This is a genomic window from Rhodococcus sp. NPDC057135 (assembly GCF_042670865.1).
Classification (GTDB): Bacteria; Actinomycetota; Actinomycetes; order Mycobacteriales; family Mycobacteriaceae; genus Rhodococcus_F.
The window spans coordinates 1-55,485 of the sequence record NZ_JBHUUU010000006.1 but is presented as its reverse complement, the minus strand read 5'-3'; the positions used below and the strand labels follow the sequence as shown (position 1 = coordinate 55,485).

The following is a 55,485-nucleotide window of genomic DNA, read 5'->3' as shown; positions in this document are numbered from 1 at the left end:
TGGCGGTCAAGATCGGAATGACGTGTTCCTGGTTCGCGTCGACCCTCGGTTGTGCGCAGGCGGGCTCGCGGTTGCTGTACTCGATGGGGATCGAACGGGTACTGCCGTCGCCGCTTGCCCGTGTGCACCGACGATTTCGTACCCCGTACGTCGCGGTACTTGCGTTCGTCGCGGCAAGCGCGGTGGGAGTATTCGTCTACTCCGATACGGTTCGCGACGATTCCGGATCCTTCGACGGGGTAGTCGAGACAGCGTTGGTCTGCGCTTACACCCTGGTGGCCTTTGCTTCGTGGAAGTTCTTGCGCCGAATCGGCGAACACACGTCACTGACCCGGATATGCACCGTGTCCGTGAGCGCTACCGGCGCTGGTCTGCTGGTCTACATCGTGCTCGACGGTGCGGTACACGGGATGTGGGCCCTGCCGATCGCAGCTCTTGTCGTCGCTGCGTCGGGGACCGTGTGGAGCGCCTTGCTCCGTAGAGCCAGACCTGAAAGCCTTCTGATGGTGGGCGCCTTCGACAGCGTCGAAACGGCAGACCTGTTGCCCGGTGCCGGCACACTGCTGATCGACGGTGACGGGCGAAGACGACTTGTCCCGGATCGCGATACCGCTGAAGGTAACTCGCCGGAGCATGGGTGGTGACCGCGGACCGTGCAACCGCTGGTCCGCGATCAGGCAAAAGGATCGGCGAAGAGACTCACTTCAGCGGGCAACAACCGCGGGCGGTTCAGAAGGCACTCGGGATGCTCGAGGCTGTAGCTCACTTGGGGCCGGGAACGACTGCGAAGGAGATCGCCACGTTTGCAGGCGTCCCTTCGGCTACGGCGTATCGAATGCTCAATCTGCTGGTAGCCGAGGGCTTTCTGGTGCGGGTGCCAGACCTGTCCGGGTTTGCGCTGGGGCGTCGAACTGCCGAGCTCTCGCATGCGGCGTCGTCGAGTGGTCCGGCGCCGACGCTGCACGAGCGCGTCGAGGACATGCGGACACACACGAGGTTCGGTCTGCACGTAGCCTCGTTTACCGGTGGGCGCTTGCGTTTTGTCGACAAGGATCCCGACCACGAGATCATCGGAATCGCCGCACTGCCGAAGAACCTTCACGCGAATGCGCTGGGGAAGGTGTTGTTGGCGCATGACGAGCGGTTGCTGCCGGGCTTGGACCTACGCCGGGTCACGGAGTTCACGATCGGTGACTTCGATGTTTTGTCTGAACAGCTGAGGTCTGTTCGACGGCAAGGATTTGCGTTCGAGAACCAGGAGTGTCGTCTGGGTAGATCCGCCTTGGCGGTGCCCGTTCGGGATCATGCGGACCAGGTGGCCGGCGGGTTGTGCGTCCAGGGAGCGAGCGGACGAGTGACTGAAGGCGATCGAGAGTTGGTCGGCTTTCTATTCGATTGTGCGCGCCAGCTCACCGGATTGCTCTGACGTCACCCGCGCAGGTGCTGGGGGAGTCCGGCGGTCATCAGAACCACCGACTCGGATGCAGCGGCGACGCGGCTGTTCAGCAGACCGAGCAGATCACGGAACAACCTTCCGGACTTCGTGTCCGGGACCACACCGCTTCCGACCTCGTTGGTGACGGCGACAATCGGTACCGGACAGGCGGCCCAGGCGTCGGCCAAGACGTCGATATCTGCGTGGACGCCGCTGAGATCTTCTGTGGTCCATGCCTGATGTCGGTCCAGGCGCGCGGTCAACCACGTGCCGAGGCAGTCGATCAGGATCGGTGTTGTTGCGCCTGAAAGAATCTCGGCCAAATCGGAGGTCTCTACCGTCGTCCACGTCGACGGCCTCCGCGCGCGATGCGACGCAATTCGTTCGATCCAGTCGGGATCGTCGTCCTGCGGATCCCCGGTGGCGATGTACGTGACGTGCCGGTAGCCGGCAAGCAAGCCCTCTGCGTAGGTGGACTTGCTCGAGCGGGCGCCACCGGTCACGAGAGTTCGATGGCTCTGTCCTACCCCGATCTCGAGCGCAGTTCCATCCGGAACCGCTCGCGCCCCGGACACGCGAAGTGCCTCCGCGAGTTCGTTTTCGACCGGGTTGTGGTGCCCGAGGTGTACGGCGACCACATCGGTTCGATCGGTGATCGCGTCGCAGGTGCGTAGTCGCGACACCGTCTCCGCGAAACTCGGCAGATCGTGGTGCCCGGTGCCGTGGTCGGTCTTGTAGCCGAAGGTCTCTTCGAGGAAGACGGCGTCGAAACGTGCGTCGGCAAGGGCGTCGAAAGCTGATTCGGGCAGAGGCCCGGTGTCGGTGGCCCAGAAGATTCGAGATCCGGATGCGTCGGTGATGTCGTAGAGAAGGGTGGGTACTTCGTGCGCGGCTTCGAGGGTGCGAACCCGATAGGTGCCCAACATGATCGACTGACCGGCCTCGAGCGGCGTGAAGGTCACCGGATCGCCTGGACCCACCCAGTCTCGGCAGAGATCGAGCGCGTCGGGTGGTCCGAGAACCTGGAGCGGTTCGGCGCGAGAGGCCCAGGATCGGAACAGCAATGCCATCGGGCCGAGGTGATCGGGATGAGAATGCGTCAGCAGGATGTGTTCGACGTGTGCCAATGTGCGACCGAATCGCGACGCGGCACGCGGTACTTCCGGCCCACAGTCCAACAGGATGCGGTTGTCCAGCAAGGCGGCGGTGTGTCCGCGAACGGTGCCATTCGACAATGCCGCCAGGCAGGAAGGGCAAGTACAGAACGGGTTCGGCCAACCGTCAGCAGCACCGGTGCCGAGCATCACCAGTTCCATCAGCGGGTGCCTTCCTGCCGAATCGGAACAACTATGGGACCACTGGGCCGGTCCAGGATTTCGACCCGAGCGCCGTACACACGGCCGAGGAGGTCTGCTTGCAGCACCGCTGAGGGTGTGCCGTCGGCGACGACGCTGCCTTTGTCCAGCAACACGATTCGTCGCCCGTATTGCCCTGCGAGAGTGAGGTCGTGCATCGCTGCGATGACTGTGATGTTGTCGGTTTCTCGCAGTTCCTCCACCAAGTCGAGAACCTGCTGCTGGTGACCGATGTCGAGGGCACTGGTGGGTTCGTCCAAGAGCAATACCTTCGGTTCTTGAGCCAGTGCCCGAGCCAGGACCACGCGTTGCAATTCGCCACCGGAAAGTTCGGTGGCTCGTCGATCTGCGAACTCGGTGAGGTCGAGCCTTTCGATCACCGAGGAAATCACCGAACGGTCTGTGGCGGTTTCGGTTCCGAAGCGTCGTAGATACGGAGTACGACCGAGCGCCACCAGTTCGGCAACCGTCGCGCCCTCAGGTACGACTGGGCGTTGCGGCATCAGCGCGACTACGGCTGACATGGCCTTGCGGCTGGAATTGCGAGGACTGAGTCCCCCGACCGAGAGTTCACCGGTGGACGGAATCAATCCCGCGAGGGCGTGCATCAAGGTCGTTTTGCCTGCGCCGTTCGGCCCGACCACGGCAACCCAATCGCCGGGTGTCACATCGAGATCGATGCCGTCGACGACGTCCTTGCCGCCGAGGTTGACTCGGAGGCCGCGGCACCGGACTGCGCTGTCGGTCATGCCGAAACCCGACTGCGGCGCAGAACCAGAAGGAAGAACGGAGCGCCGATCATCGCGGTCACAACCCCGATGGGGAGTTCGGCCGGCGCCATGACCGTGCGGGCGGCGACGTCGGTGAGGACGAGAAACGCCGCACCCAGCATGAGTGACAGAGGGAGCAGCAGCCGATGCGACGGGCCGACGACTAGTCGAACCGCATGGGGAACAACGATTCCGACAAAGCCGATGAGCCCACTTGCGCTCACTACTGCGGCTGTTCCCAGTGTTGCGGCGAGCACCAGCACCAGGCGTGATCTGGCGGGATCGACGCCGAGGCTGGCGGCTTCGACGTCACCGACTGCCATCACGTCGAGTACGCGTCGGTGTACCAGGATGACGGCTGATGCCAGCGCGACGTACGGCAGGACAACCAGAACTTCCGACCAACCGTCGGTGGACAGTCCGCCGAGTAGCCAGGAGTAGACCTCGCGCAGCGAATCGTCGAACCGCTGCTGAACAAAAGTCTGCGCTGCATTCGTGAACGCTGCGACAGCGACACCGGCGAGGATGATGACTACCGCGTTCTGCGGCCCGCCAATGCTTCGGCCGAGCGTATAGGTGGCGAACACTGCCAGCACGCCACCGACGAAGGCGGCCATGGGGATTCCGAACATGCCCAGCGCTCCACCCGAAACGATGGCGAGGGTTGCGCCCAGTCCGGCTCCGCTGGAAACGCCGAGGAGATACGGATCCGCCAAGGGATTTCGGAACACGCCCTGGTAGGCGGCGCCGGCCGCGGCCAACATTGCTCCGACCAACGCGCCCAGGACTACTCGCGGAAGCCGAATCTGCCAGAGAATCGCCTGCTGTGTCGCGGTGAGACCGGAATCGATGTTGATGCCGGGTATTCCGTCCAGAAGTTCGAGAATGGTCCGATCAGGCGTCAAACCGGCCGGCCCCACCAGAACGCCGATCAGCAAGGCAGCGCACAGAATCAGCGCGGCGCCGAGCAGAACGACGGTCCGATGTTGGGAGATGCCGGCTTTGATCATCGAGTGCTCAGGCCGTGGGAACTTGGGCAACGATGGCCGCGACAGCCTTCACCTGATCGGCGACACGGGGTCCCCACCGGCTCGAGAGGTCCTCGTCGAGTACATGAATCTGGTTACCGGTGACAGCTTTCATGCCGCTCCAACCGGGTCGAGCGGCGACGGATTCTGCTGTCACTCCGCAGCATTGGGAGTCTGCGAGAAAGATGAGATCGGGATTGGCCTGTACCACGAATTCGGCGGACAACTGCGGGTAGTCACCCTGCCCGGCGGCGTCGGCGATGCTCTTCATTCCGAACAGCGAGTAGATCTGCCCGACGAAGCTCGAACTCGTGACGGTGTAGAGCGAGGAGTCGAGTTCGTGGAAGTACGTCAGCGGCTGTTGGCGCGCAGGAACACTGGCGACAGCGGCGTCGATGTCCGAGCGCATGGTGTCGACAACTTCGGTGCCCTTGTCCTCGTGGCCGGTGGCCTTCGCGACGCGCTCGATCTGGGCGTAGACGTCGTCGATGCTCGTCGCTGCCGGTAACAGGAGAGTCGGCACCTTCGCCTTCTGCAGTCCGGAGACAAGATCGTTCATGTCGTCCGACGCGATCACCAGATCCGGTGCGTAACCGAGGATGGCTTCGACGTTCGGCTGAAAGCCCGAGAGATCGGTGACCGGGATGCCGGCTGGGTAGTCGGACTGATTGTCGACGGCCTTCACCTGATCGCCCGCGCCGACGGCCCACAGGGTCTCGGTGGCGCTGGGACTGAGTGACACGATCGACTGCGGACGTGACTCGATGGTGATGTCCGTGCCGGAATCCGTGGGACCGGAAACAACAGTAACCGGGAACGAACCGTCCGAGGTGGCTGTCGTTGTGGGTGCGTCGGATGTCGAGCTACTGCAGGCCCCGGCAAGCAGTGCGGTACTCACCGTCAACGCTGCAAGTACGGATCTGAATCTACGTGTCGGCCGACTACTCACAGCCACCCCTCCGCTAGTGGACGAGGGTCGCGAGCAGCGCGGCCGCGAGGGGAAGCGCCACGAGCGGTCCTTCGTCCGAGAACCATCGTGTCGCCACGAGGCCGGTGACCTGACTCGTTCGCCTCGAGTAGTGACGGGCGAATTCACAGTTGCGTCGACAGTGCCGGGGTTTCACCGAACTTCACACGAGCAGCGTGGCACCCCGGTGAACCGGGGCATCTGCACTTTACAGGGGTCGTCGGGCTTGACCCGAGAGGTCAAGGCAGGGTAAATATCTATTCCACTAATGAACTAGTGAAAGGGTTCGGATGATCGACTTCCGTATCGACCGCCGATCCGGCATTCCCACATACGTGCAATTGGTCCTTCAGGTGAAGCAGGCGCTCAGGCTCGGTGATCTCCAAGTCGGGGATCGGCTGCCCACAGCCAAGGACGTCGTGGGAGCGCTCGCGATCAACCCGAACACAGTCCTGAAGGCCTACAAGGAACTCGAGCGCGACGGACTTGTTGCTCCGCGGCCTGGGTTGGGCACGTTCGTCGTCAAGTCCCTGGCCAAGCCCGGTATGGCGGAAAGCTCTGCGCTACGGCGAGAGTTGGCGCGTTGGGTGGCAGATGCCGTGGCCGCTGGACTCGAGCGCACGGACATCGAAGCACTGGTGAGTTTGGAACTCGAGAAGACGTTCATCGAAACGGATCCGTCCGGAAAGCAGGGGGAGACATCATGACTGAGCAAGAATCGGCGCTCACGATGCAGGACGTGGACAAGCGCTTCGGCAAGAAGAAGGTGCTCGACGCCTGCACTTTCGAGGTCGCAACAGGAAGTATCACTGCCCTGGTCGGGGTGAACGGCGCCGGTAAGTCCACGCTGATGTCCTTGGCCGTCGGGTTGACGATGCCGGACCATGGTTCGATCTCGGTCCTGGGTAGCACGCCGGATCAGGACGGCATCTGCCCAGGCCTGTCCTACCTCGCTCAGCACAAGCCGCTGTACCCCAAATTCACTGTTGCAGAACTCCTTCGATTCGGTGCGTATACCAACGACAATTGGGATGCGAAGTACGCTCTGGATCTGGTGGAGCGCGCTGGAATTTCTCTCGATGCAAAGGCGAAGACTCTGTCACCAGGTCAACGAACCAGGGTTGCACTGGCTTTGGCGCTCGGGCGCAGGCCGCAACTGCTCCTTCTCGACGAGCCCTTGGCGGATCTTGATCCGGTGGCACGGCGGTCCGTTGCGACCACCCTGCTCGAAGACGTTGCCGAGTACGGCACCACGGTTCTGTTGTCTTCACACATCGTCTCCGAACTGGCGGATGTCTCGGATCGACTTCTCCTGCTGGGCGGTGGAAACGCGAGATTGTCCGGACCGTTGGATGAATTGATCGCTGCCCATTACGTATTGATCGGCGACGGCGATCCTTCGGACGTGGTCGGCGCCGGTGCGGTCATTCATACCGACAAGGGGATGCGGTCGAATTCTCATGTGGTGGAGGGAATCCGTCCGAGCCCTCGGGCCGGCTGGGTGATCGACGACGCAACTCTCGACGACGTGGTGCTCGGGCACCTGAGCGCAGAAACGATGGTGGCGGCATGATCTGGGTTACGTGGCGGCATCACCGGACGTCGCTCATTGTGTCGTTGGGATTCCTCGCGGCATTAGCAGTCATTGTCTTGTCGAGTGGTGCGATCATCAAGAGCGGCGGACAAGCCCAACTCTTCGGATCGCCACTCAGTTGCTTCGACGACATCACCGCGATCTGCACGGCAGAGACTGCTCTCACCCTGACGACAGTGGTTGCGACGGCTCTGCCGGTGTTCCTCGGCGTGTTGATCGGTGTCACCGTGTTTTCGCGGGATGTCGAACAAGGAACACACGTATTGGGGCTTACTCAATCGGTCAGTCGGACTCGTTGGTTCTGGACCCGGGTGTTGATCGTCTTCCTGCCGATTTCTGTGGCTTCGGCATTGCTCGGATTTGCACTGCAATGGGCTCGATCTCTCCCGGACAACTCCCGGTATGCATTTGTTGCCGGGCGTTCGACTTTCGTCGAGATATCGAACCTGTCGTATCCGCTCTTTCAATCCAGCGGACTGGTCTTGGGTGCATACACATTCATGGCACTCATGCTCGGAGCAGCACTGGCTTTGCTGGTGCGTAGTTCGATCGGCGCAATGGCGATCACGATGGTCGGTGTTGTTGCGATTCTGGCAGCATTTCAGGTGGTTGCACGACCCGATTACGCCGAGCCGAGTGTCCGAACGTCACCCGTCGCCGGATTCAGTTCCTACTATTCGAGCGATACCAGTATCCCCGCGGTCAATTGGGAACTCGCGCAGGGATATGTCGACCTCCGAGGTAACTGGGTCGACATCAAATACGACGAGTGCACGTGGGGTGAATCAGGCGGCGAGAACCCGTACGACCAGCGCCCGGAGGAGACCGGTGCCGAGTACAGCCTCCGCATGGATGTGCTCTCAGCGCAACAGAACAGAGAGATGGAGATCTGTTTGCGGGAACACGGCGTGGATCACTACGAAGTTCGCTACCACTCAGCTGATCGGTTCTGGCGTTTCCAGTTCACGGAAGCTGCACTCGTCCTGATCCTTTCGGGCCTGTTCCTCCTTCCGGCGCTCTGGGGTCTACGACGCCTCAAGCCGTGACTCAGCGGGCGACCGGTGCGACCGTCAGCTGGTTGATGTTTGCGCCGGTCATCGAGCAACCCTTGGTGGGGTAGGCGAGGAAGACCGAGTCGTAGCTGTTGGGTGGGTAAACCCTCAGTCCCGCAACGTCGGTCACGCCGCACTGATCTGCCGGGTAGTTCTCGACGTTCGTAGCTCGCACCAAAGACGTTGCGGCAGAGCCAGGGGCAAGGGAGACGAGTGAACCGGATCCGGAGCGGCCGGCGGCAGCACCCACTTCGTTTCCAGATGCTTCCGTGACATACGAGACGCCGGGGAAACCGTCGAGCGTGCACGTGCGGCCGCCGGTGTTGGTGAAGACCACCGGAAGCTCCACCGAACCAGCGGCGCCGCTCGGTTGGCCGAGGGTGACGTTCAGTTCGCCGATCGCGCAACCCTCGGGATTGGGTGCCGTCGAGGTTGTGGTTTGGGTGTGATCGGTATGGGTGGTCGAAGGTGCGGCAGTACCGGTCTGGGTCGTCGGCGCAGAGGCGGTCGTCGTTGAGGCGGGCGCCGGTGAACTCTCGGCCGTTCCCGTTTCATCCGAGCCGCAACCGCTGAGAAGGGCGAGAGCAGCGAGTGGAGCAGCCAACAAGCCGACGTTGCGCATGCGGTTCGAATTCATCGCTCTGTACTCCTCAGGCTGGTCGACAACTGGCTCCGGAACATCCGTGTCCGGTATATCCGAGTTTGAAGCCGGATGTGCAGAAACGAATCAGGCTCGCCGGTGATCAGGACCTACTTCCCGGATGGATTGCCGCTGCGGATCTAGCATGAGAAATGACCTGTCCGGATCGCGACCACCGGGAGTAGCGAATGTTCACCTTCACCAGCGACGACGGAGTGGTCATTCATGTCCACGAATGGCCCACCGATCAGGAACCTCGAGGGGTTGTTCAACTCGCGCACGGTATGGGTGAGCACGCAAAACGCTACGCACACGTTGCCGAAGCCCTGAATGCTCGCGGTTTTCACGTCTACGCGGCTGACCACCGCGGCCACGGTGAGAGCATGCACGCCGGCCCAGGCAACATCGGCGACGACGGCTGGAACCGCTTGGTGGCAGACATGGTGACCCTCACGGGCATCATCCGCGACAAACACCCCGGCCTGCCCGTCGTACTGCTCAGTCACAGCCTCGGGTCGTTCGCTTCGCAGCAGTACATCCTCGATCATTCGCACCTCATCGACGCCGTCGCACTGTCGGGGACCACCGCGGTCGATCAACTGATCGAGAGCCTCGTCAACGACGGCCCGGACGTCCTCGCCCAGTTCAACGCGGAATTCGAACCGGCCCGTACTCCGCACGACTGGCTCAGCCGTGACGAAGCGCAGGTGGATTTGTACATCAACGATCCACTGTGCGGTTTCAGCCTGGACGACGCCGGCATGGGCGGACTTATCGCAGCTGGGCCGAGGTTCGTCGACGTCGAGGGCGTGCGACAAGACCTTCCGATCCTGGTCTTCGTCGGCACCTCGGATCCTCTCAACGCCGCGCTGAGCCGTACCGACGTCGCAGTCGAACGGTACAACTCGGCGGGGATCGAAGACGTCACCTATTACACCTATCCGGGCGCCAGGCACGAGATCTTCAACGAGACCAACCGCGACGACGTCATCAATGACCTGACGACGTGGATGGACCGCGTACTCGAAGCGTGACCGCTTCACCGGAAGGGGAACACGATGTCCACAGTTCCGGCCGCACGACCCGATCCAGACCCGCGAGATGTCAAGCGCTGGAGACGATACCTCGCCGACGAACAAGCCGAGGCCGCCGTCTACCGCGACCTCGCGGGTAGGCGCAGCGGCGAGGAGCGCGAAATCCTTCTCGCACTGGCCGACGCAGAGGGTCGACACGAGGCGCACTGGCGAGCGCTTCTCGGCGATCACGTCGGCAAACCACTGCGCGGCGATATCCGCACTCGGATACTGGGCTTTCTCGCCAGACGCTTCGGCTCCGTCTTCGTGCTCGCTCTTGCCCAGCGCGCGGAGACACGATCCCCCTATCCGAACGACGCCGACGCGACCGCATCGATGGGCGCGGACGAGAAGATCCACGAAGAAGTGGTGCGGGCCTTGGCCACCCGGGGCCGCAACAGACTTTCGGGGACGTTTCGTGCCGCCGTCTTCGGAGCCAACGACGGCCTCGTCAGCAATCTCGCTCTTGTACTCGGCATCAGCGGTAGCGGCGTCTCCAACCAGATCGTTCTGATCACCGGCATGGCCGGGCTTCTGGCCGGCGCCCTGTCGATGGGAGCCGGCGAGTACGTTTCAGTCCGCTCTCAGCGAGAGTTGTTAGAAGCGTCCAATCCTGGTCCCGCGGCCAGCGAAGCTGTCGGCCTGCTCGACGTCGACGCGAACGAATTGGCCCTGGTCTACCGGGCCCGCGGCATGTCCGCCGAGGAAGCGGACCAGCGCGCCGCCGAGGTCCTCGCGAACAGCACCTTCGGCTCCGCGGACGTTGTCGACGACCATGAAGCCGTCGGAACCGGGTTGGGCGCAGCGGCGGCAAGTTTCTGCTTCTTCGCCTCGGGCGCAATCATTCCGGTGTTGCCGTATCTGTTCGGCCTGGAAGGCATGACAGCCCTGATCGTCGCGTCCGTGCTCGTGGGGATCGCGTTGCTGACGACGGGCGTTGTGGTCGGGTTGCTGTCGGGCGGGCCGCCGTTCAAGCGGGCCCTACGCCAACTTGCGATCGGCTACGGCGCTGCCGGCGCGACGTATCTGCTCGGCATGTTGTTCGGGACCTCGCTCTAAGCGTCGGCTTACGCACGTAGGGCGGGATCGCGGTGAGCGGGATCGATCCGGACCGGAATTTGGCACACCACGGCCTCGGTGTGTTTGCGCAGTGCATGAGCGATCTCATCGGTCCGTTGGCTCGGGAGGAATCGGTGCCATCTGGTCGCCGGGTCGATGGTGGCGACGACAACAAAGGTTTCTCGGTGGGGGAAGTGCGCACGGACGTATCGAGCGAGAGTGTTCCCCACCGAATTCTCGGTGTCCTCGATGACGATCAAACGCGAATTCGGGTGTCGGGCTTGCCATCGGCGTGTGAAGTCCGTCGTCGATTCGTGGGCCAGGCAGACTCGAATTGCGATGGGCTGCGAAGACATCGCTGTTGCTGCGGCCATCGCGCGGGTGGAGAGTGACGTAACTTCGGACACGGGCACGAGCACCGCTGGTTTGTATCCGATTGACGGAGAATCGCTCTCACTCTGAACGGTCAGCCGTGTACCGATATGCGTGTATGCGCCCCGGATGCGTTCCATACCGAAGACGAGCGCAGGGAGGGCGAGAGCGATCAGCCAGGCTCCCTCGGTGAACTTCATGGCGGTGGTCACCACTGCTGCGATCGAGGTCAATACTGCGCCGAAACCGTTGAGCGCCAATCGCCATTCCCAGCCCGGTGTCCGTTCGGCGAGCCAGTGCTGCACCATGCCGAACTGCGCGAGCGTGAATCCGATGAACACACCGATGGCGAACAGCGGCACCAAGGTGTTCATGTTTCCGCCCGATCCGACTAGCAGGAGAGCGCCGACGCCGCCGAGCGACAAGACGCCGTACGTGAAGACGTCGCGCGTCGACTTTCGGCTGAAGCGGTGTGGGAGCACGTTGTCGTCGGCGAGGATTCGCATCAGATTGGGGAGTCCGCCGTACGAGGTGTTGGCGGCCAACGCCAGCAGAATCACTGTGGCGAATTGGACGACGTAGTAGCCCACACCGTTTCCGAGGGCAGCAGAAGTGAGCTGCGACAGGACTGTTGTTCCAGGGACCGGGGCCAGCGAGAACTTCTCGATCAACACAGCGAGTCCGATCAGCATGGTGCCCAACAGAATTCCCAAAGCAACTTCGGCACGCTGAGCGCTACGCACGCGAGGCTTCTTGAAACTGGGTACCGCATTGGCGATGGCTTCGACCCCGGTCAATGCGGCGCAACCACTCGAAAATGCTTTGAGCAGAAGGAGGATGCCGATCGTGTGTGCGTTGTCGGCGAGGAAGGGAGCCGGGGCGGCGGCAGGGTTCTCCCGTAGCAGTCCGGCGCCGATCACAGTGAAGATACTGACGACAAAGATCACGGTGGGCAGCATGAACACTCGCGCGGAATCTGCGATGCCCCGCAGATTCAATGCCGTGATTCCGCCCAGAATCGCCAGCGCAATCCAGACCGTGTAGGGAAGAAGTGCGGGGAAGGCCGATGTCAGAGCTGCGACACCGGCTGCGATCGACACCGCGACGTTGAGGGTGTAGTCGACGATCAACGATGCGGCAGCGGTCAAACTGGCGCGCGGGCTCAGATGCTTCTTTGCGACGGCGTAGGCGCCGCCGCCTTCGGGAAATGCGGCGATCACCTGGCGATACGACGCCACCAGGACCACAAGCAGCACGGCGATGGCGATCGTCACCGGCACGGTGAACCCGATCCCTGCGCCGCCGGCGAGGGCCAACACCAACACGATGGCTTCTGGCCCGTACGACACCGAGGCCATCGCGTCGAGCGAAAGCCCCGCCAGCCCGGTTGCGACGGAGAGCTTCTGATTCTCTGGCCCACGGGCCGGGCGGGTCGTCGATGATATGACTCCACGGTGTCCGAGTATCACTGCATGTCTCACCGAGTCAGTATCGATACTCCCCGTTGAGCTGAGACCGATCTTGACGATGCCTTGACGCGACCACCAACAAATCTGCACGGATTCACAACGGCCGCTCGAGCCGACGGAACCCGTCGGACATCTGGCTTACCCAACGGGCGCGCGTGGCGAGAACGTCGCGGTTCCGAGACTCCGATTGGGCGGCGACGTACGAAAGTAGCTCGTGAAGTCGCGCAAGAACGAGCGGTGAGTTCGATGCAGAGGCGATGACGTCGTCGAGTCCGATTCGTACGACGGTCGCGAAGTCGGGCAGCGGGATCACCACACGCAGATCTCCACGCTCATCGAGGGTCCGGATCGAATCTGCGCGTGCGGAGGACATCCGAGAGAGGAGGTCCTCGATTTCGTCGAGAGCTTGGACTGCCGTCGCAGGATCGTTGATCGCGGGTGAGAGCGCTCTGAGTGCGATGTCAGCCAACAACCGAAGCGCGAGAAGAGGGTCCTGGGTGAAAGTTCGCTCACTCCCACTGACCAAGGCGTCAAGGATCGTGTTGGCGGGCATGGGTCCGCCGTAGACGTCGGCGAGCGGCAATCCGTCTCGCAGCGTGCTACCCGGCGACACTCGGAGGACCACCATGGATCGGCAGTTCCGAGCGTTCTGCAGCAGATCTTCGACGAGGATCTGTTGCAGAACGGCCGGCGGCCGGCGCCAGTTGACCGTCGTGATCATCGGAAGGGGTGGTAGTGGGGGCGACTCCCGATCGGCGTCGGGATACACCGCGTTGATGACTGCTCGCCCACGACTCGAGATCGAGGCCAGTACAGGAGCCAATTGAATGGCCGAGAAGGCGCGCAGTTGGAGCAGTCTGATCAGCGTCAGCGTGGCCAAGAGTGCCAGCACTGCGAGGCTGGGCACGATCACCGACACGTCCGTTTCGTTGCTGATGGCGAGCGCCGCCGTGATGTCGAAAACCGACTGGCCTATCGCGAAGGCAAACGTCCGCCACACGATGGGGTCGTCGCGGAACAATAACAAGCGAGGCGTGAAGGTGGTCGCGGCCCATTGGACGACGAGGAACAGCAGCGAGAAGATCACTGCCACTACACCCAATAACCCCAGACCGAGGGCAACGAGCATCTCGCTGACCTGACGGGCGGGGATCGTTGGGCCGCTGCGGATGGACGGCATCGTCAGTCCGGCAGCCAGTCCTATGACGACGCACAGGATCTGGGTCAGGCCCGCACGCACACGGCGCCGGGGGACGAGGAAGGCATGCCCGATCGGGGTGGGAGCGAAACGTCCGGGCTGATCCACGCTTCAAGCCTCCACGCTGCGGCGATGGTGCGCCTTCACCCGAAACGGATGATGTCGACGCCGTCGTGATCCTGAAACGCTTGAAGGAGCCATGCGAGAGACAGAAGGCGAGACGTCATGACGGATCCGACAGGCCAGAGTCGCGCTGTACTACCGATCCCGGATCGACAACATCTTGGTCTGGTGACGTACGACGCGAAGGATCCGGACACCGAGTTTCCGCCGATCACTCCGCTACTGCCACCAGCCGGGGCACCCAATGTTCTGGTGGTCCTGTTGGACGACGTGGGGTACGGGGCGAGTAGTGCTTTCGGCGGACCAGCGGATACTCCGACTGCTGAGCGACTACAAGGTGGCGGGCTGACGTACACGCGGTTTCACACCACGGCACTGTGCGCACCGACCCGCGCCGCTCTTCTGAGCGGGCGCAACCATCATTCGGTCGGCATGGGATCGATCACCGAAACTGCGACCTCGGCTCCCGGCCTGTCCGGTCTGCGTCCGAATACCAAAGCAGCACTGCCGATGACGTTGAAACTCAACGGATACTCGACGGCGCAGTTCGGCAAGTGTCACGAGGTTCCGCCGTGGCAAACATCCCCGGTGGGACCGTTCACGTCGTGGCCGACGGGAGAAGGCGGGTTCGAGCACTTCTACGGATTCATCGGCGGGGAGAACAACCAGTATTACCCGGCTCTGTACGAGGGCGTCGCGCCTGTCGAGCCGGACAAGACACCGGAGGAGGGTTATCACCTCACCGAAGACCTTGCAGATCACGCGATCGACTGGGTTCGCATGCAGAAGTCCTTGGCTCCGGACAAGCCGTTCTTCGTCTATTTCGCTCCCGGCGCTACCCATGCGCCGCACCATGTTCCGAAGGAGTGGGCCGACAAGTACGAGGGGCGGTTCGCAGGAGGTTGGGATGCTCAACGCGAGTCGATTCTCGAGCAGCAGAAGCAGCGGGGAGTCGTTCCCGCGGATGCGGTTCTCACCCCGCGCCCTGAGGCCATTCCGGCGTGGGAGGACATGAGTGAGGAATTGAAGCCTGTCCTCGAACGCCAAATGGAAGTCTATGCAGGATTTCTCGAACACACCGACTTTCATGTCGGCCGGCTTGTCGATGCGATCGAAGAACTCGGGGCTCTCGACAACACCCTCGTGTACTACATCATCGGCGACAACGGAGCATCCGCAGAGGGGACTATCAACGGGGCCTTCAACGAGATGGCCAACTTCAACGGACTCGCCGCCATCGAGACGCCGGAGTTCATGGCGGAAGTGAAAGACAAGTTCGGCACCAAGGACGCGTACAACCACTACTCCGTGGGGTGGGCGTGGGCAATGTGCACGCCGTATCAGTGGACGAAACAGGTTGCGTCGCATTGGGGTGGCACTCGCAACGGGACGATCGTGCACTGGCCGGAAGGGATTCGGACCAAGGGTGAGACGCGGTCGCAGTTCACCCACGTCATCGACGTCGCACCGACGATCCTCGAAGCCGCGAAACTACCGGAACCGACTTTTGTCAACGGCGTCCAACAATCGCCCGTCGAGGGGACCAGCATGGTCTACACCTTCGACGACGCCGAAGCCCCGGAACGCCACGATCTGCAGTACTTCGAGATGGCCGGCAATCGCGGTATCTATTACAAGGGTTGGAGTGCGGTCACCAGGCACAGCACTCCGTGGCTGTTCGCGGAGGTACTCCCCGCTCTCGACGACGACGTCTGGGAACTCTACGACGGGTCACAGGATTGGACGCAGTCCAAAGATTTGGCGGCCCAGATGCCGGAGAAACTCGCTGCACTGCAACGTTTGTGGTTGATCGAAGCGGTCAAGTACAACGTGCTCCCCATCGACGACCGAAGATTCGAGCGGTTCAACCCTCACATCGCGGGGCGCCCGCAGTTGGTGTCGGGGAACAGACAGGTTCTGTTTCCCGGAATGAAGCGACTGAGTGAGCACAGCGTGCTGAGCATCAAGAACCGATCGTTCAGTGTGACAGCAGCTGTCGACGTCGCGGATGGCATCACAGCAAACGGTGTGATGATCGCGCAGGGAGGCAGGTTCGGGGGCTGGGCACTCTACGCGCGGGAAGGTCGCGCCAAATTCGTCTACAACTTACTGGGCATGACCGAGTTCGTCATCGGCTCCGACATTGACATTCCGGCAGGATCACACCAGATCAGGGCTGAGTTCGCCTACGACGGAGGTGGTCTCGCGAGAGGTGGCGGGGTCACGATCTATCACGACGGTCGCGAAGTGGGCTCAGGGCGCGTCGAGCAGACACAACCGATGGTCTTCTCCGCCGACGAGACTACCGATATCGGTGACGACTACGGCATGCCTGTCAGTGTTGATTACAGTGGCGCAACCACATTCAACGGCCGTATCGACGTCGTGCAGATCGATGTCGGTGACGACGACCATACCCACCTGATCGATCCGGAGGAGGTGGCCCGCGTGGCGGTGTCCAGACAGTGATTTCACCGACAACAGCAGTCGCCATCTCCTGAGGGAGGATCGCAATGCCGACCGTCATCCGCACTGTTCACGATCTGGTTCGCCACGCGCGCGGACCGACGCACCATCACCACCATCAATCCGTGCACGAGGCGCGGCGAATGCGTGCCCACCACATTCTGGTCACGCATTCGCTCGCCTGATTTCGGGGCTACAGGTCGCGCGCCAATGCTCGTCCGGCCGCGCGGCCCGAGAAGATGCAGCCACCGAGGAAGGTCCCTTCGAGCGCACTGTAACCATGGACTCCGCCGCCGCCAAAGCCTGCGACCTCGCCGGCTGCGTACAGGCCGTCGAAGACACTGCCGTCGGCTTTGATGACCTGCGAATCCAGGTTGGTCTCCAAGCCGCCGAGTGTCTTGCGAGTGAGCAGGTGCAACCGGACCGCGATCAGTGGTCCGTTCTTGGGATCCAGGATCTTGTGCGGCGCAACGACGCGCACGATTTTGTCTGCCAACAGATTACGTGCACCGTGGATGGCGGTGACTTGGAAGTCCTTGCTGTACTTGTTGTCGACTTCGCGGTCGCGGGCGATCATCTCGCGCTCGATGTCCTCGTAGTCCAGGAGCGGTTCGTCGGTGAGGGCGTTCATGCCGTCGACCAGATCGCGAAGGTTGTTACGCACAACGAAGTCGGCGCCCTTCTGCTTGAATGCTTCGACCGGTCCCGGCGCGCCCTTCTTGATTCGTTCGAGGAGGAGCTTGAAGTCGCGATTGGTGAAGTCAGGGTTCTGTTCCGATCCCGAGAGTGCGAACTCCTTCTCGATGATCTTCTGATCGAGGATGAACCACGTGTACTCGTGGCCGCTGTCCAGGATGTACTTGAAGGTCCCCATCGTGTCGAAGCCCGGGAAGTTGGGGACCGGCAGACGCTTGCCGGTGGCGTCGAACCACATCGAGGACGGCCCTGGGATGATGCGGATTCCGTGGTTCGGCCAGATCGGATTCCAGTTCTGGATGCCTTCGGTGTAGTGCCACATGCGGTCGCGGTTGACGATGTTTCCGCCCGCGGATTCGGTGATTTCGAGCATGCGCCCGTCGACGTGCGCCGGCACTCCCGTCAGCATGTGCTTCGGAGCCGTGCCGAGTCGCTCCGGCCAATTCTTCTTCACCAGTTCGTAGTTTCCGCCGATACCGCCGGAGGTCACCACGACGGCCTGTGCGGCGAACTCGAACTCGCCGACGGGAGTGCGTGAGCTCTTCACCCCGCGCAGATCACTGGAAGGTTCGAGGACGGTTCCTCGTACACCGGTGACCGCGCCGTCGGTGACCACCAACTGATCCACCTGGTGGCGGTGCTTGAACGTGACAAGTCCGCGTTTCTGGGCAGCGATGACCTTGGTCAGAAAAACGTCGACGACGCCAGGTCCCGTTCCCCAGGTGAGGTGGAAGCGCGGCACCGAATTGCCGTGTCCGAGAGCCATTCCGCGCCCGCGTTCGGCCCAGCCGACGTTGGGCATCAGGCGAAGGCCCAGATCGTGCAGGTATTGACGCTTGTCTCCGGCTGCGAACTCGACGTATGCCTTGGCCCACTGACGCGGCCAGTGATCTTCGCGGTCGCGGTCGAATGCGGCAGTGCCCATCCAGTCCTGCATGGCCAACTCGAGGGAGTCCTTGATGCCGAGTCGGCGTTGTTCGGGGCTGTTCACGAGGAAGAGTCCGCCGAGAGACCAGAATGCCTGCGCGCCGAGGTTGGCAGCGTTCTCCTGTTCCACCACAAGGACTTTGCGGCCGGCGCGCGTCAGTTCGTAGGTGGCGACCAGTCCCGCCAGCCCCGCCCCGACAACGATGACGTCAGCTTGTTCGCTCACGACAGCTCCTCTTCCGATTGGTTGTTCTGGATTATTTCGCTGTAGGACAGCAGAATTCGAGTGAAGATATCGCGGCGCAACGCGAAGGCCGCGTTGGTGTCGGTATCGACGAGGCACTGCACGCTGGTGCCGTCGTGCACGGCGACCAGCGCCCGTCCCAACGACGTCGGGTCACCGACGATTTTTCGCCCGACATCGCTGAGTGCGGCCTCCACGATGGGAAGCAGCGTTCGAAGGATTGCGTCTTCGCGATCGGCGAGGGCTTTGCGAAGTGCCGGGTTGCGGAGAGCATGGGCGGTGAACTCGGCGTTGATTCGGTACCACTGCGGGTCGACCGGAACCACCGCCACGATCCGGGCGACAGCGGCATGGATGTCGACGGTGTTACCGGCGGTGATCGACTCCGTCGCCAGCCGTAGATCGGCGAGCATTGCTGCAGATCGCTGCTCCCACATCGCGAAGAACAATTCGTCGAGTGAATCGAAGTTGGAGTAGAACGCGCCTCGTGAGTATCCGCCGCGTTCGCAGATCTGCTCGACGGTGGCGTGTCCGAACCCGGATTCGGAGAAGACGTCCGCGGCCGCGTCAAGGAGGCGCTGCCGGGTCTGACCACGGCGTTTGGTGACACGCTTGGCCGGCGAGTTGTCCGTTCCAGTCGTCATCGGCGCCTCCGTCGGGATGGAACCCAAACGATACACCGATGTATCCGATGCGTGGGCGTATCTGGATCGGAATCTACTTGTCCGGTATTTCTATGAATATCTAGCAAATATGCAAGAGATGGAGATATTTAGATGTCATCCACTACAGGTACAGATCACGCTTCCTGATCGCCGCAGTGGCGACGACGCTGATCGCCGAGGTGGCCACCAGATATCCACAGGCCAGCCACGGTGAACCGCCGGTGGCGCCGATCAGTGCAGTAAGGATCAGGGGAGTGACGCCGGAGGCGTAGATACCCGAGAACTGGTAGACGACCGACAATCCGGTGTACCGGATTTCGGTGGGGTACAGGCTCGCGTAGAGCGTTCCCTGGGCTCCGTAGAACAAGGCGTGAATCACTCCGAAGACCACGATCATCGCGAGTCCGAAGAGCGGAAGGTTTTCGGTCCCGAACAGTGCGAAAGCGGGGAAGATCGCGAGTCCGTACGCGGCGATGCCCACGATGTAGACCCGTTGCGGACCGAACCGATCAGTGAGCCGGCCGGAGAACGGCAGCAAGATCGCCATGACAACTGCGGCGACAGTGACCACGAGGAGTACGGGCACCTTCTCGAAATGCAGAGTCTTGGTTGCATAGGTGATTGCAAAGACGCCCCAGGTGTTGAAGGCAGCGCCCTCGCCCCAGCGAGACAGCATGCCCAGTACGGTGTTTCGTGCAACCCTTCCTTGGAAGACTTCCTTGAGCGGTGCGGACGAGCGTTGTTCGAGGTCGCGAACTGCCTGAAATGCCGGCGTCTCGTCGACCTTCAATCGGACCACCAACCCCACGATCACGAGCACCAAGCTCAGAACGAAGGCTATGCGCCAGCCGAAACGGAGAAACTGTTCGTCGTCGAAGACCGTTTGAAGTAGCGCGAACATTCCTGTGCCCAAGGCCAACCCGAGAGCCAGCCCGATCTGCGGGATGCTGCCGAACAAGCCGCGCTTCTTCTCCGGGCTGTGTTCCACTGCCAGAAGAACAGCTCCGGCCCACTCACCACCGAGTGCAAATCCCTGCAGGATTCGAAGTAGCAGAAGCAGAATCGGTGCCACGACGCCGATTTGAGCGGCCGTCGGTAGAACACCCATGAGCGCCGTCGCGATACCCATGATGAACATCGTGAGCGCAAGCGTTTTCTTGCGCCCGATGCGATCGCCGATGTGACCGAACACCACTCCGCCGATCGGGCGAACGAGAAAGCCGACCGCGAAGGTCGCAAAAGAAAGCATGGTCCCGACAAAGGAACTCTGGTTCGGGAAGAAGAGTTGGTTGAAGACGAGGCTGGCGGCCGTCGCGTAGAGGAAGAAGTCGTACCACTCGACCGTCGTGCCGAGCAGGCTGGCGGCGACGACGGTTCTCAATCTGGATCGCCGCTCGTCGTCGGTCTCGTTCGAGAACGGTGAATTGTGCTCGACTTCGGCAAACGTAGTCATCGGAGCCCCCGGGTAGCGGTGCAAATTCACGAACGTATCGCCGGGACTGAAAGTGGGCACCCCTAGGGATCAGGGTGATTTCAACCCTGTTCTTCGAGGTGGAGTGTGGATGTAATGACAGAAGAGTTCTGCCTGTTCGTCGACGAAAGGAATCCCCGTGTCACTGCGCTTCCACTGGTTCTTGCCTACTTATGGTGATTCTCGGAATCTGATGGCGGGTGGGCACGGCAGCTCGATGTCCGGTGATCGTCCGGCGACGCTGAAGTACCTCAATCAGATCGGTGCGGCCGCAGAGACGAACGGCTTCGAAGCAGTCCTCACGCCCACGGGCGCGTGGTGCGAAGACGCATGGCTGACGACGGCGATGATGGTCGAGACCACCGAGACGCTCAAGTTTCTGGTTGCTCTGCGCCCGGGATTGCTCAGCCCCACGTTGGCTGCCCAGATGGCCGCGACCTTCCAGTGGCAGTCGGGCGGTCGCCTACTGCTCAACGTCGTGACCGGTGGAGAGGACCACGAGCAGCGCACGTTCGGTGACTTCCTCGACAAGAACCAGCGGTACGCACGTTGCGGCGAGTTCCTCGACGTGATCCGCCAGCTGTGGTCCGGTAACGGTCCGGTTGATTTTTCCGGCGAGTACGTCAACGTGGAAAAAGCTACGCTGCAGCGTATTCCGGATCCGGTACCGCCCATCTTCTTCGGCGGATCCTCGCCGGCAGCCGGAACCGTCGCATCGCGCTACGCGGACACCTACCTCACCTGGGGTGAGACGCCGTCCGCCGTCGCCGCCAAGATCGCCTGGATCCGCGACCTCGCGGAAGTTCAAGGACGCCATCTCGATTACGGAATCCGTTTGCACGTCATCAGCCGGGACACCTCGGAACAGGCGTGGGCAGAAGCGGATCGGCTGCTCAGTGCGCTCGACCCGGCGACCGTCGAGCAGGCTCAGGCGAGTCTTGCGCGATCCGGCTCCGAAGGTCAGCGTCGGATGCTCGAATTGCACGGCGGCGGTTCGGCTTACAAGGAGGGTGTCGGAGCGAGGTCGCTGGAAATTGCGCCGAACCTGTGGACCGGCGTCGGATTGGTCCGAGGGGGAGCGGGTACCGCATTGGTCGGTTCGCACCAAGAAGTGGCCGATCGGATTGCCGAGTACGCGGCGATCGGCCTGGATCACTTCGTACTGTCGGGTTATCCGCATCTCGAAGAGGCGTATCAGTTCGGTGAGGGCGTGCGTCCGATCCTCGAAAAGCGTGGATTGGTCGCACCGCACGGTTCGGTAGGCGGACCGGTGCGTACGCCCTTCGTCTCCAGCGGGAATTGAGTCGAAGAGCGAGCTCTTCGAGAAGGGGACGTTTGTCCCGATTTTTCGGGCATGACCTCCCGGCGGGACCATTGGGCCATTTCGGGCGCTAGATCCGATCTAGGCTGCGCACTGTTGCCGAACTCAAGACGCAGTACGAAAGGATCCTCGATGAAGCTGGGCACGAGTGGAGTACGTCGTGTAGTGGGAACCGTGGCCGTTGCCGCTGCAACCGCGGCAGGCGTCGCGATGGTCAATCCTGCGACTGCGTCGGCCGAGGTGGTCCCGCCGGTCGTCTCGTACAAGGTGACCGGAAACGATCTGGCACTGACGATCACGAACAACAACACGGGCATTGCCCCGTTGTGCCAGGCATTTGTCGTCAATGCCGCGGATTCTGCTGCTGTGCTTGACGATCCGTTGAAGCTGCTCGACCCGGACCTTGTCGTGTACCCCAAGATCACCGATCCGTCCTCACTGTTCGCCGTGGGCAAGGGGCAGACGGTCACCAATACCGTGACCGATGTTCCAGACGGGACTTACGCGGTGCTCGGTGCCTGCTCCGATCTTCTCGATCTCGAGACGTTGGGTAAGCCCGTTCCTGGCGTGCCGAGCCTCGTTGTCATCGGTGGACCGTTCAGCGGCATCAATACCGGAAGCCTGAGCGACCTGTTCGGCAGCGGCAGCCTCGAAGGACTTTTCGGGTAGCTCAGCGTCTGTCTCCCCAAATTTCCGACTGAGCGGTCTATTCTTCAGGCATCTGGTGATCTGACCGACTTGCCTGGAGGTTCGGAAATGCGCAGTCGTGGATTCATACGAGCTTGCGGAAGCATCGCTGCGGCGTCGGCCGCCGTCGTGGGACTGGTTGTGATGTCTCCGGCGACGGCGTCGGCAGCGCCGGCGATTCTCCCGCCGCCGGTGTCGGTGAGCGCAGCGGACAATGCGATCACCTTCACCATCACCAATCCGAATCCGCGGTTCAGCTTCATCAACTGCACGGTGGCGATCCTCAACGCCAGGGATGTCCCCGACGTGATTCGTGATCCGGCAAAGCTGCTCCAGCCTGGCGTGCTGGTGTACCCGACTGTCAGCAACATCCTCGATCTGTTTGCCGTCTCGCCTGGCCAGACGATCACTCGGACCGTCGGTAATCTGCCCGCTGGGGTCTACGCCGTCGCGGGAGCGTGCGTTCGACTCCTCGATCCCACCAATCCGACTATTGCCATTCCGCAGGCCGTCGTGGTCGGCGGCTGGTTCGAGGGCGCCGGAACCGGAAGTCTCTCAGGTTCTTTGGAGGACCTGGGATACAACACGGTCCAGGACTTGATCGACGCGTGGAATCGAATCAGCTCGGGGAGCAGCAGCGGCAGCTTCCAGTTCGACTACCAAGGTGGCTCGGACTTCGAGGTGGTCGGTCCGACGTCGTAGTCGGTACAGCTCACTTGCGCGCGCGGTGGCGTCGCACCGCGTCGCGATTCGCGCACGTGGGGGAGCAGTACCGCTGATTGCCGTTGCGTGAGGTGTCCGCGTAGATGTTGGTGCACTCGTCCAGGGTGCACCGACCTAATCGGTGCATTCCGCGGCCGACGAGGTGCAGCGCCGTGCCTACCGAGAAGAGGGCCTTGAGGACCTCGGCGAGCGACTGTTGCGGATCGCGATAGTGCAGATGCCATCCGTCGTTGGCGTGGTTGGTCATGCGCGGATATGCCGACGCTTGCTCGAGCATGACGTTCACCAACTCGGCGCGGGCAGCCTCGTCCGTGACGTCGACGATCTTCGACCACTCGATCAGAAGATCGAGGGTCTCGTCGAGATCTTTCTCGGCGATGGGGAAATCGAGAATGATGCCCGCGTCGACGCAGCGTTCGACCAACTCGGCCAAGGATGTGGGATTTCGATTGGCCAGGTCGGCTGCCAACGTCACCGCATATTCACCGTAAGGGTTGAGATGCACAATGCCATTACATCATGCTCGTCGTATGAAGAAAACAGATTTCGCGCCGATAAGTTGCATCCACCGCTGGGAGATCGAATCTCGGCATCGGACCAGCGAGGGGACGGTCACCTACCTGCGCTGCCATTGCGGGTCGTGGCAGACCCTGCTCGCCGAATGGGTGTCGGGCGGTGCGGGCTCGGCCGTCGCCGCGCCGATCAAGGTCAGGTCCAGGTAATGGTCAGCTAATCGTTCCGTTTTGCCTCGGGCGGCGTGGAACGTGTTCTAGATTCAGGGTTGTATGCCTCGATATCGCGGCGCAGACTCTGAAAGGGAAGACGATGCAGTTCAACCTCGCTGATGTATTCGAAACCGTCGCCAGCTCGGTACCTGATCGCGTCGCCTTGACTTACGAGGGAGAGAACTTCTCCTACGCTGAGTTGGACGCGGAGGCCAATCGAACCGCCAACCTGCTCGCGCAAGCCGGTATCTCGCGTGGTGACCACGTGGCTCTGTTCCTGAAGAACAGCGTCGAACATGTCACGTCGATCCTCGGGTTGATCAAGATCCGCGCGGTCCCGATCAACGTGAACTACCGGTACACGCCCGCCGAACTGGAGTACATCTTCACCAACTCCGATTCGGTCGCGGTGGTCGTGGAACTTCCCGAACATCAGCGCGTCCTTGCTTCCCTTTTCGGTGCATGCCCGAAGGTGAAGACGGTGATCGTGATCGGCGAGATCGAGGCCGAACTGGTCGCCGCCGCGAATGAGCACGGAGTTTCGGTGGTTTCCTTCGACGACGCTCGTGAACAGTCGCCAGTGGGGGAGTTCGACTCTCGTTCGGGCGACGACGTGTACCTGCTCTACACCGGCGGGACGACCGGATACCCGAAGGGCGTCATGTGGCGTCACGACGACTTCTTCCGTAAGCCGCTCTCCGGCGGAAATCCGTACGGAGAGGGAGCGCGGCAGGATCTCGCCGAGATCGCCAGTGCTGCAAAGGAATTTCCGGAGCTCTCGTTCCTCATTGCCGCCCCTCTGATGCATGGCGCCGCGTTGTACTCGCTGTTCACCTTCCTCACCCTCGGTGCGCGGGTTGTTCTACGACGAGAGTTCGACCCGGCGAAGGTCGTCGAAGCGATCGAGAAGGACTCGGTACAGGTGATCTTGATCGTCGGCGACGGTATGGGACTGCCGTTGGTCGACGAGATGGAACGACGCAAAGACGAGGTTGATTTCAGCACCCTGTTCTCGATCACCTCGGGTGGCGCGATCTGGTCCACCAGCGTCCGGGACCGCATGCTGGCGGTGAAGCCGGACCTGCTGTTGCGGGACAACTTCGGAGCCTCGGAGTCAGGAAACGACGGCGCCTTCGCCATCGACGAGGCAGGAAATCTGCGAATGCCGCCATCGCCGAACATGATTCTGGTCGACGAGCGTCTCGAAGAGATCCCAGCCGGCTCCGACGATGTGGGATACATCGCGCGCATCGGAAACGTCCCGCTCGGGTACTACAAGGACGAGGAGAAGACCGCCCGGACGTTCCCGACCCGCGCCGATGGCACCCGTCTTTCGGTGCTCGGAGACATGGGCAAGGTGGAAGCGGACGGCACCATTGTCTTCCTCGGCCGCGGCTCACAGTGCATCAACACCGGCGGCGAGAAGGTATTCGCCGAAGAGGTCGAGGCCGCCCTTCACGCGCATCCGGCGATCTCCGACGCGCTTGTTGTCCCCGCACCCGACGCGCGCATGGGGCAGCAGGTTGCCGCGGTGATCGCGACCTATCCCGAGTCTGACGAGCTGACTCTCGAAGCGGTTCAGGAACATTGCCGTAAGACGTTGGCCGGCTACAAGGTGCCGCGCACGATCGTGCTGGTCGACGAAGTCAAGAGGACCCCGGCCGGTAAGGCGGACTATCGCTGGGCGACGACACTGGCGTCGTCCTAACAGTGTGGAGTGATCGGTGACGACCTTTCACATGGATTTCACCACGACATAAGGGACGTACCGGAAAGATGGCGCAGAGTAAGTCGTTCGCGCCTTGCGTCGTCACTCCACGAAAGGGTCTTTTCACATGCTCATCATCGGAATACTTCTGTTCGGAATCGTCATCGGAGCGGGAGCCCAGTTGATTCTGGGACAAAGGGCCGCACGGGTGGATTGGACCTTCGCGTTCGTCGCGGGAATCGGTGGTTCGCTGGTGGGCGGACTGCTCGTGAGTTTGATTGCAGGCGACGGAATATCACTGCGCCCGAGCGGCATCCTGGGGTCCCTCGCCGGCGCCGTCATCATCACCGCGGGCTGGCAGTGGTACCGCCGGAAGAACGCAACTACAGCTACCCGTCCGTCTGATCACTGATTCCTCAGTTCCGTCAGGGGACGGAAAGCGACGAGACATGAACGAACTGCTCGATGAAGTTCTCACCGCGCATGGCGGAGTCGAACGTTGGCAGTCAGTTTCAGCGATCACGGCACGGGGACGCCTGGGCGGTCTGTTGCCGGGGCGCTTCCCCGGCAACAAGCTCGCGACGTTCACGGTCGAGGTACAAGTTGCCGAGCAACGCACTGTCCTCCAGGACTTTCCACGTGTCGGCGAGCGCGCTGTGTTCGACAAAGGGGCCGTGTGGATCGAGACTCGTGACGGGGAACAACTCGAGAGCCGAACCGACCCGCGTCCAGAGTTCTTCGGGTTGAGTGGAATCCGGCGCAATCTTCACTGGGACGCGCTCGACACCGCTTACTTCGCCGGATACGCCTTCTGGAACTATCTGAACGCACCGTTGCTGCTCGCCCGCGACGACATCACTGTCACCGAAGGCGAACCTTGGCAGGAAGCCGGGCGCAAATGGCGACGACTACAAGCGACATTCGCGCCAGGGATCGACACCCATTGCCGGCAACAGAGCTTCTACGTCGACACCGATGGCCTCATCCGCCGCCACGACTTCGTCGCTGAACCCGTAGGAAATTGGGCCAAAGCCGCCCTTTACTGCGACCATCATCGCCAGTTCGACGGCCTCACGTTTCCCACTAGACGACGTGTGTTTCCGCGGGGCCCAGGTGGCCGCGTTCTCCCGCGGCCGACGCTCCTGGCCCTCGACTTCGACGATATCGAGATCAAGCGATGAACACTTCTGAGCTATTCGTTACCTGTTGTCGAGGGTGAACAAGCGGAACACGGTCCGCATGCACAGGACGACCCCTACGAAGCCCAGTACCGCACTCACGAGCGCATAGCTGGACAACTGAGGTGTGAGCTGTGGTCCACCGGGAACGAACAGCAGGATCGCCGCGACTATCAGCGCGGCAACTCCAGCCGCCATTCCCAGGGCATTGTTCGCCGACCGTCGGAGCCATCGCCTGTCGTCGGGGTGCGCGATGGAGCGGGTACGGAGTGTGAAGCTTCCCGACGCCAGTGAGGTCGTGATCTGGTCGAGCTGACCAGGCAGCCGCCTGACCACGGCCGTTGTGACCGCAATCGTCGACAGCATCGCCTGCGCCGCTGCGGTGGGGCTGGCGACCTGGGTCAACAGTCGGGGTACTTCGGCGCGCACCGCGGAGACGAGGTCGATGTTCGGATCCAGAAGCCGGAGGGCGCGTTCCACCGACGCGAGTGAACGGAAAGCTGCTGCGACGTCTCCCGGCACACCTATTCGGTGCTCTCGAAGCACAGTGAACATTCGAGCGAACGATCCCATGGAAACATTGGGCGCAAGACCGAGAAGGGTGATCTCGCGGCCTACTTGGTGACGTAGCGCTCCACGATCCACGTCGTCAGGCACGTCGAATGCCATCAGCATCGCGTCGACTGTTGCCACCGGGTCACCCGACAGTGCGGCATTCAGGAGTACGGCGAACAGGATCCGTGTCTCCCCGTCCAGAACACCTACTGCGCCGAAGTCGAGTAGGCCGACGCGTCCGTCGTCAAGGATCATGATGTTGCCAGGGTGCAGATCGGCGTGGAACACCCCGTGGACGAAGATCCCGTCGAGCAGCGATGCAAGAAGCTCGTTCGCAATTCTGCTGCGAGAGTCGACGTCGACCTCGGTGAGCGCTGCCTCGCCGTCGGAAAGCGGTGTTCCGTGAAGACGTTCCATCACAACCACTCGCCCGCTGCTGAGTTCGGGGTAGATGTGCGGAACGACAATATCTGGTCGGCTCGCCATGGTGGCGGCGATCGTGGCGGTGTTCGCAGCCTCGGTACGGTAGTCGAGTTCTTCGAGCAGCGATGTGACGAGCCCGCCGGCGAGTCGATGAACGCCGATATCGCGTGCCCAGGGAAAACGGGTTTCCGCAAGGGCCGAAACGCGGAGGAAGATATCGCAATCCACGCTCACCTGTGCGCTCGCCTCGGGTCGTTGAACCTTCACCACCACATCGACGCCGTCGGTGGTGCGCGCGGAATGTACTTGTGCGACAGAGGCGGCGGCAAACGGCTCTACATCGAACCGTGCGAACACCGACTCGGGGGTGTCGCCGAGTTCCGATGCCAGTAGCTCCGCAATGCGGCCTGGATCGGCCGGGCGTGCCGAACTTTGCAGAGACGAGAGGGTGCGAGCCAGCTCAGGTGGTATGAGGTCGTCTCGCGTGCCGAGGATCTGTCCCAGCTTGACGAAAGTGACGCCGCACCGGTTGATTACTTCCACCAGCGCGTCCCCGAACTGAGGCGCTGACGGCCCGGCACGGAGAGCCGGCCCGCCTCCCGCTCGCACGACGATGCCCGTGATTTGGACGTATCGCTTGGTTCGTCGCCAGGATTTGCGGCTGCGCTGCAATGCTTCTGGCGGGCCGGGTATGGACCCCGTAGGAACGACAACTTCGAGGAGGACCAGTACTGCCAGGCACGCCGCGAATACCCAGAGTGCGACAACTCCGAAGAACGTGAGCGCGACTCCCACGCTCACCAGAAGTTGATTGTCCTGGCTGGCAATTCCTGCGAAGGTCGCGGCGTAGCCCGACAGGGGGACACCCACCGAGAGCGCTATCACCGCGACCACAAGTGTTCGCGGCCAACCGACCCTCGTCCCCAGCGTTCGTCGCATCACGCCCGCAAGCGCTGCCGCAAGAAATGGCGTCGTGACGATCCAGACCATCAAGTCCATTGCGATAGCGTACGGGTTTGCAAGCCGCGATTCATCCAGGAAAACCCTGAGCTCACCCCGACTGACGGGTAACAAGTCCGACAGCGCCCAAGCGTCGAACATGCTTGGGCACTTCGGAGTTCATTCGCTCCGATGTCGACCCGTCCTGATCGAACGTCCAAAAGATGATGGCGAGGCTACCGCCCTACCGGCGCCTGATCGGCGAGATCACGTTCGCTTCGCGTCGTCGTGATTGCGGACGAACTTCATGAGTCGGGGAATTACCCGATCAGGTATGTGTCCCAGGATTCCGTGGCCCGTTCCGGCAAAAATATCCACCTCGGTTTCAGGTAGAAGATCAGCCAGCCTCGCGGCCACCTGCTCGGGGTTGGAGACCACCGTCTCAGCGCCGGAGATTACGAGCATGGGAACCGAAATCGACTGGACTTCTGCATCCTTGAGCATTCGTGCCCACCCGATACCGGGCCGGTAGTTCAATGCCTCTGTAACCAGGGCGAACTCGCGATCGCCGAGGACATAGCCGGGGGACAGCCAGTCGTTGAGCTTGCGGATATTTTCGTCGGTGCGGCGCATACCGGCGCGGATCATCTTGAGCAGCACACGCCACGAGGGCTTGTCGAAGACTCCGCCCGGTTCGATGAGCGTCACACTCGCCAGTCGTTCAGGAGAATGGAGTGCGACGAGAACGGCGTGCCACGCACCATGCGAGTAGCCGACCAGGTGGACTCGGTCTACCCCAAGTTCGTTCAAGACCTCGCCGACCCAGGTTGCGAAGTCGGATTCCCCGGTCAATGGTGTGGTCTGGACGCTGCGGCCTGCGGTTCCGATCGTGTCCAATGCGTACACGACTCGGTCTCGGCACAGATCTTCGATGACGATGTGCCATTGCAGACAGTTGGCGCCGACCGCGTGCAGCAGGACGATCGGTGTCTCCGTGCCGGTCCCCGACCTACGAACATGGGTGGTTCCGAATGATGTCGGCACTTCGAGTTGTGTCGACGGAACCGGCCAGGTGCCCTCCAGGTCTCGGTAGATGCGGTCGTACGCCTGCTTCGATGCCTCGTTTTTGAATCGTCCGATCTTCGGCATGAGTGCCCCTCTCACTGCGTTTCGATTTGATGGTATGAACGTATCACTAATGCGGTACGTGCGTATCATCAATGGCTCAAGGTCATCCATGCGAAAGGAAGGGATTGCCTCGTGCCGCGACGGGTCGACCACGAAGTGAGGCAACGGGAGATCACTGATGCGGTGCGGCGAGTGATTGTCGACGGTGGGCTCGCGGCGGTGACCTTTCAGTCCGTTGCTGCCGAGGCTGGGATTTCGGTGCGTCTCGTGCAGTACTACTTCGGTACGAAGCGGGAGTTCCTCCTAGCGACGCATCAAGCCGTTCGTCAGGATGCGGGTGCTCGCCTCATGCAGGAGTTGTCTGTTCTGGGTGCGGAAGCGACACCCCGCGAGGTTATTTCAGCGTTCCTTGTCGGCATGCTCCCGCTCGATCAGCAACGTCGAGAGGAAGCAATCGTTCTCGGCGCCTTTCACGCTGCCGCACTTACCGGACAGGGAATCGCCGCCGAGGAGACTCTAACTGCCCCACGTGAGTTGGCAGCGCTCATTTCCAGCCAGCTTCAACGGGTGACCAATCAGGACGCAGTCGTGCCGTCAATGGACCCCGACCTCGACGCGGAGCTCATTCTGGTGGCTGTCGCGGGACTCGCCCAAGGGATGCTTCCTGGTTACGGCACAGCGGAATTGGCGGTCCGATTGGTTGAGCGCCTCCTCGATCGCATTCTTGGGCCCACGAAACCTCAGGCCACGAATCAACCCGAAGTCGGCCGCCGTTAGGATTCCGGGATGTCTCCTGTGAACCCAGCGCTCGCCGGCCGGGTATTTCCCTCGTCCTCGTACCTTGTCGGGCGCGAGAAGATTCGCGAGTTCGCTCTGGCTGTGCGTTCGAGCAATCCCTTGCACCATGATGTCGGTGTCGCCAGGGAGGCCGGGTTCGTCGATGTCATCGCGCCGACAACATTCACAACCGTTGTCCAGCAACGAGCGATCATGGCGCTGCTGCGCACGCCGGATACCGGGCTCGATCCGACTCGTGTGGTGCATACTTCCGAGAAGATCGAGCATCAGCGTCCGATAGTCGCCGGCGATGACCTGTCTACGACACTGACGATTACAGGGGTGACAGTGCGAGCAGGCAGTGCGATCCTCTCGACAGTTTCCGAGATCCACGACGCGACCGACGCTTTGGTCGCGACGGTCACCTCGACCCTACTGGCCCGAGGAGAAGAGGCATGACCATGCCCGCCGTGCCGGTCTTCGAAAACCTCGTCTTCGGTGACATAGTCGCGAAGGTTGATCTGGTTCTCACTCGTGATGACCTTGTTCGCTACGCCGGCGCCTCCGGCGACTTGAACCCGATCCATTTCAACGACGCAATCGCTACTGCGGCTGGGCTACCGGGAGTTCTGGCGCACGGAATGCTCACTGCCGGAATTGCTTTGCAGGCTATCGTCGACTGGGTTGGCGATCCGAGTGGTGTGACCTCGTATGAAACTCGCTTTACTCGGCCCGTCGTAGTCGATGCCGTCGATGGTGCTGATCTCTCCATCACTGCGAAGATCGCGCGGATCGACGCCACAATGCGGACAGCGCGGATCGATGTCACAGTCACGCACAAGGGCCAGACGGTTCTGGGAAAGACCCAAGCGCACCTTCAGTTCCCGGGCGTCTGACAGGTTTTGAGTGCTGTCACTGGTCACATCGGGACGTGCGCATTCGGGCGGTCAACCGCGTTGTGGCGCAGCGCTACCGGAGAGACGCCACCAGATCGTCCGACGCTTGCAGCGGTGCGTATCCGTCGGCGATGACACGCCGGCAGCCGTCGAGTTCGACGGTGAGCAATCGTTCCTCGTTCGTAAGGTTGTCCACGTTGATCGTCGACGCCACCTCGGTGGCCACCGCGTCACAGTCGGGAGCGGGTGGAAGTCCGTCGAAGGTTTCCGTCGTAGACGACGTGCCTACGAATTCGGTGGAGGAGAATCGGCAGAAAACGCTGCCCGCCGACAGCGATGTCAGCGCCGTGGTACCTGTTGTGGCTGGTCGGTAAGTCGGCCGGCAATGCGAGAACTCGTAGATCTGGTCGTCGGACAATGCTATTCGGTGTTCGGTACTGCCGGCCGGTGTCAGTTCCTTGATGGCAGCCAGCCCACCGGATTTCGGTAGTCCACACGAGTCGGAGGGGTGCCCCGGCCGTGTTGCTCGGCCTCGATCGTCGACCAACCAGAATTGGTCCAGCACAGCCAGGCTGTAGTTGTCACCGCAGCTTCCGGGGAACCAAGTCTTGTGCGCGGACGAGCGGTTCAGCATTTTCACTGCCCGACTGAAATCGCCCTCCCAACGGTGAGCATAGAAGCTGACGGTTCGGTCGGCTGCCACGTTGTCGCTGATGTGCGGGTCGCACGTGACGGCGGCGACGGGTACGAAATCGTCTGGAACCGTCGCTGTTGGTGTCGTCTGGAGTGGGCCGATCGGATACGGGGGCGCGCACGTCAGCGTTTCGGCGTCGACTATTGCGGCAACTGGACGTTCGGGGGTGGTCACCCGCCAAATGCCGGCGACAGCGAGGATGACGATCACGACTGCGAACCAACGCCAGAGCATGAGCACACCGTATCGGTCCCGATGTGCGCCGAGGCCTAGTCCTCCGTTAACCGCCGAAGTCCTCGCTTCAAAATTGAGTGGATCCAGGTTGCGACTCGCAGATATGGTCCACTGGTGACGCATCCGAATGGTCGAAACGACAGTCCGATCCTGGTGATTGGTGCCGGTGTCGTCGGTGCGGCGATTGCGTATCACCTGGCGCGCGTTGGTCTCCGAGTCACCGTGCTCGAGCGGGGCTCGGTGGCAGGCGGGGTGACCGGCAAGTCGTTTGCTTGGGTCGGCCTCTCGAAGAGTGCCGCAGAAACCTACTCCGATCCGTTCCGACATGGCGCCGCAGTCGAGTTCGACCGCCTGGAGCGCGAACTCGTCGAGCCATTCGGTCTGCGCCGCAGAGGCGCGATCACGTGGGAGAAGACGGAAGCGGAGACTCGAAAATTCGTCGACGCACATCGAGCACTCGGTCATCCCGTCGAACTCATCGGTGAAGATGAGGTCCTTGCTCGTGAGCCGGGATTGCGCACAGCACCCGCCGTAGCGGCATATGCGCCTGACGACGGTGGAATTGACCCGGTTGCGTTAGGCGGTTCTCTTTTGCGAGGTGCCGAAGAGTACGGCGCCACAGTGTATTCCAAGGTTTCGGTGCTCTCTATGCTCACGGAAGGTCGGAGGGTTCGCGGTGTATTGACCACTGACGGCCCCGTTTACGGATCGACCACAATCCTCGCCACGGGTACTGCAATCCCCGGACTCGCGGCGTCGGCGGGAGTCGACGTCGAGGTCGATGCCTCCCCGTGTTGCCTCATCAGATTCTCGACGCCGCACCCACTGGTGAACGGAATACTCTCCACTCCGGACTTCGAGATCAGACAATTGAACGACACGACACTGATTGCGGCTGAAGATGTTCCGGTCGGGTTCTCCGGAGATGCTCGTGAGCTTGCCGAGCCGACGCTGCAGGCGGTCCGCAGTCAGCTCGTGGGCGGTGAACACGTGGAACTGATCGAGGCGGTAATCGCTGACCGTCCCATTCCGCGTGGTGGTCGCCCGCTGCTGGGCTTCGCCGAAGGCGTGCCTGGGCTCTATCTGGCCGCGGCGCATCCTGCGATCATATTGGCCGGAGCAATTGGGGCGCACGTGGCCGGGGACTTCGCCCGAGCGTCAAGCCGGGACTGCTAGACGACGATGCACGGAGCTTGGTTCGACGAGGTCGAGCCAGATATTGCGGTTCCTAGTTCTCTCTAGGACACGCGCTAGAGAGCGAGATATTCGTCTACTCGGCTTGTACCGTCGGTGGGCATGGACCCCGTGCGCAATCCGTATGCCCCCGGTGCCGGTCAGCGACCGCCGGAACTCGCCGGGCGCGACAAGCAGATCGATGCCTTCGACGTCGTGCTCGAGCGAATTGCGCGTGGCCGCCCGGAACGAAGTGTTGTCCTCACCGGATTGCGTGGCGTCGGTAAGACCGTCCTGCTCAATCAGTTGCGTTCGGCAGCGATCTCCCGAAGCTGGGGGACGGGGAAGATCGAGGCGCGGCCCGACCAGGATTTACGACGCCCACTCTCGTCAGCACTCCACATGGCGGTCCGCGAGATCGCGGTCTCCCATCGCGATCCGGAGCGGGTCGAACAGTTTCTCGGAGTCCTCAAATCGTTTGCCCTGCGCGCCACTGCAGACAAAGGGATGCGCGAGCGCTGGCAACCGGGCATCGACGCACCTGCGATCAAAGGTCGCGCGGACAGCGGCGACATCGAGATAGACCTCGTCGAGTTGCTGCTCGACGCGTCGTCGCTGGCCCGGGATGTCGGCGTCGGAATCGCCATCTTCATCGACGAGATGCAGGACCTCGGAGCAGCGGACGTCTCGGCGATCTGCGGGGCCTGCCACGAGTTGAGTCAGGACGCGGCACCGCTGATCGTCGTCGGTGCGGGGCTTCCGCATCTACCCGCTGTGCTGTCGGCGTCGAAAAGCTACTCGGAGCGCCTGTTCAGCTACCACCGGATCGACCGCCTCGAGCGTGAAGCTGCAGATCAGGCCCTGATTGCACCTGCCGAGCGTGAGGACGTCGAGTTCACCGAATCCGCGCTCGACGCTCTGTACGAGGCGGCCGACGGGTATCCGTACTTCGTCCAGGCCTACGGGAAAGCCACGTGGGATGTGGCGGCGTCGAGTCCGATCACGGCAGAAGACGTGCGCGTCGGCGCGCCGACGGCGGAGGAAGAACTCGCTGTCGGTTTCTTCGGTTCACGGTACGAGCGAGCAACACCTGCGGAGCGTGAGTACATGCGGGCCATGGCCGATCTCGCCGGTGACGACGGACCTGTCGCGACCGCGAAGATCGCCGTCGAGCTCGGTCGAAAGCCGGCTTCCCTGTCGCCGGCACGGGACGGACTGATCAAGAAGGGCCTCATCTACTCGGCCGAACGGGGGTCCATCGGATTCACAGTCCCGCACTTCGGCCGATACCTGCGCGGACAAGCGGAGTGAACGCCCTCGAAACCGCGTGGGATCGGGTGGCGGCTGTCAGCCCCAATCCGCCGGCGTGGGTAGTTCAGCTGGCCGCGTTGATTGCCGTGATCATCGTTCTCGAGCCGCACCTGTGGCGGATCGCACGCAACGTCGTCACCATCGCACACGAGGGTGCTCATCTGATCGTCGCCGTCCTGGTCGGTCGACGGTTGAAAGGTCTTCGCCTGCATTCGGATACGTCGGGTGTTGCGATTTCGTCCGGCAAGCCGACCGGCTTCGGCGTCATCCTGATGACGTTCGCGGGGTACGTGGGACCGTCGATTCTCGGCCTCGGTGCGGCCGGTCTGTTGGGTGCGCAGCGTGCGGTCTCGGTGCTGTGGATCGGTGTGTTCGTGATCGCGGTCATGATGGTCCTGATCCGAAACCTCTACGGAATCTTCTCACTTGCGGTCGTGGGAGCCGTGTTGTTCGGGCTCGTCTGGTGGGGGACCCAGGAGCAGCAAGTCGCCGCAGCGTACTTCCTGACGCTCTTCCTGCTTTTTGCAGGACCGCGCCCCGTCGTGGAACTTCAACGGCAGCGAATGCGACGAGGCGGGGCACCGGACTCGGACGCAGACCAATTGGCCAGGCTCTCACCGATACCCGCGATCGTCTGGGTCGGTTTGTTTATGCTCGTGAACGTCGCGGTGCTCGTGCTCGGCGGATGGTGGATCCTGCGTCCGGTGGGTGGCTGATCGCCTTGATCCGTTGTTCCGTCAGGACAACGGATCAATGATTCTTGATGCTCCGCGGACGTAGTCATCGCGGTAAGGCGCTCATATCGTGGAAGTCGACGAGTGGTCGCGTCGGGACTTCCCGCGGCCACATCCGCAACGACGAAGACCGTCGACGATGACAAGGATTCGTTTTGGACGACAAGAACTTCCGCGGACGAACCGCGATCATGTCCGGGGGAAGCCGTGGTATCGGACTTGCCATCGCCCGTGCGATAGCGCTCCGCGGCGGAAACATCGTGTTGCTCGCCAAGACCGATACGCCAGATCCCCGGTTGCCCGGGACAATCCACACCGCTGTCGACGAGTTGAACGAACTTGGAGGTCATGCCGTTCCTGTAGTCGGTGACGTGAGGAACGACGACGATATCGCGCGGGCCGTGGCGGCAGCGGTAGCGCACTTCGGTGGCATCGACATCGTGGTCAACAACGCGAGCGTCCTCGACATCTCGAAAAGCGAAGACCTCACGATGAAGCGATTCGATCTGATGCAGCAGGTCAACGTCCGTGGCACCTTCGCGCTCACCCGCGCGTGCCTTCCGCACCTTCGGGTTTCGGCCAACGCGCACGTATTGACGCTGTCGCCGCCGCTCAACTTTTCGCCGCACTGGCTGGGTGCTCATCCGGGCTACATGCTGGCCAAGTACGGAATGACATTGGCGGCCTTGGGCATCGCCGCGGAGTATTCAGGTACACCGATTTCGAGCAATTGCTTGTGGCCGGAGACCATGATCGCCACTGCCGCTGTCGGAAATCTGCTCGGGGGAGACGACAGTATCGAGCACTCGCGTTCACCCGAGATCATGGCCGATGCGGCTGTCGAGATTCTCGGGCGTCCCGCCGGCACGGATACCGGTCGTACAGTGCTCGACGTCGAGATCTTGCGTGAGGCGGGGATCTCGGATTTCTCGCAGTACGGCGGTCAGTCCCCGTTGGCGATCGACATCTTCGTCGATACTCCAACCCTCTGATCTCGGACCATCTACAGGTATCTAGCTAAATTGCTAGATACCTGTAGATCTTCCTCATGCCACTTCGTGCTCGCCGCCGGGGGCAACTTTCTGAAGTCCGCGATATGCGTCGCTGGCACTTTGTCGGCCACCGATGACGGCCTCGACCTCCGCGGCAATCGGCATGTCGACGCCGTATTCGCGGGCCAGATCCATGACGGTGGGGGCGGTCTTGACGCCCTCGGCGACCTGGCCGAGCTTGGCGACTGCCTCCTCGACGGTCAGGCCCTGTGCCAGAGCCTCACCGACGCGACGGTTACGAGAAGTCGGAGCCATGCAGGTGGCAATCAGATCGCCGACGCCCGTCAGGCCGGCAAAGGTGCGCGGGTTGGCGCCCATCGCCTCGCCGAGTCGGGTCATTTCGGCGAGGCCGCGAGCGAGCACCATCGCGCGGGTGTTGTCACCGACTCCCAAACCGTCGGCCATGCCCGAGGCGATGGCAACGATGTTCTTGAGGATGCCGCCGAGTTCGCAGCCGAGCACGTCGGTGTTGCGGTAAACCCGGAAGACCGACGACGCGAACAGCGGTTGCAGCGCGGCGGCGACGCGGTCGTCCTGGGTCGCCACGACCGATGCCGCCGCCATGCCGTCGACGATTTCCTTGGCGATGTTGGGGCCGGCAAGCAGTCCGACGGGATGGCCGGGCAGGCACTCGGCGATCACTTCGGTTGGACGCTGCCGGGTGCCGGGCTCGAGGCCCTTGGACAGTGACAGCACCGGGACCCACGCCCGAACTTCGTTGGCGATCTCGGCGAGCGTGGAGCGAACGGCGTGCGACGGCACCCCGCATACGAGTACGTCCGCTTCGCGAGCGGCTTCGACAAGATCCGAGGTTGCCTTGAGGCCCTTGGGAAGTTTGCGCTCACCAAGGTATTTGGAGTTGGTTCGTTGCGAATTGATCTCGTCGGCCGCTTCGGAATTGCGTGCCCACAACAGGGTTGGGGTGTTGCGGGCAGCGAGGCCGGCCACCGTGGTTCCCCACGATCCGGCACCGAGGACGACGACGCGTACCGGGCGGGCCATCAGAGTGCGCTGTTCTGGATAGCGAGTGCTGTCATGGCGCCAAGCGTTCCACTTGCGGAGCGGTTGCGGGCCAATTCCGCCGAGTCTGTGGCTCGACTTACAGATGAGGCGGCGGTTCGGGGCTTTCGCGCATTGTTTCGACCGCTTCTGCGGATTCCGCGACGATCGAGCGCATGGCGGCTTCCGCGGCGTCGGCGTCCCCGGCCTGAATAGCTGATGCGACCACTCCGTGCAGGTGAATCGCTTCGGGGTCGGCCTCGTGGGGCATCAACGAGTGGCGGGTGCGGCCTTCGAGTATCTCGACGACGATCTGCGACATCGCCCGCAGCATCGGGTTGCCGGAAGCGGCGAGCAGTGTGCGGTGAAAGTCGGAATCATGGCCGAGATATGCGTCGGTATCGGCAGCGCGCGAGGTAGCTGACATGCCTATGACGGCTGCAGTGAGTGCGCCGCACTGCTCAGGTGTGGCGCGAGTTGCGGCCAGTCTCGCAGCCAGAGGTTCGATGCCGGAACGGAGTTCACTGAGGATCGAAAGTTGCTCGAACCGATCAGGACCGGCCAGTTGCCAGCGGATGACGTTGGGGTCGAGCGAGTTCCAGTGCTCGGAGCCCAGGATGGTGATTCCGACGCGGCGACGAACCGAGGCCAGTCCGAGGGATTCGAGAACGCGGACAACTTCACGGATGACGGTTCGCGACACGTCGTAGCGCGTTGCCACCTCGTCGGCAGAGATCGTCGTACCCGGAGCGAGCACACCACCGACTATGTCTTGGCCGAGCTGTTCCAGCATCGAGTCGTGTAACTGCTGAAACGGGACAGAAGGCATACGTAGATCGTCCCATGCGTATGGAGTAAGCCCGGTGGAAGCCGGATAAATACTACAAATTAGTGTCTCCTCTTGAAATTGTAGGTTAATTAAGGAACAGTGACCTCAATCACTCATCGGACTGGGAGTCCCTATGAACACCACAGCATTGCTGGCGGCCGAGGTCGTCCCCGCTGGTAGCGACGCACGATTGATCATCGCTGCAGTCGCCGGCGTCGCGGTCATCATCGCGCTGATCACCTGGCTGGACCTGCACCCCTTCCTCGCGCTGTCCATCGGCGCGGTGGGCGTCGGTCTGGCGGCCGGCCTCGGATCGGCCGAGTCGGTCGCGGCGTTCGCCACCGGCTTCGGGTCGACCATGGGAAGCGTCGGAATCCTGATCGGTTTCGGCGCGATGTTCGGCAAACTCCTCGCCGATTCCGGCGGTGCCGACCGAGTGGTCGACACGCTGGTGGGCCGTTCCAGCACCAAGGCGCTTCCGTGGACCATGGCTCTGGTCGGCGCTGTCATCGGTCTGCCGATGTTCTTCGAAATCGGTCTCGTCCTGTTGATGCCGGTCATCATCCTGGTCGCGCGGCGTTCCGGCTTGTCCCTGATGCGCATCGCGATCCCCACCCTCGCCGGCCTCTCGGCCATGCACGGGTTGGTTCCGCCGCACCCCGGGCCGCTGGTTGCCGTCTCGGCCTTGAACGCAAACCTCGGCCTCACCCTCGCGCTCGGTGTTCTTGTCGCGATCCCCACGGTTGTTCTCGCCGGACCGGTTTTCAGTAAGTACGCCGCGCGGTGGGTCGACGTGAAGGTCCCGGATCTTTTTGTCACAGGCGAAGATCGAGGTGAGGAAGAGAAGAAACAACGTCCCTCGTTCGCAGCTACTCTCGCAGCGATCCTCCTCCCGGTTGTTCTCATGCTGGGCAAGGCATTTGCCGACGTGATCGCTCCCGATTCCGAGGCTCTCCCCAAGTCGGTCCTCGACTTCCTCGGAACACCCGTTGTCGCTCTGGGTCTCGCGGTTCTGGTCGGAATGGTGCTTCTGGGGCGCGGCGGCGGTATGGACCGCAAGGCCATCTCGAAGTCACTCGAAAGCTCCCTGCCTCCCATCGCAGGCATCTTGCTGATCGTCGGCGCCGGTGGCGGTTTCAAGCAGGTCCTCATCGACACCGGTATCGCCGGAGTGATCGCCGACGCGATCAAGGGCAGCAGCCTTCCCGTGTTATTCCTGGCCTGGCTGGTGGCGGTATTGATCCGCGTCGCAACAGGTTCGGCAACGGTGGCAACGGTGACGGCGTCGGGCATCCTCGCTCCGGTCGCGGCCGACCTCTCGTCCGCACACGTCTCACTGATGGTGTTGGCGATCGGCGCAGGCTCGCTTTTCCTTTCGCACGTCAACGACGCCGGATTCTGGTTGGTGAAGGAGTATCTGGGCGTCAGCGTGGTACAGAACCTCAAGACCTGGACCGTGATGGAATGCATCATCTCGGTATCGGGCCTGGCCGGAGTGCTCGTGTTGAGCGCATTCATCTAGGTAGGCGAGCACATGAACAGCGAAGCGGCACAGCAGAAGCAGTATCCCGTGCTCGTCCTGATGGGTGTCTCGGGTTCGGGAAAGTCTACGGTCGGTGGCATGCTCGCGGGAGCGATGGGCTGGGACCTTCAAGAGGGCGACGATCTCCACCCGCAGGCGAACATCGACAAGATGGCGACCGGGCACCCGTTGAACGACGACGATCGCTGGCCCTGGCTCGACAAGATCGCCGTCTGGATCAAGAGTCACACCGACGCCGGTCAGCCGGGCATCGTCACGTGTTCGGCACTCAAGCGGAGTTACCGCGACGTCCTTCGCGGTGAGCACGTCGTGTTCGTGCACCTCGCCGGTTCGCGGGATCAGATCGGTCAGCGGTTGACCGCTCGCCTCGATCACTACATGCCCGCCTCGCTCCTCGACTCCCAGATCTCGACGCTCGAGGCCGTCGACCCGGATGAGCAGGCCATCGTCGTCGACGTGGGTGGAAGTCCCGCCAAGATCGCGGAGGAGATCCTGCGACGGGTGGAGACCTTCGAGTACTGACCGGGCCAGGCGTGTAGGCACCCGCAGTTCGGGTTACGGTGCTTGGGTGACTGCTGCCGCGCAGACGGACTGAACCGTGACCGACTTCGACTTCCACAGCGTCTGGACGCTCCCGGCCTCTGCCGACCGTGTCTACGACGTTCTCGCGGACGCCGAGAGGTATTCGCAGTGGTGGCCTCAGATACGCCGAGTCCGGACGACCGATGAGCATTCGGGCTCCATGGCCATCCGCAGCGCCGTCCCTCTGACGTTGCTGGTTTTCGGGCGACGCGAGGTCGAAGACCCCATTGCGCGCTACCTGAAAGTGCATCTCACCGGAGCAATGATCGGCTGGAGTAGCTGGGCGGTGCGCCCTGCTGGATCTGGTTGCGTCGCCGACTTTCGGCAACAAGTAGCGGTGTCCGGAGCACTCGGCCTGGCCTCGAAGATCGCGAAGCCGGTGTTCGAGTGGAATCATGAAGCGATGATGCGTGGAGGGCACCGCGGACTGTCCGCGTATCTCTCCCGGCCGTGATCGCGAGCAGAACTTGCACACGCTCGAGCAATTGAGGCCTACCCGTCGTGTCATTTTGACGCAGCGTCAGTTATCGTTCACAACAGCAGCCGACAAGTATGTGTAACTCAAATGCACAAAACGGCTTGACCTGGGAGGACGCTATGCGGACGCGAGATTCGACGGTATGGCATTGGAACGTGAGTCCGCGAGCGCGGGTTATCTTTTGCCTGACCAGGACGTTCGTGAAGCCGATGTTCACCCTCTGGCCGACCACCGAACGCGGTATCCGCCAACTCGAGCGACTCGACGCTATGGCGGACAAGCTGCCGAAGCCGAAGAACCTCGACATCGAGCCTTTCACGCTCGGCGGTGTGCCCAGCGAGAAGGTGAAGCATCCGCGCAAAGCGCAGGGCGAGTTGGCCGGTGCCACGATCCTGTACTTCCACGGCGGTGGTTTCGTCTTCTGCGGTCTGGCAACGCACCGGGCACTGTGCGGCCTGCTGTCGGCGAAGGCCGGCGTACCGGTGATCTCCGTGCGCTACCGCCAGCTGCCGGAAGGTTCCATCGGCACCTCCGTCAAGGACGCAATGGCCGCGTACACCGCGTTGCTCGAGACAGCGGAAGACCCGAACAAGATTGTGGTTGCCGGTGATTCGGCGGGTGGATACCTGGCCATGAAGGTCGCCGAAATTGCCGCGCTGCGCGGAATCACGCGGCCCGCAGCCGTGATCGGCTACTCGCCACTTCTCAATGTGAACCTTGAGGACCACGATCCCGATTTCATGAAACGTGATGCCTACCTACCGATGTCACAGGTGGAAAAGCTGAAGGACCGGTGGCTCGAAGGTCCGGACGAAATAGCCGGTGCAGAGTCTCCGATCAACGCCGATGCCAGTCTGATTCCGCCGTCGTTCCTGGTGTCCGCCGAATACGAATTGATGCGTCCGGACGTCGAGATCATGACCGAGAACCTGATCAAGGCAGGACAAGCCGTCGAAACGCACATCTGGAGTGGGCAGATCCATGCTTTCCCGGTGATCGGCAAAGCTCTTCGGGAGGGCAAGGCGATCGTCGATCTCACAGTCAAGTTCCTCGAGCGAACGATGGCTTCGCAGAACCAGATCAGCGCCTGACGCTTTCTCAGCCGATCGACGTGAGGGTCGCGTAGTCGTCGTTGTCGAGAATGCCGTCGACGACTGCGCGAACTTCCGAGGCATGCAACGTGATCGAACCGCCGTGGTTGTCGAGGAACGCTGTGTCCGCGGCGTCTCGGCCGGTCGAGATGCGCACAAGATTGCTGCGCGGCGCCAATTGCGTTGCATCGACCACGCGCCACACGTTGTCGATGTTGGCTTCGACTACAGCGTGAAAATCCATCGGATCGCAACCCGGCGCGTAGACAGCCACCAGTCGAGCGGGAATCCCCACGGCGCGCAGCAGTGAGATGGTCAGGTGCGAGTAGTCGCGGCACACTCCGGCGCCGGCGAGCAAGGTGTCGACCGCACTGTCGGTACCGCGACTGGTGCCGGGAACATAACTCAAATGTGTACTCACCCAGCGAGTGACTTCGAGAAGGAGTTCGGCCGGGGGAGTGGCGAGATCGAATTGCCCGGCGACAAAACCGAAGAACTTGTCCGCCTCGGCATACCGACTGGGGCGCAGATACTTCGACACGTCGTAGTCGCTGACCGACGCCGGTTCGGCGCGGCCGATCACGGTCGCGTCGTAGCTGACGATCAGTTTGCCTGGGGCACAGTCGAGTAGGTGGATGCGGGTACCGTGTTCGGCGGTAATCTCGCGGGGTTCGAGTGGATTGCCGTCATGGACGAACGACATCGTTTCCAGCAGTTCGACACCCGGCGCGCGCGTCACCGCGATCTTGAACTCCAGGTTGGTCGCCTCGTCGATCTCGATGTCGAGCAGGGCGGCGACGGTACGTTTCATCGGATCATCTTTACACCGAATACGGACACCCACCACCTGGGAGGATTGCGGCGTGCGATCAGGCTTCGGGATAGTCGACGTCGACACCGCTGCTGAGGTCGCTGCACTCCACCAACTCGACCCCGTGTTCGCGTAGGTAGGTATTGGCGCCCCCGTCCCCGGTGAGAGACTCTGCAAGCATCGGCCAGTGGTCGCGTCCGATCAGGACGGGATGGCCGGGCCTACCGTGAAACACGGCTCTTCGCAGTATGTTTCGTGCAGGGGCGCTCACACCCACGATCCGCGTCACGGTGTCGGAATCGAGATCCGGGACGTCGACCAGGGAGATCGCTGCCGCATCTGCGTCGTCGATTCGGATGGCGGCCTCGAGTCCGCAGCGCAGCGAGGCGCTCATTCCGTGCTGCCAATCCGATATCACCACAACGACATCGGTGGTGGGCAGTAGTTCGAGGGCGTCCTCTGCCTGAGCGCCGAGGACCACGATGACCGGTGAGAGGCCTGCGGACTGCAGTGTCGTCACCCCGTGGTGAAGCCAAGACTGACCGTCCGCGTTTGTGACGAGCGCTTTGGGTTTGCCCATGCGGGATCCGGCCCCGGCAGCCAGCAGGATCCCGCACGTCGCCACGACTATGCTCCGTTGACCCGCGGACGCAGCCACTCGATCAGATCGTTCAGAACTTCTTCCTGCTCAGGCTCGTTGAAGATCTCGTGGTACAGACCGTCGTACACCTTCAAGGTGACGTCCGAAGAGCCGGCCAGATCTGCGACGAGCTTACTGCCGGCGGGGTCCGTCAAACGGTCGTCCGAACCGTGTTGAAGCAGTACTGGAATGGTGAGCGAAGGCAGGCGCGCCGGGAAGCCTTCCGCGGCGGTGATCATGCCGCGCGCGATTCCGGCGGGAACCTTGCCGTGGTGCACCAGCGGGTCGGCGTTGTACTTGTCGACAACCTTCTGATCACGCGAAACCGCAGCAGCTTCCAGATTCTCGACGGGCACGTCGGGGAGATATTTGCCGACGATCTTGCCCAACTGCATCACGATCTTCGGAGTGCCGGTTGCAATGATCACAGCAGGTCCGGAAAGCGCGAGCGCCTTCAGATCGGCCTGATGATCGAGGGCGTAGGAAAGCGCGATCGCGCCGCCCATGCTGTGTCCGAGCAGGAACTTGTCCTTGCCGGGGTGTGCTGCGGTCACGATCGAGAACAAGGTGTGGACGTCGTCGGTGAAGTCGGAGAATTCCTTCAGGTGAACGCGCTTGCCGCCGGACCGACCGTGCCCGCGGTGGTCGGGTGCGTACACGATGAGACCGAGTTCGCCGAGTCGCGCGGCTACGTGGTCGTAGCGCCTCGCATGTTCGCCGAGGCCGTGGCAGAGGACAAGAACCCCGGTGGGTTCGCGGTCCGGAGTCCAGACGTCGTAGACGATCTTGGTGCCGGCTACCCCGGTGAACGACGACTCTTCGTGCTGCATTGTTGCGCCCTCTCTGCGACCGGTTCCGGTACGCGGATTCTCACATGCTATTCGCCCCTTGCGCAGGGCGCGGGTGTTCAGGGGTGAGGTCTTCGAGGAAACTTCGACACTTGTTTGTTACGTCTGGTTACATTAACTTGGGGGCGTGACCGGACAAACTGTTGATCGTTCCCACACTGCCTCCGCCACCCGTTCGCGTCGGTTGTGGCGACCGGCGGTTCGGGCCTTGCTGGACGGCGCGCTTCCGCTGATCGACAAGCGGATGACCGAGTCGGTACGCCCGTTCGATCGACCGGACATGATGCGCCCACATCTTGCTTCGCGGAAATTTGCCTGGACGCACTACGGGATCTTCGTTCCCGAGTTGCCAGGGCCGTTTCGCTATCTCAACACCATGACGTTGATCGGCGCCACCGGGACGGTGGTCTTCGACAACGACTATCTCGCTGCACCCGACGCGCGAAATACCGCAACCGTGCTGAGTTCCACCGCTGCGCCTGGCCACCACTTCTATCGGGCGTACGACGCCGACAGCGACTGTACTTTCGAAGAAGACGGTTCGCGAATTGCCTTCGGTGACAACCTGATCATCGAGAACAACTATCCGAATTTCCGTGTCACCGGGCGCTACGACTCTTTCGATGTCGATCTGGAGGTAGTGGCAACAGATCAAGCGTCGTGGTTCGTGCGCAATCCGGTTTACGACCACGTCAGTCTCCTGGCGCAGTGTTCGGGGACGATCTCGAGTCCGAGTGGACCGGTGAGCATTTCGGCACCGTGCACCGTTGAATACGCGCGGTGCATGACGCCACAATCTTTGACTCGCCGCGCCCTTCCCGAGTCGTGGAAGCTCCCGGCTGACTTCTTCACCTATCAGATCGTTCAACTCGACGACCGGCATCAGCTGTTGCTCACCGATGTTCGAGCGTCAGGGGTGACGGCGTGCAAGCTCGCCTACGTTCGAACTGTGGACGGTAGCGCAAAGGTTTTCGACGAGGTCGAGTTCGATGTGCTCGAGTACGCCGACGCATTGCAGGTCGACCCGCAGGGTCGCGAGATGCGTGTGCCGCGCGTACTGCGTTGGCAGGTACGCGATCACGGCAGGACGGTCGTGGAGTTCGAGGCCGAGATCGACTCGGAGTGGCGCTACGGTCACGGCAAGGGATACGTCGGCGCGTACACCTACCGGGGAAGCTTCGACGGTGCGTCGATCAACGGCACCGGTTACATCGAATGGGTGGACTGCGAAGTGTAAGGCCCCTAGTGTGTATCGGTGCCTTTCGTAGACCCCACCGCGCTGACGATTCGTCCGCAGAAGATCCTTGTCGCGGGGACCTCGGGCGCCGGAAAGACGACTCTCGCCGGTCGAATCGGGCGGCTTCTCGAGATCGAACACACTGAGCTGGACTCTCTGTTCCACGGGCCCGACTGGATTCCGCTCGAGAGTTTCGAAACCGAAGTACGACGCTTTTCCAGTGAGCCGGCCTGGGTGACCGAGTGGCAGTACGGTGCGGTGCGTCGACTTCTGGCCGAGCGTGCGGACCTGATGCTGTGGTTGGATCTGCCTCGGCGGACGGTGATGCGCCAGGTGATCACACGAACCGTACGTCGGCGTCTGCAGCGAGAGGTGTTGTGGAACCGCAACATGGAACCGCCTCTGCACACCATTCTCTTCGATCCGGAACACGTGGTTCGGTGGGCCTGGCGAAGCGATGGACGCAACGCCGAGCGAATGGCCACGGTCCTTGTCGATGTGCCGTCGTTACCGATAGTTCGGCTGCACAGTCGAGAAGAGATCGAAGCTGTGCTCGAAGTCCTCGGCCGTCTGCCCTCAGATCGTCTGAGCTAGGCGAAATCCCAGATCGTCGATAGCAAACGTCGGATGGCTTCGCCGCCTCACGGTAGCGCCGCAACCGCGCTCGCTTTCGGCCCAACTGCCGCCGCGAAAGATCCGGTAGCTGCCGTAGACCTCGGGGTCGTAGAGATCCCAGCACCATTCCCAGACATTGCCGATCATGTCGTACAGGCCCCAGTTGTTGGGTGCCTTCGTTCCGACGGGATGCGCCCTACCCTCTGAATTGTCGCTGTACCAAGCAATCTCGTCGATCTCGCCGTAGCGGTAGCCGGAGGTGTCGGCCTTGCACGCGTACTGCCACTCCGCCTCGGTGGCGAGTCGGTAGCCGGTTGCAGCCCGGTCCCACTGCGGAGAATCGGTGTCGACGTCTTGATATGCGGGCGTCAGACCGTCCTCGACGGACAGTGTGTTGCAGGTTGCGATGACGTCTTGCCAGGAAAGATCGACTGCGGGCTTGCTCGAATCGGCCGACGAATCTCCGTGAAGCAGTGCCCGGGTCGTGAGATGGCGCGCGAGGCGGAAGGATTCGACTCTCGAGGTCCACGCAGTGCCCTTGCGGTCGTCCCGAAGGTGCACCTCGCCGGCAGGGATCTCGATCATCAACTCCGCTGCTCCGGTCATACGTCCATCATCGCAGAACGGTAGTTGCTCACCCGGGGAGACGCTCGAACGCGGCCTGCGGATCAAGGCCGGTGCGCATGCGCCATGCAGTCAGTGCAAGCCCGAGACACACCACCTGTGCCGGATCATCGAGGGAAACCCCCATCAGCTTCTCGATACGAGTCAATCGCGCATAGAGCGACTGGCGCCTGATCCCGAGCAACTCCGCGGTTCTCGCCTTGCCGCCCCGATGTGCGAGGTATGCATCGAGGGTTCGAACAAGGTCTGCGGAATGTGCTGTGTCGTAAGCGATCAGCGAACCGAGTTGCTCCGTGACGAACGAGGACAGGGAAGCGGGTGTCGTGCCGGCGGCGAGCAGTCGTTGGACTCCGACGTCTCTCGCGAGGATCACACCGGTTCGGGTGCCGAAACGCCGTGCGATCTGAACGACCTCGCGAGCTTGCGCGACGGCGGCCCCGACGCCGGACAGATCCTCGACCGGTGTCGCGACTCCGAGCGTGCGTACCGCGGAACCGCCGGGTCCGCGTCGTAGCAGCTCGTCGGCTTCGGTGAATGCCGTCCGAACTCGTGCGGGGGATGCGGCCGACCACCCATGGGCGAGCACGATGACGTGATTCGCCGCAGTCCCGACCACACAGGAGCCGAGCACGGCCCGCACAGCGTTGCGCACTGGGTCTGCGAGCTCTCGAACCGGCGTTTGTCGATCGACGTCGACAGCGGCGACGAGGACATGTTGGCCCCCCGAAAGCGGCGTCCACCCGGCAGCTGTCAGCCGCTCGGACAGGTCGCCGTGCGATGTGAGCACTCCGCCCACCACGTCTGTGATCACCGACTGGGCAAGTGACTGACTGGGGCCGACGTCGCCGTGGCGACCGAGTTCCAGAGCCACCGCGACGGCGGCGCAGTTGGCGACGGCAGTTCGGCGTGTGGTTGCTCGTCCGCTCAGGACGAGTCGACCGAGCGAGTTCGTCGGCCCGCGTACGTCGTGGATCGTCCGTTCGGTGCCGGACCGTTCTGCATCGGTTGTGCTGCGCTCGACGGTTCTGCCATCAGCGTCGAGGAGATCGACACCGCACCCTGCGAGACGTGACACCTTGTTGAGCAGTGCAGTCATGCCTTGGCCGGCCACCACGATCCCCAGAAGTTCTTGCCAGACGGGCTCGCCGGCTCGTGCCGAACCGAGCGTGCGGCGGAGCATGAGGTCGTGAAAGTCTTCGACCATCCGCTCGAAGGGCACCACAGCGTGCAGTGCCAGGAACGCGAGCCCGCGTCGGCGCGAAGCCTCGACGAGCTCGGGAGGGGCGGTGAGGAACGAGCGGCCGACTTCCATCGCGAGAGCGACGCATCCCGCGTCCGCCAATTGATCGATGTAGGCGGTGAGTTGCTCGGGGGATCGTCCGTGCAGGCCGAGACCCGTTGTCAGAAGGACCTCGCCTCCGGACAACAGCCCGCCCATCTCGTAGACCTCGGACGAATGGACCCAGCGGACCACCGCGGTGTCGACGTCGCCCGCGAGCACTTCGATTGCCGCGGCCTTGAACGAGGGCATCGCAAGAACTTGTCGCAGAGTAGGCAGCATTTCTTCATCGTCCGCCGAGGGGGCACTCCGTCATAGAGCTAGTTCTGCCGAACTGACAGGTTGTCCCTTGTCGGGGTATTACGACCGTGGTCGGATTGTGACACGAGCCACATTCAATGATTTTGGTCAGACTCCAGGAGTGCACATGAACCACCCGGCAGACACCGATGAGTATTTCCTCGGGCTAGCGATCGAACAGGCGAAGATCGGTTGGGAGGAGGGCGGCGTGCCGATCGGCGCGGCACTGATTCATCGCGGCGAGGTGCTTGCAGTCGGACGCAACCGTCGGGTCCAGATGAACAGCGCCATCCGTCACGGCGAGACCGACTGCATCGAGCGAGCCGGTCGGCTCCCGGCCTCGGTATATCGCGAGTGCGTCCTCTACACGACTTTGTCGCCGTGCTTCATGTGCGCTGGAACTGCTCGTCTCTACGAGATCCCTCGAATCGTAGTCGGCGAGAATCGATCCTTCGAGTCGTCGGAAGAATGGTTGCGTAGCAGCGGAATTCAGATCGACGTCGTCGACGACGCAGAGTGCGTGGCATTGATGGACCGCATGCTGGCCGAGCGCCCGGGCCTGTGGCTCGAAGACATCGGCGAAGTTGTATGAGCAGCGCCGTCGAACCTGCCACGGTCGCAGGTGATTCGGAGAGTGCCGGCCCTCCGGTCGATCCGGACTATCCCGTAACTCCGGTTCCACTTCATGCACGGAAGCCGTTCTTCTCGCTCGCGGTGGTGTTGTTGGGGTTCACCATCTTCACGCCGACGATGTTGGCCGGAGCGGCGCTCGGTACCGCGTTTTCGTTCTGGAAACTGATGGTGGTGATCGCCGCCGGATCTGCCATCTTGGGGGTGTACGTCGCCATGATGGGGTTCGTCGGAGCCCGAACCGGACTGACAACAGTTGTGATGGCGCGCTACAGTTTCGGCACTCGCGGGTCCAAGCTCGCTTCGATCCTGCTCGGCGGTACCCAGATCGGCTGGTACGGAGTGATCATCGGAACGATCGGCGATCTCACCGCGCAGGCATTGGGCTGGGATTCCTATCTCGCCAGGGCGGCGGTGATGATCGCGGCGAGCATCTTGATGTGCATCACCGCCTGCTATGGCTACCGCGGAATGTATTGGGTCTCGCTAGTCTCGACGCCCTTGATCCTCGCGTTGGCCTGCTGGGTCGTATTCCGGTCCCTCGAAGAAGTCGGTGGATTCTCCGGCCTGGTATCGGTTCAACCCGCGACGACCATGACGATCGCGCTCGCAATCACCACGGTGGTCGGCACGTTTGTATCGGCGGGAACGCAAGCGCCCAACTGGACCAGATTTGCCCGTTCCGGATCACAAGCGGTGTGGGCCTGCGTTATCGGGTTCCTCCTCGGAAACGGGTTGATGATCCTGTTCGGCGCCATCGGAGCTATCACGTTCCACGAGGGTGACTTCGTGCTGATTCTCTACAACCTTGGGCTTGTCGGCTGGGGCCTGGTCTTGCTGTTCGGGAATCTCTGGAAGAGCAACGCCGACACTGCATACGCCTTCGGGGTGGCCGGCGCCGAATTGTTCAGAAAGCCCCGCAAGACTCCGTTCGTCATCGGTGGATGTGTGATCGGCACGGCACTCGCTCTGACCGGTGTGCACAACCATCTCGTCGACTATCTGAGCCTGCTCGGAACATTCATCCCACCGTTGGGCGGCGTGATCATCGCGGATTTCCTGTGCCGGTGGCGGCGCGGCATTCCCGAGGACTACATCCCGCGGCCGGTGCACTGGCGCAACCTCGCCGTTTATGCCGTCGCAGCGTTCCTCGCCTGGCTTTCCGGTGAGTTCGAGGTGGGAATCCCGCCGCTGATCGGGATCGTGGCAGCCATTGCTCTGACGATGTTCCTGCACAGGATTTTTGGTGACACATCGGCAACCCGGGAGGTCTCGACCTCCACCGTCTGAATCACGCTTCAGGCACCAGCGAGCCCCCGGCGGTATCGACCGCGCCGGGGGCGACCGCGCCGGGGGCTTGTGTAGTTCATGGGAAGGGCTGCTGACTCCGTCCCAACAATCATCGCAACACAGGCAGGTAGGGTGCCTCGATACCCTGCTCTTCGAATGCAGTCAGTGCCGAGCGCGCAAACGCGCGCTGGACCGCCCATTGGCGGCCAGGCTTGACCTGCGCGGTCACTCGGATGGTAATCGCCTCGGCAGTAACCGAATTGACTCCCAGCATCTCAGGCTTGTCGATCATGTCCGCCCTGATCGGTTCGGACTCCGCCGCCTCGAGGACAGCTCGCGTCGCCACCTCGCACGCTTTGTGCACGTTCGCGTTGTGGGCGATCGGGAGATCGAGAACTGCAGTGGCGTAACCCTGACTCATGTTGCCGACTCGCAGGATCTCGCCGTTGCGGCAGTACCACAAGGTGCCGTTGACATCTCGAATCGTGGTGACACGCAGGCTCACTGTTTCGACGGTGCCGACCGCGTCGCCGAGATCGACGACGTCGCCGACGCCGTACTGATCCTCGAGCAGCATGAAGATGCCGGAGAGGAAGTCACGCACCAGATTTTGTGCACCGAAACCGATGGCAAGGCCGATGACTCCGGCCGATGCGATGAACGGCGCGACGTTGATCCCGAGAATGCCGAGGATCTGCAGCACACACCAGACGAGGATGACGATGGATACCGTCGATTTGAGTACCGAACCGATGGTCCGCGCCCGCTGCGATCTGCGCTCGTTCACCTTGGCGTTCGGAGACTTGCGGGGCTTCGACATTCGGTCGATCCCGCGGTGCAGTGCGAAGCGCAGCACTACTGCGAGCGCCACGTAGATTGCGATCTCGACAGGTCGGTGAATCAGCCAGTCTCGGTTGGTGTCGGTCAGTTCCCATGCTTGTATTTCGGAAATCATCCCCATGCAGTCTACGGATTCCGGCTGATTCGGGCATCGTTGCAGGGCAGGCGGTCCAAAGCCGAACAGGCAGCTAGGCTTACGACATGGCTGCGTTCACTGGCATACCCGTTGCTGCACTCGATTTCTACGAAGACCTAGAGGCCGACAACAGCAAGACCTGGTGGGCAGCGCACAAGGAGACGTACGACGAGGTGGTTCGTCGTCCGATGGCGTCGTTGACCGCGGCGTTGGAGGACGAATTCGGCTCAGCCAAGCTCTTTCGGCCGTATCGTGACGTTCGATTCTCGAAGGACAAGATTCCGTACAAGACGCATCAGGGCGCGTTTGTCGGTCTCGCTGAGAGCTGTGGCTACTACGTGCAGATCGACGCAGCAGGGTTGATGGTGGCCGGTGGTTTCTACGCCAGCAGTTCGGAGACTATCGCGCGTTATCGAGCGGCTGTCGACGACGACGTTCGGGGACCGGAGCTCGAGAAGATCCTGGCCTCCGTCGAGAAGGCCGGATTCACGATCGGCGGCGACAAGCTCAAGACGGCGCCTCGCGGGTACACGGTGGACCACCCGCGAATCGAGTTGCTGCGTCACAAGTCGCTGACCGCTGGGCGTACTTACCCGAGCCCGCCGTGGCTGGACAGCGCCAGGACATTGAAGGAAGTTCGCACGGCGTGGCGCGCACTGACGCCTTTGGTCGAGTGGTCGGGGCAGGTGCTCGGACCGAACTGACCGTCCGACAAAAAGTGTGACGCAGCCGTAGGAGAGTTCACCTCGAGTTCATCGAAACTCGAGACGCCTGGGGCTACCGTGGTGTGTGTAACCCAAAGTTTCGGCACCGCTTCGAGTCGCAGCGCCGCAGTTCGAAGCCATTTTCTCTCGATCGACATCGTGAACAACCCGTGTCAGTGGAGACCATCATGGCTATGTTTCTTGCTCTCGTCCTGATCATCTCGGTTCTCGGAATCGTCGGCACCTACCTCGCATTCAGCGCGGTCTTCTTCGTCGAGATGCGCAAGCTCGACAAGTAGGGTGGCTCGATTTGGCCTGATACGACTATTTCTGGGCCGATCGCGACGATCCTCCCTGCGTACGCTGTTAGGGCATCCTTATCCGCTCGCAACAGTGGATGAATCATTTCTTCTGGAGGTTCGACACGCATGCCCGCTCAATCCACGCTCTTGCTTCCCGAGGGTTACTCCGACAACCGCCTCGTCTCGGATCTCACTCGTCGGCAATTCGGCTTCGGCGCCGGAATCGCCGGACTGGGCGCGTTCCTGGCTGCGTGCGGTGACAGCGGGAGCAGTTCGGGCGAAACCGAAATGCGTTCTGTGACGACACCTCTCGGAACCTACGACATTCCCGTCAATCCGAAGCGCGTGGTGGCAATCGATTCGAGGCTCGATCTCGAACCTGCTGTAGCGCTGGAACTTCCGCTCGTCGGCTACACGTACGCCCAGGCGACGCCGTGGGTGCCGATCGATTCGTCGGTACCGTTCCTGTCGGAGATCCCCAATCGCGAGCAGATCTTGGCGCTCGAACCCGATCTGATCGTGTGCCTCAATTACGAGAGCGAGTGGTGGCCGGTGGCCGAGATGTCCACCATTGCACCGGTTCTGACGACCGAGTTCACCGACGACTGGCGCACCAACCTCTCGCGGCTGTCGGGCTGGCTCGGTCGAACAGCCACACTCGACCGATTGACGCTCGACTACGACAATCTGATTGCCGACATCCGCAGTCGTCATGCCGAGAAGATCGCGTCCAAGACAGTCGCCAGTGTCTCCTTCATGCCGGATACCAACACGCTGTACGTCACGAGCATCCGTACGTCCGAGAAGGGCGACAAGCCCAGCGACATGACGCTCGGCGACATCGGTGGCAAAACTGCCACCTCGGAGGGGCTTGATCCCGAGGGTGGTGTCAGCCTCGAGGGCCTCGACGTGCTGGCCGGCGTCGACGGCTTCATGATCACCGAAAACGAGGACAGTGCGGCATACCAGGCATTGGTGGCGAGCAAGCTGTGGCAGCGACTCCCGGCAGTGCAGGCGGGCAACGTCACCAGTCTGGGTGGCTCCACGTTCTACGGTTCGATCTACACGATTTCCTACGTGGCGCAGGGGTGGGATGCCCTCTACAACAAGATCAGCTGAATCCCCTACCGACTGGAGCGATGAGTTTCGGTAGCGCGGGCGGTCTAATCAGGTAGGCATTGACCAGACCTGAGGAGATCGACGTGAAAACAGAGCAATCCCCAGAGGTAGTGCAATCCCGCGACGGTACGACCATCGCGTACGAACGCTCCGGTGCCGGACCAGCAGTAGTCCTGGTCGCCGGAGCGTTCTGCGATCGAGGATGGTTCGATTCTCTCGCTGCGGAGTTGGCGGCGGACTTCACGGTGTATTCGTACGACAGGCGCGGGCGCGGGGACAGCGGTGACAGCCACGCGTTCTCGATCGACGACGAGGTGGAGGATTTGCGAGCAGTCGTCGCGGCCACCGGTGAAACACCGCTGGTCTACGGATTGTCGTCGGGTGCGGCGCTGGCATTGGAAGCCGCTGCGCAGGCCGTTCCGATGCGTAAGCTCGCCGTCTACGAGGCGCCGTACATGGACGACCAGCAGGACGAAACCGTCCAAAGTGATCTGGAGCGGTTGATCGCGGCCGGCGACAGGGAGGGTGCTGTGACCCGTTTTCTGGACCTGACCGGCGCGTCTCCGGAGATGGTCGACGAGATCAAGCGGAGTGCCGATTGGCCCGACATGTGCGCTATCGCGCACACCTTGCCCTATGACGTCGCTGTGTGTGATCACGGCTGCGAGTCGCTCGACTGGCTGGCCTCGATTACCGTCCCCACGTTGGTTATGTACGGCGGCGACAGTGGTCAATGGGCGCCTGCTTCGGCAATGCGAATCGCCGCAAAAGTTTCGGGGACAAAGACTTTGGAGATCCCAGGCCAGGGTCACGGCGTCGCTGATGGCGCCATTCTTCCGGCTCTGCGCGAATTCTTTTCCGGTTAGTCGTTTGGCGGCAACAAGAAATCATCGTCAACTCGGGGTTGACGTTTTCGAGTGCGTCAACCTAAGGTTGACGCATGAGCAAACCAGTGGAAATGACCAACAAGGTCCGGCTCGACGACCTCATCGACGCGATCAAAAAGGTGCACACCGACGCGCTCGACCAACTGTCCGACGCCGTGATCGCCGCTGATCATCTCGGTGAAGTTGCAGACCATCTGATCGGCCACTTCGTCGACCAGACGCGCAGGTCGGGAGCGTCGTGGACGGAGATCGGCGCGAGCATGGGTGTCTCGAAGCAGGCTGCGCAGAAGCGTTTTGTTCCCAAGGCGCCGAGTGATCAGAAGCCGATGGATCCGAACGAAGGGTTCAACCGGTTCACTCCCCGGGCGAAGAACGTCGTCATGGCCTCGCAGAACGAAGCCCGCGCTGCCGGCAACGCAGAGATCCAGCCTGAGCACCTGCTCCTGGGGCTTGTCGAGGAGCCTGCCGGGTTGGCTGCAAAGGCGATAGTCGCGCAGGGGGTGGAGCTTGGCTCCGTTCGGGCCGCGGTGGCCGGTGTACTACCGGCTCCGACTTCCGAACTACCAGAACTCATTCCGTACGACGCTCGTGCGCGCAAGGTTCTGGAACTGACGTTCCGTGAGGCTCTTCGCCTGGGCCACAACTACATCGGCACCGAGCACATCCTGCTCGCACTGCTCGAACTCGAAGACGGATCAGGTGTTCTGGCTGACCTCGGAATCTCGAAATCGGTTGCGGAGTCGAACATCGTGGGAGCGCTGGCCGCCATTCAGGATCAGTGATTCAGGGGTGAATCTGATGCAGAAGAGGGCCGCACCCTTGCGGGGGGGGGCCGCGTG

Annotated in this window: 57 protein-coding genes (1 of these 57 only partly in view); 35 read left to right on the top strand and 22 right to left on the bottom strand. The window is 62.1% G+C overall.

Annotated elements, in window-relative coordinates:
* Positions 1–644, top strand: partial view of an APC family permease gene (locus ACFT1A_RS13140; protein ID WP_378447323.1) — the 3' end only. It extends 895 nt beyond the left edge of the window; the window shows 644 of its 1,539 coding nt (coding positions 896–1,539); the start codon falls outside the window, past its left edge; it ends in the stop codon at positions 642–644.
* Positions 641–1,426, top strand: coding sequence for an IclR family transcriptional regulator (locus tag ACFT1A_RS13135; RefSeq protein WP_378447322.1), 786 nt, complete (start codon positions 641–643; stop codon positions 1,424–1,426). Before ACFT1A_RS13140 ends, ACFT1A_RS13135 begins: the two co-directional genes overlap by 4 nt.
* 2 nt (positions 1,427–1,428) lie before the next feature.
* Here ACFT1A_RS13135 and ACFT1A_RS13130 read toward each other — a convergent pair whose 3' ends face one another.
* From ACFT1A_RS13130 to ACFT1A_RS13115, 4 genes are read right to left on the bottom strand one after another with little or no spacing between them, the layout of a single operon-like run.
* Positions 1,429–2,751, bottom strand: coding sequence for a bifunctional adenosylcobinamide kinase/adenosylcobinamide-phosphate guanylyltransferase (locus ACFT1A_RS13130; RefSeq protein WP_378447321.1), 1,323 nt, complete (start codon positions 2,749–2,751; stop codon positions 1,429–1,431).
* Positions 2,751–3,539 (bottom strand): ABC transporter ATP-binding protein, encoded by a 789-nt coding sequence (locus tag ACFT1A_RS13125; protein ID WP_378447320.1) that lies wholly within the window; start codon positions 3,537–3,539, stop codon positions 2,751–2,753. The genes ACFT1A_RS13130 and ACFT1A_RS13125 overlap by 1 nt, the downstream gene beginning before the upstream one ends.
* Positions 3,536–4,570, bottom strand: a complete 1,035-nt coding sequence (locus tag ACFT1A_RS13120) for a FecCD family ABC transporter permease (protein WP_378447319.1) — start codon at positions 4,568–4,570, stop codon at positions 3,536–3,538. Before ACFT1A_RS13120 ends, ACFT1A_RS13125 begins: the two co-directional genes overlap by 4 nt.
* A gap of 7 nt (positions 4,571–4,577) precedes the next feature.
* A complete protein-coding gene (locus ACFT1A_RS13115) occupies positions 4,578–5,537 on the bottom strand; it encodes an ABC transporter substrate-binding protein (RefSeq protein ID WP_378447318.1) in 960 nt (319 codons plus the stop codon).
* 308 nt (positions 5,538–5,845) lie between these two features.
* Here ACFT1A_RS13115 and ACFT1A_RS13110 point away from each other — a divergent pair, with 308 nt between their 5' ends.
* The 3 genes from ACFT1A_RS13110 to ACFT1A_RS13100 are packed head-to-tail and all read left to right on the top strand — an operon-like array spanning position 5,846 to position 8,195.
* On the top strand, positions 5,846–6,262 hold the full coding sequence (locus ACFT1A_RS13110; RefSeq protein ID WP_003939899.1) for a GntR family transcriptional regulator: 417 nt from the start codon (positions 5,846–5,848) through the stop codon (positions 6,260–6,262).
* Positions 6,259–7,128 carry an ABC transporter ATP-binding protein gene (locus ACFT1A_RS13105; RefSeq protein ID WP_378447317.1) on the top strand — a complete coding sequence of 290 codons (870 nt, stop codon included), beginning with the start codon at positions 6,259–6,261 and terminating at the stop codon, positions 7,126–7,128. Before ACFT1A_RS13110 ends, ACFT1A_RS13105 begins: the two co-directional genes overlap by 4 nt.
* Complete coding sequence (locus ACFT1A_RS13100) at positions 7,125–8,195, top strand: ABC transporter permease (protein ID WP_378447316.1); 1,071 nt, start codon at positions 7,125–7,127, stop codon at positions 8,193–8,195. The genes ACFT1A_RS13105 and ACFT1A_RS13100 overlap by 4 nt, the downstream gene beginning before the upstream one ends.
* A gap of 1 nt (position 8,196) precedes the next feature.
* On the opposite strand, the gene ACFT1A_RS13095 is transcribed toward ACFT1A_RS13100, so the two are convergent.
* Complete coding sequence (locus ACFT1A_RS13095; RefSeq protein WP_378447315.1) at positions 8,197–8,838, bottom strand: DUF4232 domain-containing protein; 642 nt, start codon at positions 8,836–8,838, stop codon at positions 8,197–8,199.
* 191 nt (positions 8,839–9,029) lie between these two features.
* On the opposite strand from ACFT1A_RS13095, the gene ACFT1A_RS13090 reads away from it, so the two are divergent.
* Positions 9,030–9,875 (top strand): alpha/beta hydrolase, encoded by an 846-nt coding sequence (locus ACFT1A_RS13090; RefSeq protein WP_308371293.1) that lies wholly within the window; start codon positions 9,030–9,032, stop codon positions 9,873–9,875.
* A gap of 24 nt (positions 9,876–9,899) precedes the next feature.
* Positions 9,900–10,973, top strand: coding sequence for a VIT1/CCC1 family protein (locus ACFT1A_RS13085; protein ID WP_378447314.1), 1,074 nt, complete (start codon positions 9,900–9,902; stop codon positions 10,971–10,973).
* 8 nt (positions 10,974–10,981) lie between these two features.
* Here the strand turns inward: ACFT1A_RS13085 and ACFT1A_RS13080 are convergent, their stop codons facing one another.
* Entirely contained in the window at positions 10,982–12,814 is a 1,833-nt protein-coding gene (locus ACFT1A_RS13080; protein WP_378447595.1) for an APC family permease, read from the bottom strand.
* A 94-nt stretch (positions 12,815–12,908) separates the two neighbouring features.
* Positions 12,909–14,120, bottom strand: a complete 1,212-nt coding sequence (locus ACFT1A_RS13075; protein WP_378447313.1) for a DUF2254 family protein — start codon at positions 14,118–14,120, stop codon at positions 12,909–12,911.
* Between the two features lie 117 nt (positions 14,121–14,237).
* Between ACFT1A_RS13075 and ACFT1A_RS13070 the strand changes: the two genes are divergently transcribed.
* The gene (locus tag ACFT1A_RS13070; protein ID WP_378447312.1) at positions 14,238–16,604 is read left to right on the top strand and encodes an arylsulfatase; all 2,367 of its coding nucleotides are present in this window, start codon (positions 14,238–14,240) and stop codon (positions 16,602–16,604) included.
* Between the two features lie 44 nt (positions 16,605–16,648).
* Positions 16,649–16,786: a hypothetical protein gene (locus ACFT1A_RS13065; protein WP_153211511.1), complete on the top strand. Its 138-nt coding sequence runs from the start codon at positions 16,649–16,651 to the stop codon at positions 16,784–16,786.
* A gap of 8 nt (positions 16,787–16,794) precedes the next feature.
* Here the strand turns inward: ACFT1A_RS13065 and ACFT1A_RS13060 are convergent, their stop codons facing one another.
* The 3 genes from ACFT1A_RS13060 to ACFT1A_RS13050 all read right to left on the bottom strand — a co-directional run bounded on the left by ACFT1A_RS13060 (position 16,795) and on the right by ACFT1A_RS13050 (position 20,586).
* Entirely contained in the window at positions 16,795–18,450 is a 1,656-nt protein-coding gene (locus ACFT1A_RS13060; RefSeq protein ID WP_378447311.1) for an FAD-binding dehydrogenase, read from the bottom strand.
* Complete coding sequence (locus tag ACFT1A_RS13055; protein ID WP_378447310.1) at positions 18,447–19,112, bottom strand: TetR/AcrR family transcriptional regulator; 666 nt, start codon at positions 19,110–19,112, stop codon at positions 18,447–18,449. Before ACFT1A_RS13055 ends, ACFT1A_RS13060 begins: the two co-directional genes overlap by 4 nt.
* Before the next feature lie 142 nt (positions 19,113–19,254).
* Positions 19,255–20,586, bottom strand: a complete 1,332-nt coding sequence (locus ACFT1A_RS13050) for an MFS transporter (RefSeq protein ID WP_378447309.1) — start codon at positions 20,584–20,586, stop codon at positions 19,255–19,257.
* Between the two features lie 157 nt (positions 20,587–20,743).
* Between ACFT1A_RS13050 and ACFT1A_RS13045 the strand changes: the two genes are divergently transcribed.
* The 3 genes from ACFT1A_RS13045 to ACFT1A_RS13035 all read left to right on the top strand — a co-directional run bounded on the left by ACFT1A_RS13045 (position 20,744) and on the right by ACFT1A_RS13035 (position 23,314).
* Positions 20,744–21,907 carry an LLM class flavin-dependent oxidoreductase gene (locus ACFT1A_RS13045; RefSeq protein ID WP_042447073.1) on the top strand — a complete coding sequence of 388 codons (1,164 nt, stop codon included), beginning with the start codon at positions 20,744–20,746 and terminating at the stop codon, positions 21,905–21,907.
* Positions 21,908–22,057: 150 nt separating this feature from the next.
* Positions 22,058–22,594, top strand: a complete 537-nt coding sequence (locus tag ACFT1A_RS13040) for a hypothetical protein (protein ID WP_378447308.1) — start codon at positions 22,058–22,060, stop codon at positions 22,592–22,594.
* A gap of 87 nt (positions 22,595–22,681) precedes the next feature.
* On the top strand, positions 22,682–23,314 hold the full coding sequence (locus tag ACFT1A_RS13035; protein WP_378447307.1) for a hypothetical protein: 633 nt from the start codon (positions 22,682–22,684) through the stop codon (positions 23,312–23,314).
* A 10-nt stretch (positions 23,315–23,324) separates the two neighbouring features.
* Here ACFT1A_RS13035 and ACFT1A_RS13030 read toward each other — a convergent pair whose 3' ends face one another.
* Positions 23,325–23,840 (bottom strand): CGNR zinc finger domain-containing protein, encoded by a 516-nt coding sequence (locus ACFT1A_RS13030; RefSeq protein ID WP_378447306.1) that lies wholly within the window; start codon positions 23,838–23,840, stop codon positions 23,325–23,327.
* A 25-nt stretch (positions 23,841–23,865) separates the two neighbouring features.
* Here ACFT1A_RS13030 and ACFT1A_RS13025 point away from each other — a divergent pair, with 25 nt between their 5' ends.
* The 4 genes from ACFT1A_RS13025 to ACFT1A_RS13010 all read left to right on the top strand — a co-directional run bounded on the left by ACFT1A_RS13025 (position 23,866) and on the right by ACFT1A_RS13010 (position 26,949).
* Positions 23,866–24,057: a hypothetical protein gene (locus ACFT1A_RS13025; protein WP_039973125.1), complete on the top strand. Its 192-nt coding sequence runs from the start codon at positions 23,866–23,868 to the stop codon at positions 24,055–24,057.
* 103 nt (positions 24,058–24,160) lie between these two features.
* Entirely contained in the window at positions 24,161–25,768 is a 1,608-nt protein-coding gene (locus tag ACFT1A_RS13020; RefSeq protein ID WP_378447305.1) for an AMP-binding protein, read from the top strand.
* 127 nt (positions 25,769–25,895) lie between these two features.
* The gene (locus ACFT1A_RS13015; protein ID WP_378447304.1) at positions 25,896–26,180 is read left to right on the top strand and encodes a hypothetical protein; all 285 of its coding nucleotides are present in this window, start codon (positions 25,896–25,898) and stop codon (positions 26,178–26,180) included.
* 37 nt (positions 26,181–26,217) lie between these two features.
* The gene (locus ACFT1A_RS13010; protein WP_378447303.1) at positions 26,218–26,949 is read left to right on the top strand and encodes a hypothetical protein; all 732 of its coding nucleotides are present in this window, start codon (positions 26,218–26,220) and stop codon (positions 26,947–26,949) included.
* Positions 26,950–26,967: 18 nt separating this feature from the next.
* On the opposite strand, the gene ACFT1A_RS13005 is transcribed toward ACFT1A_RS13010, so the two are convergent.
* Positions 26,968–28,923 (bottom strand): ABC1 kinase family protein, encoded by a 1,956-nt coding sequence (locus ACFT1A_RS13005; RefSeq protein ID WP_378447302.1) that lies wholly within the window; start codon positions 28,921–28,923, stop codon positions 26,968–26,970.
* A 207-nt stretch (positions 28,924–29,130) separates the two neighbouring features.
* The gene (locus ACFT1A_RS13000; protein ID WP_378447301.1) at positions 29,131–30,012 is read right to left on the bottom strand and encodes an alpha/beta fold hydrolase; all 882 of its coding nucleotides are present in this window, start codon (positions 30,010–30,012) and stop codon (positions 29,131–29,133) included.
* A gap of 111 nt (positions 30,013–30,123) precedes the next feature.
* Between ACFT1A_RS13000 and ACFT1A_RS12995 the strand changes: the two genes are divergently transcribed.
* The 3 genes from ACFT1A_RS12995 to ACFT1A_RS12985 are packed head-to-tail and all read left to right on the top strand — an operon-like array spanning position 30,124 to position 31,664.
* Positions 30,124–30,768 carry a TetR/AcrR family transcriptional regulator gene (locus tag ACFT1A_RS12995; protein WP_378447300.1) on the top strand — a complete coding sequence of 215 codons (645 nt, stop codon included), beginning with the start codon at positions 30,124–30,126 and terminating at the stop codon, positions 30,766–30,768.
* Between the two features lie 9 nt (positions 30,769–30,777).
* Entirely contained in the window at positions 30,778–31,227 is a 450-nt protein-coding gene (locus ACFT1A_RS12990; RefSeq protein WP_378447299.1) for a MaoC family dehydratase N-terminal domain-containing protein, read from the top strand.
* Positions 31,224–31,664, top strand: coding sequence for a MaoC/PaaZ C-terminal domain-containing protein (locus tag ACFT1A_RS12985; protein ID WP_378447298.1), 441 nt, complete (start codon positions 31,224–31,226; stop codon positions 31,662–31,664). The genes ACFT1A_RS12990 and ACFT1A_RS12985 overlap by 4 nt, the downstream gene beginning before the upstream one ends.
* A gap of 73 nt (positions 31,665–31,737) precedes the next feature.
* Here ACFT1A_RS12985 and ACFT1A_RS12980 read toward each other — a convergent pair whose 3' ends face one another.
* Positions 31,738–32,592 (bottom strand): hypothetical protein, encoded by an 855-nt coding sequence (locus tag ACFT1A_RS12980; protein ID WP_378447297.1) that lies wholly within the window; start codon positions 32,590–32,592, stop codon positions 31,738–31,740.
* 114 nt (positions 32,593–32,706) lie between these two features.
* On the opposite strand from ACFT1A_RS12980, the gene ACFT1A_RS12975 reads away from it, so the two are divergent.
* The 4 genes from ACFT1A_RS12975 (at position 32,707) to ACFT1A_RS12960 (ending at position 36,802) form a co-directional block, all read left to right on the top strand.
* Positions 32,707–33,768 (top strand): NAD(P)/FAD-dependent oxidoreductase, encoded by a 1,062-nt coding sequence (locus ACFT1A_RS12975; RefSeq protein WP_378447296.1) that lies wholly within the window; start codon positions 32,707–32,709, stop codon positions 33,766–33,768.
* A 120-nt stretch (positions 33,769–33,888) separates the two neighbouring features.
* Entirely contained in the window at positions 33,889–35,076 is a 1,188-nt protein-coding gene (locus ACFT1A_RS12970) for an ATP-binding protein (RefSeq protein WP_007729973.1), read from the top strand.
* Entirely contained in the window at positions 35,073–35,792 is a 720-nt protein-coding gene (locus ACFT1A_RS12965) for a M50 family metallopeptidase (RefSeq protein ID WP_378447295.1), read from the top strand. The genes ACFT1A_RS12970 and ACFT1A_RS12965 overlap by 4 nt, the downstream gene beginning before the upstream one ends.
* 173 nt (positions 35,793–35,965) lie before the next feature.
* Positions 35,966–36,802: an SDR family oxidoreductase gene (locus ACFT1A_RS12960; protein ID WP_378447294.1), complete on the top strand. Its 837-nt coding sequence runs from the start codon at positions 35,966–35,968 to the stop codon at positions 36,800–36,802.
* Positions 36,803–36,856: 54 nt separating this feature from the next.
* Here ACFT1A_RS12960 and ACFT1A_RS12955 read toward each other — a convergent pair whose 3' ends face one another.
* Complete coding sequence (locus tag ACFT1A_RS12955) at positions 36,857–37,864, bottom strand: NAD(P)H-dependent glycerol-3-phosphate dehydrogenase (protein WP_003940093.1); 1,008 nt, start codon at positions 37,862–37,864, stop codon at positions 36,857–36,859.
* Between the two features lie 97 nt (positions 37,865–37,961).
* Positions 37,962–38,690, bottom strand: a complete 729-nt coding sequence (locus tag ACFT1A_RS12950) for a FadR/GntR family transcriptional regulator (RefSeq protein ID WP_047272025.1) — start codon at positions 38,688–38,690, stop codon at positions 37,962–37,964.
* Positions 38,691–38,823: 133 nt separating this feature from the next.
* Between ACFT1A_RS12950 and ACFT1A_RS12945 the strand changes: the two genes are divergently transcribed.
* From ACFT1A_RS12945 to ACFT1A_RS12930, 4 genes are all read left to right on the top strand, one after another.
* A complete protein-coding gene (locus tag ACFT1A_RS12945; protein ID WP_003939838.1) occupies positions 38,824–40,212 on the top strand; it encodes a GntP family permease in 1,389 nt (462 codons plus the stop codon).
* Between the two features lie 12 nt (positions 40,213–40,224).
* Complete coding sequence (locus tag ACFT1A_RS12940) at positions 40,225–40,755, top strand: gluconokinase (RefSeq protein WP_020909302.1); 531 nt, start codon at positions 40,225–40,227, stop codon at positions 40,753–40,755.
* A gap of 76 nt (positions 40,756–40,831) precedes the next feature.
* Positions 40,832–41,269, top strand: a complete 438-nt coding sequence (locus tag ACFT1A_RS12935) for an SRPBCC family protein (protein ID WP_378447293.1) — start codon at positions 40,832–40,834, stop codon at positions 41,267–41,269.
* 143 nt (positions 41,270–41,412) lie between these two features.
* Positions 41,413–42,384, top strand: coding sequence for an alpha/beta hydrolase (locus tag ACFT1A_RS12930; RefSeq protein WP_378447292.1), 972 nt, complete (start codon positions 41,413–41,415; stop codon positions 42,382–42,384).
* Positions 42,385–42,391: 7 nt separating this feature from the next.
* On the opposite strand, the gene ACFT1A_RS12925 is transcribed toward ACFT1A_RS12930, so the two are convergent.
* From ACFT1A_RS12925 to ACFT1A_RS12915, 3 genes are read right to left on the bottom strand one after another with little or no spacing between them, the layout of a single operon-like run.
* On the bottom strand, positions 42,392–43,195 hold the full coding sequence (locus ACFT1A_RS12925) for a transglutaminase family protein (RefSeq protein ID WP_378447291.1): 804 nt from the start codon (positions 43,193–43,195) through the stop codon (positions 42,392–42,394).
* Positions 43,196–43,253: 58 nt separating this feature from the next.
* Complete coding sequence (locus ACFT1A_RS12920) at positions 43,254–43,820, bottom strand: NTP transferase domain-containing protein (protein WP_378447290.1); 567 nt, start codon at positions 43,818–43,820, stop codon at positions 43,254–43,256.
* 2 nt (positions 43,821–43,822) lie between these two features.
* Positions 43,823–44,665, bottom strand: coding sequence for an alpha/beta hydrolase (locus ACFT1A_RS12915; protein WP_378447289.1), 843 nt, complete (start codon positions 44,663–44,665; stop codon positions 43,823–43,825).
* Between the two features lie 145 nt (positions 44,666–44,810).
* Between ACFT1A_RS12915 and ACFT1A_RS12910 the strand changes: the two genes are divergently transcribed.
* Together ACFT1A_RS12910 and ACFT1A_RS12905 are read left to right on the top strand one after the other, a co-directional pair.
* Positions 44,811–45,920 carry a DUF6670 family protein gene (locus ACFT1A_RS12910; protein ID WP_378447288.1) on the top strand — a complete coding sequence of 370 codons (1,110 nt, stop codon included), beginning with the start codon at positions 44,811–44,813 and terminating at the stop codon, positions 45,918–45,920.
* A gap of 18 nt (positions 45,921–45,938) precedes the next feature.
* Positions 45,939–46,514, top strand: coding sequence for an AAA family ATPase (locus ACFT1A_RS12905; protein ID WP_378447287.1), 576 nt, complete (start codon positions 45,939–45,941; stop codon positions 46,512–46,514).
* Here the strand turns inward: ACFT1A_RS12905 and ACFT1A_RS12900 are convergent.
* A complete protein-coding gene (locus ACFT1A_RS12900; RefSeq protein ID WP_378447286.1) occupies positions 46,497–47,141 on the bottom strand; it encodes a formylglycine-generating enzyme family protein in 645 nt (214 codons plus the stop codon). The genes ACFT1A_RS12905 and ACFT1A_RS12900 overlap by 18 nt on opposite strands.
* Before the next feature lie 28 nt (positions 47,142–47,169).
* Positions 47,170–48,690, bottom strand: coding sequence for a PucR family transcriptional regulator (locus tag ACFT1A_RS12895; protein ID WP_378447285.1), 1,521 nt, complete (start codon positions 48,688–48,690; stop codon positions 47,170–47,172).
* A gap of 175 nt (positions 48,691–48,865) precedes the next feature.
* Between ACFT1A_RS12895 and ACFT1A_RS12890 the strand changes: the two genes are divergently transcribed.
* Together ACFT1A_RS12890 and codB are read left to right on the top strand one after the other, a co-directional pair.
* Positions 48,866–49,330 (top strand): nucleoside deaminase, encoded by a 465-nt coding sequence (locus ACFT1A_RS12890; RefSeq protein WP_378447284.1) that lies wholly within the window; start codon positions 48,866–48,868, stop codon positions 49,328–49,330.
* Positions 49,327–50,658 (top strand): cytosine permease, encoded by a 1,332-nt coding sequence (gene codB, locus ACFT1A_RS12885; RefSeq protein ID WP_378447283.1) that lies wholly within the window; start codon positions 49,327–49,329, stop codon positions 50,656–50,658. The genes ACFT1A_RS12890 and codB overlap by 4 nt, the downstream gene beginning before the upstream one ends.
* Positions 50,659–50,767: 109 nt before the next feature.
* Here the strand turns inward: codB and ACFT1A_RS12880 are convergent, their stop codons facing one another.
* Entirely contained in the window at positions 50,768–51,613 is an 846-nt protein-coding gene (locus ACFT1A_RS12880) for a mechanosensitive ion channel family protein (RefSeq protein ID WP_378447282.1), read from the bottom strand.
* A gap of 86 nt (positions 51,614–51,699) precedes the next feature.
* Between ACFT1A_RS12880 and ACFT1A_RS12875 the strand changes: the two genes are divergently transcribed.
* The 4 genes from ACFT1A_RS12875 to ACFT1A_RS12860 all read left to right on the top strand — a co-directional run bounded on the left by ACFT1A_RS12875 (position 51,700) and on the right by ACFT1A_RS12860 (position 55,428).
* On the top strand, positions 51,700–52,338 hold the full coding sequence (locus ACFT1A_RS12875; protein ID WP_378447281.1) for a DUF2461 domain-containing protein: 639 nt from the start codon (positions 51,700–51,702) through the stop codon (positions 52,336–52,338).
* Between the two features lie 428 nt (positions 52,339–52,766).
* Complete coding sequence (locus tag ACFT1A_RS12870; RefSeq protein ID WP_378447280.1) at positions 52,767–53,759, top strand: ABC transporter substrate-binding protein; 993 nt, start codon at positions 52,767–52,769, stop codon at positions 53,757–53,759.
* A gap of 83 nt (positions 53,760–53,842) precedes the next feature.
* A complete protein-coding gene (locus ACFT1A_RS12865) occupies positions 53,843–54,625 on the top strand; it encodes an alpha/beta fold hydrolase (RefSeq protein WP_378447279.1) in 783 nt (260 codons plus the stop codon).
* Positions 54,626–54,699: 74 nt separating this feature from the next.
* The gene (locus ACFT1A_RS12860; protein ID WP_378447278.1) at positions 54,700–55,428 is read left to right on the top strand and encodes a Clp protease N-terminal domain-containing protein; all 729 of its coding nucleotides are present in this window, start codon (positions 54,700–54,702) and stop codon (positions 55,426–55,428) included.
* The last annotated feature ends 57 nt before the right edge of the window (positions 55,429–55,485 follow it).

What these genes read in the sequence shown, in the direction of transcription:
- ACFT1A_RS13130 (WP_378447321.1), bottom strand. Translation starts at nt 2,751, where the DNA reads ATGGAACTGGTGATGCTCGGCACCGGTGCTGCTGACGGTTGGCCGAAC.
- ACFT1A_RS13105 (WP_378447317.1), top strand. Translation starts at nt 6,259, where the DNA reads ATGACTGAGCAAGAATCGGCGCTCACGATGCAGGACGTGGACAAGCGC.
- ACFT1A_RS13085 (WP_378447314.1), top strand. Translation starts at nt 9,900, where the DNA reads ATGTCCACAGTTCCGGCCGCACGACCCGATCCAGACCCGCGAGATGTC.
- ACFT1A_RS13025 (WP_039973125.1), top strand. Translation starts at nt 23,866, where the DNA reads ATGAAGAAAACAGATTTCGCGCCGATAAGTTGCATCCACCGCTGGGAG.
- ACFT1A_RS12940 (WP_020909302.1), top strand. Translation starts at nt 40,225, where the DNA reads ATGAACAGCGAAGCGGCACAGCAGAAGCAGTATCCCGTGCTCGTCCTG.
- ACFT1A_RS13110 (WP_003939899.1), top strand. Translation starts at nt 5,846, where the DNA reads ATGATCGACTTCCGTATCGACCGCCGATCCGGCATTCCCACATACGTG.
- codB (WP_378447283.1), top strand. Translation starts at nt 49,327, where the DNA reads ATGAGCAGCGCCGTCGAACCTGCCACGGTCGCAGGTGATTCGGAGAGT.
- ACFT1A_RS12930 (WP_378447292.1), top strand. Translation starts at nt 41,413, where the DNA reads ATGCGGACGCGAGATTCGACGGTATGGCATTGGAACGTGAGTCCGCGA.
- ACFT1A_RS12945 (WP_003939838.1), top strand. Translation starts at nt 38,824, where the DNA reads ATGAACACCACAGCATTGCTGGCGGCCGAGGTCGTCCCCGCTGGTAGC.
- ACFT1A_RS12900 (WP_378447286.1), bottom strand. Translation starts at nt 47,141, where the DNA reads ATGACCGGAGCAGCGGAGTTGATGATCGAGATCCCTGCCGGCGAGGTG.
- ACFT1A_RS13090 (WP_308371293.1), top strand. Translation starts at nt 9,030, where the DNA reads ATGTTCACCTTCACCAGCGACGACGGAGTGGTCATTCATGTCCACGAA.
- ACFT1A_RS13010 (WP_378447303.1), top strand. Translation starts at nt 26,218, where the DNA reads ATGAACGAACTGCTCGATGAAGTTCTCACCGCGCATGGCGGAGTCGAA.
- ACFT1A_RS13015 (WP_378447304.1), top strand. Translation starts at nt 25,896, where the DNA reads ATGCTCATCATCGGAATACTTCTGTTCGGAATCGTCATCGGAGCGGGA.
- ACFT1A_RS13000 (WP_378447301.1), bottom strand. Translation starts at nt 30,012, where the DNA reads ATGCCGAAGATCGGACGATTCAAAAACGAGGCATCGAAGCAGGCGTAC.
- ACFT1A_RS13120 (WP_378447319.1), bottom strand. Translation starts at nt 4,570, where the DNA reads ATGATCAAAGCCGGCATCTCCCAACATCGGACCGTCGTTCTGCTCGGC.
- ACFT1A_RS12970 (WP_007729973.1), top strand. Translation starts at nt 33,889, where the DNA reads ATGGACCCCGTGCGCAATCCGTATGCCCCCGGTGCCGGTCAGCGACCG.
- ACFT1A_RS12890 (WP_378447284.1), top strand. Translation starts at nt 48,866, where the DNA reads ATGAACCACCCGGCAGACACCGATGAGTATTTCCTCGGGCTAGCGATC.
- ACFT1A_RS13040 (WP_378447308.1), top strand. Translation starts at nt 22,058, where the DNA reads ATGAAGCTGGGCACGAGTGGAGTACGTCGTGTAGTGGGAACCGTGGCC.
- ACFT1A_RS12955 (WP_003940093.1), bottom strand. Translation starts at nt 37,864, where the DNA reads ATGGCCCGCCCGGTACGCGTCGTCGTCCTCGGTGCCGGATCGTGGGGA.
- ACFT1A_RS12980 (WP_378447297.1), bottom strand. Translation starts at nt 32,592, where the DNA reads ATGCTCTGGCGTTGGTTCGCAGTCGTGATCGTCATCCTCGCTGTCGCC.
- ACFT1A_RS12950 (WP_047272025.1), bottom strand. Translation starts at nt 38,690, where the DNA reads ATGCCTTCTGTCCCGTTTCAGCAGTTACACGACTCGATGCTGGAACAG.
- ACFT1A_RS12915 (WP_378447289.1), bottom strand. Translation starts at nt 44,665, where the DNA reads ATGCAGCACGAAGAGTCGTCGTTCACCGGGGTAGCCGGCACCAAGATC.
- ACFT1A_RS12880 (WP_378447282.1), bottom strand. Translation starts at nt 51,613, where the DNA reads ATGATTTCCGAAATACAAGCATGGGAACTGACCGACACCAACCGAGAC.
- ACFT1A_RS13055 (WP_378447310.1), bottom strand. Translation starts at nt 19,112, where the DNA reads ATGACGACTGGAACGGACAACTCGCCGGCCAAGCGTGTCACCAAACGC.
- ACFT1A_RS12985 (WP_378447298.1), top strand. Translation starts at nt 31,224, where the DNA reads ATGACCATGCCCGCCGTGCCGGTCTTCGAAAACCTCGTCTTCGGTGAC.
- ACFT1A_RS12895 (WP_378447285.1), bottom strand. Translation starts at nt 48,690, where the DNA reads ATGCCCTCGTTCAAGGCCGCGGCAATCGAAGTGCTCGCGGGCGACGTC.
- ACFT1A_RS12860 (WP_378447278.1), top strand. Translation starts at nt 54,700, where the DNA reads ATGAGCAAACCAGTGGAAATGACCAACAAGGTCCGGCTCGACGACCTC.
- ACFT1A_RS13070 (WP_378447312.1), top strand. Translation starts at nt 14,238, where the DNA reads ATGACGGATCCGACAGGCCAGAGTCGCGCTGTACTACCGATCCCGGAT.
- ACFT1A_RS13095 (WP_378447315.1), bottom strand. Translation starts at nt 8,838, where the DNA reads ATGAATTCGAACCGCATGCGCAACGTCGGCTTGTTGGCTGCTCCACTC.
- ACFT1A_RS12870 (WP_378447280.1), top strand. Translation starts at nt 52,767, where the DNA reads ATGCCCGCTCAATCCACGCTCTTGCTTCCCGAGGGTTACTCCGACAAC.
- ACFT1A_RS13035 (WP_378447307.1), top strand. Translation starts at nt 22,682, where the DNA reads ATGCGCAGTCGTGGATTCATACGAGCTTGCGGAAGCATCGCTGCGGCG.
- ACFT1A_RS13100 (WP_378447316.1), top strand. Translation starts at nt 7,125, where the DNA reads ATGATCTGGGTTACGTGGCGGCATCACCGGACGTCGCTCATTGTGTCG.
- ACFT1A_RS13020 (WP_378447305.1), top strand. Translation starts at nt 24,161, where the DNA reads ATGCAGTTCAACCTCGCTGATGTATTCGAAACCGTCGCCAGCTCGGTA.
- ACFT1A_RS12925 (WP_378447291.1), bottom strand. Translation starts at nt 43,195, where the DNA reads ATGAAACGTACCGTCGCCGCCCTGCTCGACATCGAGATCGACGAGGCG.
- ACFT1A_RS13050 (WP_378447309.1), bottom strand. Translation starts at nt 20,586, where the DNA reads ATGACTACGTTTGCCGAAGTCGAGCACAATTCACCGTTCTCGAACGAG.
- ACFT1A_RS12875 (WP_378447281.1), top strand. Translation starts at nt 51,700, where the DNA reads ATGGCTGCGTTCACTGGCATACCCGTTGCTGCACTCGATTTCTACGAA.
- ACFT1A_RS13125 (WP_378447320.1), bottom strand. Translation starts at nt 3,539, where the DNA reads ATGACCGACAGCGCAGTCCGGTGCCGCGGCCTCCGAGTCAACCTCGGC.
- ACFT1A_RS12990 (WP_378447299.1), top strand. Translation starts at nt 30,778, where the DNA reads ATGTCTCCTGTGAACCCAGCGCTCGCCGGCCGGGTATTTCCCTCGTCC.
- ACFT1A_RS13005 (WP_378447302.1), bottom strand. Translation starts at nt 28,923, where the DNA reads ATGGACTTGATGGTCTGGATCGTCACGACGCCATTTCTTGCGGCAGCG.
- ACFT1A_RS13065 (WP_153211511.1), top strand. Translation starts at nt 16,649, where the DNA reads ATGCCGACCGTCATCCGCACTGTTCACGATCTGGTTCGCCACGCGCGC.